The following is a 55,600-nucleotide window of genomic DNA, read 5'->3' as shown; positions in this document are numbered from 1 at the left end:
ACGCGTACACCGCGAGCTCCCTCGACGCCCCGCCCGAGGAGACCGAGTCCGACGGCACCACCCTCGCGGACCGGCTCGGCTACGAGGACCACGGCCTCGAAGGCATCGAGTACATCGAGTCCCTCAAACCGATGATCGCCTCCCTCCCGCCCCGCGACCGCCGCATCCTCTCCCTCCGCTTCACCGCGGGCCTCACCCAGTCGGAGATCGGCGAGGAACTCGGCATCTCCCAGATGCACGTCTCCCGCCTCCTCTCCCGCACCCTGGCCCGGCTCCGCAGGGGACTGACGGCGGAGGAGTGAACTCCCCGGGCGGGGATGCGGAAAACGGGTGGCCCGGCCGCACGCGGCCCTGGGAGGGTTCCGAACGTCGACCCCGACGGAGGCCCCTTGTCGCGCACCGCCCATAACGTACCGCCCGCGCACGCCCGGGTCGCCGGGGACCGCCCACCCGGCGCTCCCTGGCACGCCGTGGTGCTCCACGACCTGCGTGCTCGGCGCGGTGCAGCCGCGCCGACCCCGGTCCGCCGGTCCGTGGCCGTGTACTCCTTCCCCCGCCACAACCGGGACCGCACGGTCGCACGTATGGCCGCGGTGGAGGAGCGCCGCGCCCGGCAGCGGCTCCGGGCCCGGCTCGGGGTCGTCATACGACTCGTCGACTCCCCCGCCGGGCGGCTCGCGCCGGAGGCCGCGGACACGGTGGACGTGCCCCCGGCACGGCACCGGCGCGCGGCGCTCTGGCTGGCGTGACCGCCCGTCAGGCCACCCGCACGCCCCGGCGCCAGACCTCCGAGACGAGCGGGACGCCCGGGCGGTAGGCCAGGTGGACGTGGGAGGGGGCGGCCAGGAAGGTCAGGTCGGCCCGGGTGCCGGGGGTCAGGCGGCCCACGTCGGTGCGGCGGAGGGCCGCCGCGCCGCCGGCCGTGGCGGACCACAGGGCCTCGTCCGGGGTCATGTGCATGTCCCGGACCGCCAGCGCGATGCAGAACGGGACCGAGGACGTGAAGGACGAGCCCGGGTTGCAGTCCGTGGAGAGGGCGACCGTCACACCCGCGTCGAGGAGGCGGCGGGCGTCCGGCCACTCGGCGCGGGTGGAGAACTCCGCGCCGGGCAGCAGGGTCGCGACCGTGTTGCCGGAGGCCAGCGCGTCCACGTCCGCGTCCGTCAGGTGCGTGCAGTGGTCCGCGCTCGCCGCGTCCAGTTCGACCGCGAGCTGCACGCCGGGGCCGTACGAGAGCTGGTTGGCGTGCACGCGCGGCAGCAGGCCCTTCGCCTTGCCCGCCGTGAGGATCGCCCGGGCCTGGTCGCCGTCGAAGGCGCCCTTCTCGCAGAAGACGTCCACCCAACGGGCGTACGGGGCGCAGGCGTCGAGCATCGCGCCCGTCACCAGGTCCACGTACCCGGCCGGGTCGTCGGCGTAGTCCGGCGAGACGATGTGGGCGCCCAGGTAGGTGACCTCGTCCGTGTGCTCGGCCGCGATGCGCAGGGCGCGGGCCTCGTCCTCGACCGTCAGGCCGTAGCCGGACTTGGTCTCGAAGGTGGTCGTGCCCTGGCGGAGCGCCTCCTCCAGGTAGCGCGCCACGTTCGCCGACAGCTCGGCGTCCGTCGCCGCGCGGGTGGCCGCGACCGTCGTCCGGATGCCGCCCGCCTTGTACGCCTGGCCCGACATCCGCGCGTTGAACTCGGCGGTGCGGTCGCCCGCGAAGACGAGGTGGGAGTGGGAGTCGACGAAGCCGGGGATCACGGCGCGGCCCGCCGCGTCGACCCGCTGGTCGGCGGCGGGGGCCTGCGCCGCCGGGCCGGCCCAGACGACCCGGTCGCCGTCCAGGACCAGGGCGGCGTCCTGGACCAGACCCAGGGGCGAACCGTCGCCGAGGGTCGGGTCGTTGGTGACCAGGCTGGCGATGTTCGTGATGACGGTGGTCGTCATGGGTGCTCTCCGTGGGGGGTGTTCGGGTGCGGGCCGGTGGTCGGGTCGTGCCCACCCGTTCCGCCCGGGCGGAACGGGCGCCCCCGACGCGGGCGCGGGGGCACGACCCGGCGGAGCGGTCAGTCTCTGAGGGCCGCGATCGCGTCCGCGAGGGCCCGGCCCGTGTCGGGTACGGACGTGTGGACGCCGTCCCGTACGACGTGGCGGCCGGCCACGACCGTGTGCCGGACGTCCGCCGCCGTCGCCGCGAAGACCGCCGTCTCGGCGCCCAGCCGCGGCACCGGGCCCGCCGTGCGGACCGAGTCCAGGGCCAGCGTGGTGAAGTCGGCCGGGGCGCCCGCCTCCAGGGTGCCCGCGTCCGGCCGGCCCAGGGCCGCGTGGCCGTCGGCCGTCGCCGCGCGGAGCAGGGCGGCGGCCGTCCAGTGGCCGCGGGTGCGGGTGCGCAGGCGCTCGTTCAGCTCCATGGCCCGCGCCTCCTCCAGGAGGTCGATCACCGCGTGGCTGTCGCTGCCCAGCGAGAGCGGCGAGCCGGCCCGCTGGAGCGCGACCGCCGGGCCGATGCCGTCCGCCAGGTCGCGTTCGGTCGTCGGGCACATGCAGGTGCCGGTCGAGGAGGAGCCGATCAGCGCGATGTCGGCGTCCGTCATGTGGGTGTTGTGGACGCCCGTGGTGCGCGCGCCCAGGACGCCGTGCTCGGCGAGCAGCTGGGTGGGCGTCATGCCGTGGGCCGCCCGGCAGGCGTCGTTCTCCGCGGTCTGCTCGGAGAGGTGGACGTGCAGGGGGGCCTCGCGGTCCTGGGCCCAGCGGGCCACCGTGGACAGCTGGCCGGCCGGGACGGCGCGCACGGAGTGGATCGCCGCGCCGATCCGGACGTCCTCGCTCTCCTTCAGCGCCGAGACCCGCTCGGCCCACGCGTCGGCCGTGCCGTCGGTGAAGCGGAGCTGGTGCGGCTCGGGGGCCGCGCCGAAACCGGAGGAGAGGTAGGCGGTGTCGAGGAGGGTGATCCGGATGCCCGCCTCCCGCGCCGCCGCGATGAGGGCCTCGCCCATGGCGTTGGGGTCGTCGTACGCCGTGCCACCGGGCGCGTGGTGGAGGTAGTGGAACTCGCCGACGGCCGTGATGCCGGCCAGCGCCATCTCCGCGTACACGGCCCGGGCCAGCGCGAAGTAGCTGTCGGGGGTGAGGCGTTGGGCGACGGTGTACATGACCTCGCGCCAGGTCCAGAAGGTGCCGGAGCCCACCTGGACGGTGCCGCGCAGGGCGCGGTGGAAGGCGTGCGAGTGGGCGTTGGCCAGGCCGGGGACGGTCAGGCCGCGGAGCACCTCCGCGCCCTGGGGCGGGGTGTCCACGCCGGTCCGGACCGCGGTGACGCGGCCGTCCGTGACGTCCAGGGCCACGCCCGGCTCGACGTGGACGCCGAGCCAGGCGTGCTCCAGCCAGTAGGTCACCTGCACGCCAGGTCCTCCAGTACGTCGGCGAGTGCGTGGACGCCCGCCACGCAGTCGTCCTCGGCCGCGAATTCGGCCGGGGAGTGCGAGACGCCCGTGGGGTTGCGTACGAACAGCATGGCGGTCGGGATCGCCCCGGAGAGGATTCCGGCGTCGTGTCCCGCGCCCGTCCCGAGGACGGGGACCTTGGTGCCGGTCCGGTCCGCGAGGATGCGGCTCAGTTCGTCGCGCAGCGCGTGGGAGAAGTCCACGACCGGGGTGAAGGACTCGCGGACCACGGTGAGGTCGATGCCGGCGCGCTCGGCGTGCTCGCGCGCGGCCGCCTCGACGCCGGCGATGACCGCGTCCAGGGAGCCCTGGTCGGCGGCGCGGGCGTCGAGCCAGCCGCGGACCAGCGACGGGATGGCGTTGACGCCGTTCGGCTCGACGGAGATCTTGCCGAAGGTGGCGACGGCGCCCGCGAGTTCGGCCTCGCGGCGGGCGGCGAGGACGGTCTCCGCGTAGGTGAGCATCGGGTCGCGCCGGTCGACCAGCCGGGTGGTGCCCGCGTGGTTGGCCTCGCCGGCGAAGTCGTACCGCCAGCGGCCGTGCGGCCAGATCGCGGAGGCGATGCCGACGGCGTCCCCGGACAGGTCCAGGGCGCGGCCCTGCTCGACGTGCAGCTCGACGAAGGCGCCGATGCGGGCGAGCCGCTCCGGGTCCGCGCCGATGGCCTCGGGGTCGTACCCGGCGGCCTCCATGGCCCGCGGGAGGCTGATGCCGTCGGCGTCGCGCAGCGCGAAGGCCTTCTCCTTGGTCAGCTGTCCGGAGGTGAGCCGGGAGCCGACGCAGGCGAGCCCGAAGCGGGCGCCCTCCTCGTCGCCGAAGTTGACGATGGCGAGGGGCCGCTTGAACGAGACGCCGCGCCTGCGGAGCTCGTCGAGGGCGGCGAAGGAGGAGACCACGCCGAGGGGGCCGTCGAAGGCGCCGCCGTCGGGGACGGAGTCCAGGTGGGAGCCGGTGACGACGGCGTCACCGGCGGCGGGGTCGCCGAGCCAGGCCCACTGGTTGCCGTTGCGGTCGGTCTCGACGTCGAGGCGGCGGGCCTCCGCCTGCATCCGGAACCAGAGCCGGCAGTCGGCGTCGGCCGCGGTCCAGGCGTAGCGGCGGTAGCCGCCGGAGCCCGCGTCGCGACCGATGCCGGCGAGGCTGCGCCACATCGCGTGGAAGGTGGGGGAGGCCGCCGGGCCGGGGCCCGCCGGGGCACCCCGGGGGCCCCGGGGTGCCTCGGCGGCGTCGTGGGACGAGCTCACGCGGAGTCACCCTCGCGCATGGGGACGCGCACGCCCTTCTCGTCGGCGACGCGCTCGGCGATGTCGTAGCCCGCGTCGACGTGCCGGATGACGCCCATGCCGGGGTCGTTGGTGAGCACGCGGCGGATCTTCTCGCCGGCGAGCTTGGTGCCGTCGGCCACCGAGACCTGGCCGGCGTGGATGGAGCGGCCCATGCCGACGCCGCCGCCGTGGTGGATGGAGACCCAGGAGGCGCCGGAGGCGACGTTGACCATGGCGTTCAGGAGCGGCCAGTCGGCGATGGCGTCGGAGCCGTCGAGCATGGCCTCGGTCTCGCGGTACGGGGAGGCCACCGAGCCGCAGTCCAGGTGGTCGCGGCCGATGGCGAGCGGCGCGGCGAGGGTGCCGTTGCCGACCATGTCGTTGAACATGTCGCCGGCCTTGTCGCGCTCGCCCTGGCCGAGCCAGCAGATGCGGGCGGGCAGGCCCTGGAAGTGGACGCGCTCGCCGGCCATCTTGATCCAGCGGTGCAGCGACTCGTTCTCCGGGAAGAGGTCGAGGATCGCCTTGTCGGTCTTGTGGATGTCGGAGGCCTCGCCGGACAGGGCGGCCCAGCGGAACGGGCCCTTGCCCTCGCAGAACAGCGGGCGGATGTAGGCCGGGACGAAGCCGGGGAAGGCGAAGGCGCGGTCGTAGCCGGCCAGCTGGGCCTCGCCGCGGATGGAGTTGCCGTAGTCGAAGACCTCGGCGCCGGCGTCCATGAAGCCGACCATGGCCTCGACGTGCCGGGCCATCGACTCGCGGGCGCGGGTGGTGAAGCCGGCCGGGTCCTTGGCGGCGGCGTCGGCCATGTCCTCGAAGGCGACGCCGACCGGGAGGTAGGACAGCGGGTCGTGGGCCGAGGTCTGGTCGGTCACGATGTCGATCGGCGCGCCCTCGGCCAGCATCTGCGGGACCAGCTCGGCGGCGTTGCCGAGCAGGCCGATGGAGAGCGGGCGGCGGGCGTCGCGGGCCTCGACGGCCAGCTGGAGGGCGTGGGCCAGGTTGTCGGCCTTCACGTCCAGGTAGCGGTGCTCGATGCGGCGCTCGATGGCGCGCGGGTCGACGTCGATGCAGAGGGCGACGCCGTCGTTCATGGTGACGGCGAGCGGCTGGGCGCCGCCCATGCCGCCGAGGCCGGCGGTGAGGGTGATGGTGCCGGCCAGGGTGCCGTTGAACTTCTTCGCGGCGACGGCGGCGAAGGTCTCGTAGGTGCCCTGGAGGATGCCCTGGGTGCCGATGTAGATCCAGGAGCCGGCGGTCATCTGGCCGTACATGGTGAGGCCGAGGGCCTCCAGACGGCGGAACTCCTCCCAGTTGGCCCAGTCGCCGACCAGGTTGGAGTTGGCGATGAGGACGCGCGGGGCCCACTCGTGGGTCTGCATGACGCCGACCGGGCGGCCGGACTGGACCAGCATGGTCTCGTCCTGCTTGAGGGTGCGCAGGGTGCGGACCATGGCGTCGAAGGAGCGCCAGTCGCGGGCGGCCTTGCCGGTACCGCCGTAGACGACCAGCTTGTCGGGGTGCTCGGCGACCTCGGGGTCGAGGTTGTTCTGGAGCATCCGGAGGGCGGCTTCCTGCTGCCATCCCAGGGCGCTCAGTTCCGTACCGCGCGGGGCCCGTACGGGGCGGGGTCCTGACATGGCGATGCCTCCTCGAATGTGGTTCAGATATTCACATCCTGACCGGCTGAATAGACTTAGTCAACAGCTGCGCCGGCACCCCACCCGGTGGTGGGATGGGGGGATGGCTTCCTCACGTCGCGACCAGGCCGTCCGCGCCGCCGTCGAGCAAGGACTCCTGACCCCCTCCGAACCCGTCGTCGCCCTCCTCGACACCACCGGCATCCGCGCCTCCGCCACCGCCCTGACCAGCGCCTTCGCCGCCGTCACCGACGCCCCCGTACTGCACGCCTTCGCCGTGAAGGCCGCCCCGCTCGTGCCCGTCCTGCGCCTGCTGTACGAGGCGGGGCTCGGCGTCGAGGTGGCCAGCCCCGGCGAACTGGCGCTGGCCCGCGCGGCCGGAGTGCCCCCGGCCCGCACCGTCCTGGACTCGCCCGCCAAGACGCCCGCGGAACTGCGCCAGGCCCTCGCCCTGGGCATCGCCGTCAACGCCGACAACCTCCAGGAGCTGGCCCGGCTCGACGCGCTGGTCGCCTCCGCGCCCACCGCCTCGCCGCTCGGCCTGCGGGTGAACCCGCAGATCGGGGCCGGTTCCATCGGGGCGCTCTCGACCGCGACCGCCACCTCCAAGTTCGGCGTGGCGCTGCGCGACGAGGGCGCCCGCGAGGCCGTCGTCCAGGCCTACCTCGACCGCCCCTGGCTCACCCGGCTGCACACCCACACCGGCTCCCAGGGCATCCCGCTCGCCCTGATGGCCGAAGGCGTCGGCGCCGCCTACGCGCTCGCCGAGGAGATCAACACCAAGGCCGGCCGGCAGCAGATCGACACCCTCGACATCGGCGGCGGGCTCCCGGTGAACTTCGTCTCCGACGAGGAGACCCCCACCTACGCGGAGTACGCCCGGCTGCTCGCCGCGACCGTGCCCGGCCTGCTCGACGGCCGCTACGCGCTGGTCACCGAGTTCGGGCGCTCGCTGCTCGCCAAGCACGGCACGGTCCTGGCCCGGGTCGAGTACACCAAGGTGTCCGGCGGGCGCCCGATCGCCGTCACCCACGCCGGCGTCCAGGTCGCCACCCGCACGGTGTACGCCCCGGAGTCCTGGCCGCTGCGCGTCCTCGCGTACGACGCCGGGGGCCGCCCCCGCACCGGCGAGGAGACCGTCCAGGACGTGGCCGGGCCCGCCTGCTTCGCCGGGGACCTGCTGGCCGCCGGGCGGCTGCTGCCGCTGCTGCGACCGGAGGACGTGGTGGCCGTGCCGGACACCGGCGCGTACTTCTTCGCCCACCACTACGCGTACAACAGCCTGCCCCGGCCCGCCGTGCACGGATTCACCCCGACGGAGGACGGCGGCATCGCCTTCACGACCGTCCGCCGGGCCCAGACCCTCGACGAGATCGTGGCGGAGGCGGGCGGTGACCGGCCCGGCGCGCTCCTGCGGGACGCGCCGGACGGTGGTCCCATGAAGCCATGACAGGAACCACCTCCGTGGTCGTCGAGCGCCGGGTCGCCGCCTCCCCCGGGCGGGTCTGGGAGTCGATCACCGACCTGCGGGACATGCCCCGGGTGCTCAGCGGCGTCGAGAAGGTCGAGGTGCTCACCCAGGGCGGTTTCGGGGTGGGCACCCGCTGGCGCGAGACCCGGCGGATGATGGGCAAGGCGGCCACGGAGGAGATGACCGTGACCGCCTGCGAACCGCCCGAGCGCTATGTCACCGTGGCCGACTCGCACGGCATGCACTACGTCAACGAGATCACCCTGCACCCCGAGGGCCCCGCGGTCTCGGCCGGGACGACCACCCTGCGGATGACCTTCAGCGCCCGCCCCGCGCACGACCGCAAGCCCGGCCTGGCGGCCCGGCTGATGAACCGCTTCGGCGCGAAGGCGGTCGCCCGGGCGCTCGCCAAGGACCTGGCGGAGATCGCGGCGGCGGTCGAGAGCCGGGCCTGAGCGGCCCCGGGGGCGCCGCCTCCGGAAGCTTCCGGACACTCCCCGCCCTCCCCCTACCACCGGTCTGACAAATTCCTCTGGAAAATGCCAGAACCCCTCCCCCGGACCGCGACGTTGAGTAGCGTCACCGTCACTGCCGTACGTCCGCACGCCGCATCGGGAGGGGATCTCGCGTGCCCGGAATCGACGAGTGCCTACTGGAGGCCATGGGCCTGCCGGGGGCACGCGGCGCCTGGCTGGTCGACTGGACCAGTGGCCTGGCCCTCGGCTCGGCGGGCGACTCCCCGGTCGGCGACCACGAGACCACGGCGGCCGAGACCGCCGAACTCGCCCGCGCCGCCGCGGAGTTCGAGTCACCACCCGGCGGGACGGCGTCCGACGACTCCCCCGTCGAGGACCTGATCCTCACCACCCGCACCGGCTACCACCTGCTCCGCTTCGTCGAGACCTCCTTCGACAGCAGCGTCTTCCTGCACCTCTGGCTCGACCGCGACGCCGGCAACCTCGCCCTCGCCCGAATAAGGCTCGGCGACCTCGCGGAGAGGCTGGTCCTCGGATGACCGTCTCCCCGATGCTCACCCGCCTCGCCGCCGAGCGGGCCACCGGCGCCCTGCTCCGCGACCACGGCACGCTCTACCTGGTCGACGGCCGGGTCGTGCACGCCGAGAGCCCCTCCGCGCCCGGCCTCGACGTCCTGCTCACCGCCGGCGGACGGCTGCCCCGCGAAGGCTGGGACGAGGCCGTGGACCGGGCCGGCGCGCACCGCGCCGTCGGCCGCTTCCTGGTCGACAGCGGCCGGCTGCACGACGGCGAGCTGGAGATCTGCCACCTCGGCGCCGTCTTCGACGCCGCGTTCTTCGCGCTCGCGCCCACCAGCGCGCCGAGCCGCTTCCGGTACGGGGTGGGGCACTGGTTCGGCGCGGTGCGGCCGGTCGACGCCGAGGCCGTCGAGCGCGAGACCGTGCGCCGCCGCGAGCTCCTCGACAGCGTCTGGCCCTACCCGGCCGTCGACACCGCGCCCGTCGTGCCCCGCCCCGCCGCCCCCGGGCAGCCGGTGGGCGCCCGGCAGCGGGCACTGCTCGCGGCGGCCGACGGGGTGCGGACCCCGGCGGAGATCGCCCGGGCGCTCGGCCGCCCCGCCTTCCACACGCTGCTCGACGTGCGGCGGCTCGCGGCGGCCGGACTCGTCGAGACCCCGAGCGAACCGCCGCCGCCCGCCCCGCCCGCCGTGCCCGCCTGGGTCGGCGAGGTCGCCACCGACCCGGACATCGCCCTGCTCCGCCGGCTCCGCGACGCCCTGGAGGCAGCACTGTGATGAGGCGTGCCCTGCGCCTGCGCGCCGAGAGGAGACAACTGATGACCGCAGAAGCCGAGGTGCTCGGTGAGCTGAGACGGCTGCGGGCCCGCCTGCCGCAGCTCACCGGGGCCCTCGCGGCCAGCGCCGACGGCCTCGTGCTGGCCCAGGACGCCGTCGACGGCGAGGCGGAGAGCGTGGCCGCGCTGACGGCGGCTGCCCTCGGCGTCGGGCAGCGGCTGGCCGACACGACCGGGCAGGGCGGCTTCCGCGAGCTCCTGGTCCGGGGCGAGCACGGCTATGTGGCGACGTACGCGGCGGGTGGCTCGGCCGTCCTGACGCTGCTCGCCGAACCGCGGATCAACGTGGGCCGCCTCCACCTGGAGGCCCGACGGTCGAGCGCCCGGATAGGCGAGCTCGTGGACGGCGCACTGGAGCGCAGAGACCTGAACTGAGACCAGAACCGACCGACACACACCCCTCTCTCACGAAGGAAGTACGACAGCCATGGCGAACACCGAGACCTCCCTCAAGGAAGCCGCGCAGATCGAAGGCGCGATCGGCGCGGCCCTCGTCGACTACACGAGCGGCATGGCCCTCGGCACGATCGGCGGCGGCAAGGAGTTCGACCTGAACATGGCCGCGGCGGGCAACACCGACGTGGTCCGTGCCAAGGTCCGCACGATGGAGATGCTGGGCCTCAAGGACGGGATCGAGGACATCCTGATCACCCTCAGCGGCCAGTACCACCTGATCAGGCTGCTCACCTCCCGCGACGCCAACGGCCTGTTCCTCTACCTCGCCCTCGACAAGAGCCGCGCCAATCTGGCGATGGCCCGCCATCAGTTGAAGAAGATCGGGGACGAGCTCCAGGTCTGAGCCGCCGGCTCCGGAGCTACTCCACGAACAGCCCGCGCGCGGCCGCCTTGGCGTCGAACTCCTCCAGGCGGGCCTGCGCGTCCGGCAGCCCGTCCGCCATCGCCTCCAGGAGCACCCGGCCGAGCAGCATCGGCGCGCAGGCGGTGTCGAAGGCGAGACCGGTGCCGACGGCCGCCGGGATGAGCAGGTCGCTGTGGGCGGCCACGGGCGCGAACGCGGACTCGGCGACGGTCACCACGGTGAGCCCGGCCGAGCGCGCGTACTCCAGGGCCTCGACCACCTCGCGCGGATGCCGGGGCAGGGCGAAGCAGAGCAGCGCCGTCGCCCCGGCCCGTACGGCCGCGTCGACGCGGTCGGTGAGCATGGTGCCGCCCTCGTCGAGCAGCCGGACGTCCGGGTGCACCTTGGCGGCGAAGTAGGCGAAGCCCCGCGCCTGCGAGGAGGCGGCGCGCAGCCCCAGCACCAGGAGCGGCCGGGAGCCGGCGAGCAGCCGGCCGGCCCGCTCGACGGGCGCCGGGTCGGCGAGCAGTTCGGCGAGGTGGCGCAGGTTCTCGATCTCGGCGAACACGGCCTGCTGGTACTCGTTGTGCCCGTCGTGCCCGGACGCCTGCTTCACCGCCGCCGCGGGCACGCTCTCCCGCAGGTGCTTGCGCAGTGCCGGGTAGCCGTCGAAGCCGAGGGCGACGGCGAAGCGGGTGACGGAGGGCTGGCTGACGCCGGCCAGCTCGGCCAGCTCCACGCTGGACAGGAAGGGCACGTCGGCGGCGCGGCGCACCATGCAGTGGGCGATCCGTCGCTGTGTCGGTGTCAGCCGCTGCCCCTCGAAGAGCGCCTGCAGCCGTCCGGCCGGGCTGTCGCTCACGCCGTCCCCCTTCCACTTATTCATCCACCTGGAACTCTGCATGAGGATATGCAGGCAGGCAAGGGAAGCGGTCGCGGGGACCGGGCGGGAGGCCCTGGGGCTCCGGGGGGGCCGGGGAAGGCCCGGAGGGGAGGCTTGCGCGGGGACCGCCGCACCCCCGTTTCCGGGGGGCGGGACGACGGCGGTCCCCGCGAGGGACACGGGCCCGGGTCAGGGCCGGTCCGCGTCCAGGGCGTCGGGAGGTCCGGGAGCCGCTCCGGAGGTCCGTGACGCCGACGAGTCCCAATCTGCCGGACGCGTGTTAAGCGGGTGCTGCGGGTACGTGTCGCGCTCGTACCAGTTGCGCGAACGCACCCGCCGTCACCGCCCGGACACGGCCCGCGCGGACTCAGTGCTGCTTCTTCGCGCCCCCGTTGGCGGCCAGGAAGGCCAGCAGGTCCTGGCGGCTGACCACGTCGGTCGGCTTGCCCTCGACCAGCACGATCGCCGCGTCCGCCTCACCGAGGACGGACATCAGGTCGGCGACCGGCTCGCCCGAGCCGACCTGCGGCAGCGGGGCGCACATGTGGTGCTCCAGCGGGTCCTCCAGGGCGGCCTTCTGGTTGAAGAGGGCGCTCAGGAGCTCGCGCTCGACGACCGAGCCGACGACCTCGGCGGCCATGACGTCGGGGTGACCGGCGCCGGGCTTGACGATCGGCATCTGGGAGACGCCGTACTCGCGCAGCACCTCGATGGCCTGGCCGACGGTCTCGTCCGGGTGCATGTGGACGAGCGAGGGCAGACCGTGCGACTTGTGGCGGAGCACGTCGGCGACGGTGGCGGAGGTGGTGTCCTCCAGGAAGCCGTAGTCGGCCATCCACTCGTCGTTGAAGATCTTCGACAGGTAGCCGCGGCCGGAGTCCGGCAGGATCACGACCACGACGTCGTCCGGACCGAGCTCCTTGGCGACCTCCAGCGCGGCGACGACCGCCATGCCGCAGGAGCCGCCCACCAGGAGGCCCTCCTCCTTGGCGAGGCGGCGGGTCATCTGGAACGAGTCCTTGTCGGAGACGGCCACGATGCGGTCGGTGCCGGTCCGGTCGTAGGCGGTCGGCCAGAAGTCCTCGCCGACGCCCTCGACGAGGTACGGGCGGCCGGAGCCGCCGGAGTAGACCGAGCCCTCGGGGTCGGCGCCGACGATCTGGACCTTGCCGCCGCTGACCTCCTTCAGGTACTTGCCGGTGCCGGAGATGGTGCCGCCGGTACCGATGCCGGCGACGAAGTGGGTGATCTTCCCGTCGGTCTGCTCCCAGAGCTCCGGGCCGGTGCTCTCGTAGTGCGAACGGGGGTTGTTCGGGTTCGAGTACTGGTCCGGCTTCCACGCGCCGGGCGTCTCACGGACGAGGCGGTCCGACACGTTGTAGTACGAGTCGGGGTGCTCGGGGTCGACGGCGGTCGGGCAGACGACGACCTCGGCGCCGTACGCCCGCAGCACGTTGATCTTGTCCGTGGACACCTTGTCGGGGCAGACGAAGATGCACTTGTAGCCCTTCTGCTGGGCCACGATCGCGAGGCCGACGCCGGTGTTGCCGGACGTGGGCTCGACGATGGTGCCGCCGGGCTTGAGCGCGCCGCTCTCCTCGGCCGCCTCGATCATGCGCAGGGCGATGCGGTCCTTGACCGAGCCGCCGGGGTTGAAGTACTCGACCTTGGCCAGGACCGTCGCCTGGATGCCCGCAGTGACGTTGTTGAGCTTCACCAGCGGGGTGTTGCCGACGAGGCTGATCATCGAGTCGTGGTATTGCACCGTAATCTCCGGGGTCTCCGTAATGGTGTTGCCAGCGTATTGCGTGCGATGCGTAGGCGGAGGCGCTTACGGGGCAGTGAGTAGTCACGAGGTGGCTCGAAGGAGGTGACGGCCGGGATGTCCAGGGCGAGGGTGGCACGGCGGATCGCGGCGGGTGCGGCGTACGGCGGCGGCAGCATCGGACTGCTGGGAGTGGCGGCCGTCGGGGTCCTGCTCGCCGAGGTGCAGCTGGCCAAGCGGTCGGTGGGGGGCGGGGTGGCCCCGCTGCCGCCGGGCGCGGACGGCCGGTACGGGCGGTCCTACGGCGCCGGGGAGCCGCTCAGACTGGCCCTTCTGGGTGATTCCACGGCGGCGGGCCAGGGCGTGCGCCGCACGGGGCAGACGCCGGGCGCGCTGCTCGCCTCCGGGCTCGCCGCGGTGGCCGAGCGCCCGGTGGACCTCCGGAACGTGGCGCTGCCGGGAGCGCGCTCGGACGACCTGGAGCGGCAGGTCTCGCTGCTGCTCGCGGGGCCGGCCGGGGCGCCGGACGTGTGCGTGATCATGATTGGCGCGAATGACGTCACCCACCGGATGCCGGCGACCCAGTCGGTGCGCGCCATGGCCTCGGCGGTCCGGCGGCTGCGCACGGCGGGCGCGGAGGTGGTGGTCGGGACCTGCCCGGACCTGGGCACGATCGAACCGGTCTACCAGCCGCTGCGCTGGCTGGCCCGGCGGGCCTCGCGGCAGCTGGCGGCGGCGCAGACGATCGTGGTGGTGGAGCAGGGCGGACGGACGGTGTCGCTGGGCGACCTGCTGGGGCCCGAGTTCGCGGCGAACCCGCGCGAGATGTTCGGGGTGGACAACTTCCACCCGTCGGCGGAGGGGTACGCGACGGCGGCGATGGCCCTGCTGCCGACGGTCTGCGCGGCCCTCGCGATGTGGCCGGAGGCGGACCGGATCGACGAGGACCGGCACGAGAACATGCTGCCGGTGGCGAAGGCGGCGGCCGAGGCGGCGAGGGAGGCCGGCACGGAGGTCACCGGCGCCCGCGCCCCGTGGGCCCTGCTGAAGCACCGCAGGCGCCGGCGCCTGCCGGTACCGGGGGCGGCGGAGCCCCGGGCGGGGGGCGGGGACCGGGAAGGCGAGGAGGACGGCGAGGGCGGCCCCGGGCCCCGGAACGCCTCGGTGCGCCAGGAATGAGCGGGACCCGGGCCGGGCCCGGGCGAGGCCTCGGCGGAGCCCCTGGCGGGCCCGAGCGGAACCCGGCCCGGGCCCGGGCGAGGCCTCGGCCGGGCCCGGGACCGGCCCGAGGCGGGGGGCCGGCCCCAGGCCCTCGCTTCCGACTGAGCGTACGCTTAGAAAAGAGGCCCGCATCACACGCCGGGGCCGGTGACCCCATGCGGTACGTACGGGTAACTTCCCTTTGAGTCCGCCCACCCAGCACCCTCCTGGAGCCGTGATGCCCGAAGCCGTCATCGTCTCGACCGCCCGCTCCCCGATCGGCCGGGCCTTCAAGGGCTCCCTGAAGGACCTGCGGCCCGACGACCTCACCGCCACGATCATCCAGGCCGCCCTCGCCAAGGTCCCCGAGCTGGACCCGCGCGACATCGACGACCTGATGCTCGGCTGCGGCCTGCCCGGCGGCGAGCAGGGCAACAACCTGGGCCGGATCGTGTCCGTGCGGATGGGGATGGACCACCTCCCCGGCTGCACGATCACCCGCTACTGCTCCTCCTCGCTGCAGACCTCCCGGATGGCGCTGCACGCGATCAAGGCGGGCGAGGGCGACGTCTTCATCTCGGCCGGCGTCGAGATGGTCTCCCGCTTCGTGAAGGGCAACTCGGACTCGCTGCCCGACACGCACAACCCCTTCTTCGCCGAGGCCGAGGCCCGCACCGTCGAGGTCGCCGCCTCCGAGGGCTCCACCTGGCACGACCCGCGCGAGGACGGCATCGTCCCCGACGCGTACATCGCCATGGGCCAGACCGCCGAGAACCTGGCCCGCTGGAAGGGCATCACCCGCCAGGAGATGGACGAGTTCGGCGTCCGGTCGCAGAACCTCGCCGAGCAGGCCATCAAGAACGGCTTCTGGGAGCGCGAGATCACCCCGGTGACGCTGCCCGACGGCACCGTCGTCTCCACGGACGACGGCCCGCGCGCCGGCGTCACCCTGGAGGGCGTCTCCGGCCTCAAGCCGGTCTTCCGCCCCGACGGCCTGGTCACCGCCGGCAACTGCTGCCCGCTGAACGACGGCGCCGCCGCGCTCGTCATCATGTCCGACACCAAGGCGCGCGAGCTGGGCCTGACCCCGCTGGCCCGGATCGTCTCCACCGGCGTCTCCGGCCTCTCCCCCGAGATCATGGGCCTCGGCCCGGTCGAGGCCTCGAAGCAGGCCATGCGCCGCGCCGGCCTGACCACCTCCGACATCGACCTGGTCGAGATCAACGAGGCCTTCGCCGCCCAGGTGATCCCGTCCTACCGCGACCTCGGCTTCGACCTGGACAAGGTCAACGTCAACGGCGGCGCCATCGCCGTCGGCCACCCCTTCGGCATGACGGGCGCCCGCATCACCGGCACGCTCATCAACAGCCTCCAGTTCCACGACAAGCAGTTCGGCCTGGAGACCATGTGCGTGGGCGGCGGCCAGGGCATGGCCATGGTCATCGAGCGACTGAGCTAACCACCCCGCGTCCAAGCCGTGACCGAATCTCCCCCAGGATGTGACCTACATCCCGGGGGAGAGTTGTTTTCCCAGGTCACAGCCATATTGGGACTAAACGCCTGGCATAAATACCTGTCCAATTCGTGACGTAATGCACTGACAGGGAGCACCACCCCGCGCCAAGCTGATGTAGGAAGTCGGGGGATCGACTCGGAATCGGGAGTACGTCAGTGAGCGCACTGTCTCTTGCCCTGCTGGTGACCACGGCTGCTGCCACCGCCGTGGGCGTCGCCGCCCTGCACTCCGCCCACGCTCTCCGTAAGCAGGTCACCGCGCTGCGTGGCGAACTCGCCGCCGCCAACGGCCTGTCCGTCCCGCACGCCCGGCAGACGCCGGCCGCCGAGATACGGGCCGCGGTCGCCGAGGCGCTGGCCGAGGAGCGCGAGCGGGAGCTGGCCGAGGCACGTGCCTTCTGGGCCGCGCAGGAGGCCCGGGACGCCGCCGACGCGCCCTCGCTGCTGGGCGGCGTGGCGGGTCCGTCCGACGACGCCGGCCCCTACTTCGTGCCCCGCCAGGCCGATTTCGTGGGCCTGGAGGCGATGGCCCTGGAGGCGATGGAGGCGGAGGCCGCCGCGCTCGACGGTCCCGACCCGCTGGACGCCTTCGACACCTTCGACACCTTCGACGAGTTCCCGGAGCTGGCCGGGGCCTCCGAGTACCCGGAGGACTCCCCCGAGCTGGCCGCTGCCCGTCGCCGCCACCCCTCGCACCCCGACTTCGTGCCGGTCCAGACCCCCGTGGTCACCGACCACGAGCGCACGGTGGCGCGCCTGGAGGAGCTGGCGGACACCCGCACCGCGCTGACCGACGTCCGCCCCGGCCCGCTGGGCACCCTGGACGTCTACGTCTTCGCCGACGGCACCACGCTCTGCATGACCCCCGGCCACCGGGAGACCGCCGAGCGGCTCGCGGAGGCCCTGCGTTCCGGTCACACCCCGGTCCTGCTCGGCGGCTCGGGCGTCTCCGGCGCCTACGCGCTGACCTTCTCCTGCGGCGAGGCCGCGGAGGACAACGTCTACATCCTCGCGGACCGGGTGATCGCGAGCCTCTGACCGCCCGCCCGCACCCTCCGGGGCGTCTAGAGGCCCGAACGGGCCTCCGCCTCGCGTACCAGCCTCACGGCCTCGTCCAGGTCCCCCTCGGGGGCTCCTGCCGGGGCCGTTCGCAGTGCTTCGGCCAGATCCGCGGCGGCGACCGCCAGCTGGTCGGCGACCACGAAGACCCCGGCGTCGGGCAGTTCGGCCGGTTCCCGGTCCGGGAACTCCACGCGCTGCGCCCGGGTCGCCAGCTCCCTGGCCAGCGCCAGCCCTTCGGCGGCGCCGCCGCGCTGGAGGCGGCTCTGCGGGGCGGCCCGCAGCCGGTCGGCGAACCGCTCTGCGGCGGCGGTCAGTTCACTCGTATCGCGCACGGTGCGACCCTATGCGCCGCCCGGGCACCATTGCCAACGGGCGAACGCTCGGGCACGGTGACGTGAAGGAGCAGCACACGGCACAACGCGTCCGGAGGCGCCGATGTCCCACACCTTCTCCGAAGAGACCCACCGCAACCTCCTCGCCCGCATCCCGCACTGCACCGGTCGTGAGATCTCCGACTGGCTGCGGACCGTCGAGGAGGGCCCGTCCCTCCTCCGCTTCGAGGACAAGGTCAGCTGGCTGCGCGGGGCGCACGACCTCGCGTACGGCCACGCCAAGGCGATCATCCACGAGTACGACCTGCGCCGGGCGGCCCGCCGGATGCTGTGACGGCGGACCGCCCGCGGCTCACTCCTTCACCCGTCGGCCGAGGAAGTCGCGGACCAGCTCCGCGATCTCCTCGCCGTGCGTCTCCAGGGCGAAGTGCCCGGCGTCCAGGAGGTGGATCTCCGCGTCCGGCAGGTCGCGGGCGAAGGCCTCCGCGCCGGCCGGCCCGAAGATCTCGTCGCCGCGTCCCCAAGCGGCGAGCAGCGGGGGCCGGTGGGTGCGGAAGTACTCCTGGAAGGCCGGGTAGCCGTCCAGGTTGAACTGGTAGTCCCAGAAGAGCTGGAGCTGGACCTCCTTGTTGCCGGGCCGGTCGAGGCCGGCCTGGTCGAGGGTCCAGGTCTCGGGCCCGACGCGGTCGAGCCGGTCGGCCGGGACGCCGTGGGTGTACTGCCAGCGGGTGGCCTCGGCGGTGAGCAGCTCGCGCACGGCGGCCTCGTTGGCCGCCCGGTCCGCGGCGTGCGCGAAGAGGACGTCCCAGAAGGGCGTGAAGCCCTCCAGGTAGGCGTTGCCGCTCTGGGTGACGATCGCGGTGACCCGCTCGGGCTGCCGGGAGGCGATGCGCAGGCCGATGGGGGCGCCGTAGTCCTGGATGTAGAGGGCGAAGCGGTCGACGCCGAGCCGGTCGAGGAGCGCGAGGGTGATCTCGGTGAGCTTCTCGAAGCCGTAGGCGAACTCCGTCACGTCGGGCGCCGCCGAGGCTCCGAAGCCGATGTGGTCCGGTGCGATCAGGTGGTACTCGTCGGCGAGCGCGGCCATCAGGCCGCGGTACATGTGCGAGCTCGCGGGGAAGCCGTGCAGCAGCACCAGGGTGGGGCGGGACGGGTCGCCGGCCTCCCGGTAGAAGACCTCCAGGCCGTCGATGGTCTCGGTGCGGCCGCGCAGCGCGAATACGGACACGGGTGCCCCCTTCTCCGAGGGAGAACGATCGTTCTCCCGATGCCCTGTAGAGTAGGAGAACGATGGTTCTCAACGCAAGTGCGATCGCGGAGGAGTGAGCGGGATGGACGCGGAGACCGCCGAGCTGAAGCTCCTGGAGACGGCCGAGACGCTGTTCGACGAGCGGGGGGTGCAGGGCGTCGGCATGGACGCCATCCGCGGGGCCTCGGGCGTCTCGCTCAAGCGCCTCTACCAGCTCTTCCCCTCCAAGGACCATCTGGTCTGGGCGGTCCTCAAGCGCCGCGACGGCGCCGTCCGCGAGGCCATCGCGGCCCACGGCGCCACCCACGCCACCACGCCGTACGGGCGCAGCCTCGCGGTCTTCGACTACCTCGGCGACTGGTTCGCCGACCCCGGCTTCCGCGGCTGCGCCTTCATCAACACCTTCGGCGAGATGGGCGGCATCTCCCCCGACATCGCCGAGATCGCCCGCGGCCACAAGCAGGCCCTGCGGGACTACTTCGCCGAGCAGACCACCGCCCTGAACGCCCCGCCCGCCCTCGCCGACCAGCTGGCCCTGCTCGCCAACGGCGCCATGGCCGTGGCCGGCATCACCGGCACCTCGGAGCCGGCCGCGCAGGCCAAGGACGCGGCCAGGGTGCTGCTGGACGCGTACGTCGACTGAGCCGGCCGCAGGGACCCGGAGGGGCCTGGAAACGGCCCGGCGCCGGCCCCCGGACACGCGGAAGGGCCCGCCCGGCGGATGCCGGACGGGCCCTTCCCCCGTGTCAGGGGGTGCGTCAGTCGTCGCCCTGGAGGATCGACAGCAGACGCAGCGCCTCCAGGTAGATCCACACCAGGGTCATGGTGAGGCCGAAGGCCGCCAGCCAGGACTCCTCGCGCGGGGCGCCGTAGGTGATGCCGTCCTCGACCTGCTTGAAGTCCAGGGCGAGGAAGCAGGCGCCGAGGACGATGCCGATGACACCGAACAGGATGCCGAGGCCGCCGCTGCGGAAGCCGAGGCCGTCACCGCCGGCGAAGACGGCGAACAGCAGGTTGACCACCATGAGCAGCATGAAGCCCATCGCGGCGGCCATCACGAAGCCGTAGAAACGGCGGGTGACGCGGATCCAGCGCATCTTGTACGCGATCAGCACGCCGGCGAAGACCGCCATGGTGCCGAGCACCGCCTGGATGACGACGCCGTCCGCGATGTACGTCGAGACGGCGGCGGACAGCACGCCGAGGAAGACGCCCTCGAAGGCCGCGTAGCCCAGGATCAGCGCCGGCGACGGCTTGCGCTTGAACGACTGGACCAGCGACAGGACCAGCGCCACCAGGGCCGCGCCGATGGCGATGCCGTAGGACGTGCCCAGGTTCGCCGGGTCGACCGGCAGCAACAGCCAGGACAGCACGGCGGTGAGCACGACCGTACCGAGCGTGAGGGCCGTGCGGCTCACCACGTCGTCGATCGTCATCACATTGCCGCGGACCTGCTGCGGCGCACCGGGGACGGTGTCCTGCGGCGCGTACGGGTTGGTCGCGTAGGGGTTCGTCGCACCCTCGGCGTACGGGTTGCCGGTGGCGTACGGGTTGGTTCCGACGGCGGGGCCCCCGGCCTGCGGCTGCTGCGCGTTGAAGCCGGCGTAGCCGTTGTCGCGGCTGAACCCCCGTCGCGAGAAGACCGGGTTGCTGCTCCTCATCTCACTCCTCCATGGGCCGCACTGCGCGGCGTCCCCTCAAGAGTAATAGGGAAGCAAAAGAAACTCCCTAGTGCTCGGGGAGGATCTTTGGTGACGAAGAGGAGACGAAGAGGAGGAGCTGTGCCCGGAACCGGATTCGAACCGGTACGGCCTGAAGGCCAGCGAGGTTTAAGCTCGCCGTGTCTGCATTCCACCATCCGGGCGGGTCGCGAAGCTCCGCGTTGGCACATGAGCCTATCGGGGCGGGTCGCTCGTTCAGCGGAACGGTCTTCCGATGTTGTCTTATTTTATTGACACCTGAGGGGGTGTCAGCGCAGGTGAGGGCCCTTCGGCAAAGGGCGGCGGGGGTCGCGGCAGCAAAGAGCGGTGCGCCGGATTGACGAAAACTCGCCGACAGTCCGCGCAGAGTCCGTCAAGATCAGGGTCGCCGTCATACCTCAGGAGGAGGGGCGGGCCCCCCGGTCCGACTCCAGGCTGCCCCGGGAACGGGCACGTGGGCGGACGCCCCGGCCCGGAACGTTCGAAACGATGGAGTGGTTCCCGAACAGTCGCAGTGACAGGAGTCGCCGTCGTGACCACCACTCCCACCGTGCCCCGCTCGACCGCGGTGGCCGCCCGCGCCACCGACCTCTCCAAGGTCTACGGACAGGGCGAGACCCAGGTGGTCGCCCTCGACCGGGTCAGCGTCGACTTCCGCCAGGGCGAGTTCACGGCGATCATGGGTCCCTCCGGCTCCGGCAAGTCGACCCTGATGCACTGCGTCGCGGGCCTGGACTCCTTCAGCTCCGGCTCCGTGCGGATCGGCGAGACCGAGCTCGGCAGCCTGAAGGACAAGCAGCTCACCCAGCTGCGCCGGGACAAGATCGGCTTCATCTTCCAGGCGTTCAACCTGCTCCCGACGCTGACCGCGCTGGAGAACATCACGCTGCCGATGGACATCGCCGGCCGCAAGCCCGACAAGCAGTGGGTGCAGACGGTCATCGACATGATCGGCCTCTCCGGCCGGCTCAGCCACCGCCCCGCGCAGCTCTCCGGCGGCCAGCAGCAGCGCGTGGCCGTGGCCCGCGCGCTGGCCTCCAAGCCCGAGATCATCTTCGGTGACGAGCCGACCGGAAACCTGGACTCGCGCTCCGGCGCCGAGGTGCTGGGCTTCCTGCGCAACTCGGTGCGCGAGCTCGGCCAGACCGTGGTGATGGTCACCCACGACCCGGTCGCCGCCTCCTACGCGGACCGCGTGATCTTCCTGGCGGACGGCCGGATCGTCGACGAGATGCTCCACCCCACGGCGGACGGCGTGCTCGACCGCATGAAGGCCTTCGACGCCAAGGGCCGCACGAGCTGACGCGGCCCCGCCGCACCCCGTCCTCCGCCCCTGCTTCCGTTCAGGACCACCTCCATGTTCCGTACCGCCCTGCGCAATGTGCTCGCGCACAAGGCCAGGCTGCTGATGACCGTCCTCGCCGTCATGCTCGGCGTGGCCTTCGTCTCCGGCACCCTGGTCTTCACCGACACCCTCTCCCAGGCCTTCCGCAACCAGTCGGCCAAGAGCTATGACGACGTCGCCGTCGCCGTCACCGCCGCCCCCAACCAGCAGGACCCGAACCAGACGCCGGGCATCTCCGAGCGGACCCGGCAGAAGCTGGCCGCCCTCGACGGGGTCGCCGGGGCCACCGGCCGGGTCAACGGCTTCGCCGGCGTGCCGGACAAGAGCGGCAAGCTGATCGGCGTCGGCTGGTCCAACAAGGGCACCAACTTCGCCCCCGGCCAGGACGGCAAGGACCCGGCGTACGCCTTCACCAGCGGCACGGGCCCGGTGAAGGACGATCAGATCGCCCTCGACAAGGAGACCGCCGACAAGGGCGGCTACCAGGTCGGCGACCAGGTCCGGGTGGCCACCAACGGCCCGGTCGAGACGTACACGCTCTCCGGTGTCTTCACCACCGAGGACGGCGCCGTGAGCGCCGGCGGCAGCCTCGTCGTCTTCGACACCGCCACCGCGCAGAAGCTGTACCTCAAGCCCGGCCACTTCCTGGACGTCAACGTCACCGGCAAGCCCGGCGCGGACTCCTCGAAGATCCTCGCCGAGGTCAAGAAGGTCGTCGGCGACACCGCCGACGCCCAGACCGGTCAGGCCCTCGCCGAGAAGCAGGCCAAGGACATCGAGGAGGGCCTCTCCGCGATCAACAAGATGCTGCTCGGCTTCGCCGGCATCGCGCTCTTCGTCGGCATCTTCCTGATCTCCAACACCTTCACGATGCTGGTCGCCCAGCGCACCAAGGAACTCGCGCTGATGCGCGCCGTCGGCGCCTCGCGCAAGCAGATCACCCGCTCCGTGCTCGCGGAGGCCGGTCTGGTCGGCCTGGTCGCCTCCGTGGTCGGCTTCTTCCTCGGCATCGGGCTCGCCGCGACGCTGCGCTCCGCGATGGGCGCCTTCGACCTGAAGGTCCCGTCCGGTGACCTCGTCATCGGCTCGACCCCGCTGGTCTCGGCGCTCGCCGTCGGCGTCCTGGTCACCATGCTGGCCGCCTGGCTGCCCGGCCGCCGCGCCGCGAAGATCCCGCCGGTCGCCGCCATGAGCAGCGTCCACGCGGTGGCCTCCACCAAGTCCCTGGTCGTGCGCAACACCATCGGCGCGATCGTCACCGCCCTGGGCGCGGTCGCCATCATCGGCGGCGCCGGTTCGGGCGGCGACGACGGCCGGATGCTGATCGCGGGCGGCGCCTTCCTCGCGCTCATCGGCGTGATCATCCTGATCCCGCTGCTGTCCCGCCCGGTGATCGCGCTGGCCCGCCCGTTCCTGAAGCCCTTCGGCGTGGCCGGCTCGCTGGCCGGTCAGAACGCGGTCCGCAACCCGCGCCGCACCGGCGCCACGGCCTCCGCGCTCGCCATCGGCCTCACTCTGGTCACCGGTCTGTCGGTGCTCGGCGCCACGGTCGGCTCGGCCGTGGACCGGATGACGACCGACCAGGTCAAGGCCGACTACATGATCACCATGGCGAGCGGCGCCGGCCTCAACCAGGCCGCGCTGGACGCCGTGCGCACGACCCCGGGCCTGGCCGCCGTCTCGCCGCAGCAGGCCGGCTACCTCCAGGTGAAGGGCGACTTCAGGTCCGTCTCCGGCGTCACCCCGGGCGACATCGAGAAGGTCCTCAACCTGAAGGTGGTCGACGGCTCGCTGGGCTCGCTCGCCCAGGGCAAGGTCGCCGTCGAGGACAAGACCGCCGAGAAGCGGGGCTGGAAGGTCGGCACGACCCTCCCGGTCGAGTTCTCCGACAAGAAGAAGGGCACGCTGACGGTCGGCGCGGTCTACGAGGGCAGCGAGTTCGTCTCGCCCATGGTCCTGGACGCGGAGATCCTCAACGCGCACGACCCCCAGCCGTACATCCCGCAGATCCTGGTGAAGATGGACGGCGGCGCCTCCGCCACGGCCGAGAAGGCCCTGATGAAGGCGATGGGCGACAACCCGGCCATGACGGTCATGGACCAGAAGGACATCCGGGACTCGTTCGGCGGCGTCATCAACATGATGCTGAACATCATGTACGGCCTGCTGGCGATGGCCCTGATCATCGCGGTGCTCGGCGTCGTCAACACGCTGGCCATGTCGGTCTTCGAGCGCCAGCAGGAGATCGGCATGCTGCGGGCGATCGGCCTCGACCGGCGCCGGGTGAAGCGGATGGTGCGCCTGGAGGCCGTGGTCATCTCGCTGTTCGGCGCGGTGGTCGGCATCGGCCTCGGCTCGTTCCTCGGCTGGGCGATCGGCGAGACGCTCAAGAGCACCCTGCCGGACTACGCGCTGGTGCTGCCGTGGGGCCGGATCGGGATCTTCCTGCTGCTGGCCGGACTGGTCGGCGTGCTGGCCTCGCTGTGGCCGGCCCGCAGCGCGGCGAAGCTGAACATGCTGGCCGCGATCAAGGCCGAGTAGCACCCGTACGCGCCGAAGGGCCGGGTTCCCGCCGGGGAGCCCGGCCCTTCGGCGTACGGGTCAGCTGCCCGCGCAGTAGGTCATCAGGTACTGGTGGTTGGCCTTGAACTGGGCGTAGAGCGCCGGGTCGTCGATCTTCAGCAGCGTCTCGTCGTTGGCCCGCAGCGCCGGGTAGGTGTAGTTGTGGCTGCCGGTCCACACCAGCTTCCGGCCGGCCACGCCGTCGTACGTCCCCTCGACGAGCAGGTACTTGGAGTGCAGCCCCGCCTTCGCGACGCCGGCGCCGCGGTCCTCGTAGCACTGGACGCGCTGGGTGAGCTTGCCCGAGACGATCGACTCGACCGTGGTGCCCATGGAGCCGGGGGCTCCGTCGTGGGCGAGGGTCACGGAGCAGCCGGCGTTCTTCAGGGCGACCAGCTTGGTGGCGACCTCGTCACGGGTGAAGAGGTTGGCGGCCATCCGGATCTGCGTCCCCCCGGCGCAGCCGACGTTGTCGAGGATCAGCTTGACGGTGTCGGTGGAGGCGTCGTTGTCGTACGTGGTGCCGGCGGCCTCCTTGCGCGGGAAGAAGTACGCCTTGTACGGGCCGCTCGCCGGGGTCTTGTAGTAGTGGCTGAGCCCGGTCGCGGAGGTGCCGTGGGCGAGCAGGTCGGCGAAGTAGTCCTGGTAGATGCCGTAGAGACCGGTGTCGACGATGGTGACGGCGTTGTTGAAGAGGTCGGTGCGCTGGACCCCGGTCATGTTGGCGGAGGTCTGCACGACGACGTCGTTCGCGCCGCCGGTGTTCGAGAACAGCCAGAACTTGTTGTGGTTGATGGCGCCGTCGGGGTCGCCGGGCAGTTGGCGGGAGCCGATGCAGCCGCGTCCGGCGGGGCAGGCGAAGACCCAGGAGCCCTGGGCGCGGTCGGTGCCGAGGCGCGCGACGAGCCGGGGGTACTCGCCGCCGGTCATGGTGACGGAAGTGTGGTCGACGACGACCCGGACGTTCACCCCGCGGGTCTTGGCGGCGCCGAGGGCGTCGGTGACGGTGTCGTCGGTGAAGGTGTAGAGCCCGGCGGTGATGGTGGCGCCCGCGGGGGTCCGGCCGATGAGGTCGATGATGTGGTCGCGGACCCGGTCCTGGGCGGCGGCGTCACCGGACGGGTCGTTGAAGGTGGCCGTGGTGGTGACGGCGGCGGGCTCGGCGCCGGCCGGGGCCGGGGAGGCCGCGAGGAGGCCGACGGCGGCGGCCAGGGCGAGTGCCAGACGGGCGGGACGACGCAAGGTTCCCCCTGAAGCGCGAAAGCGGCATATGCATGACAATCAGGACACGGAAGGAACGGGGTGCCGGTCCACACCGGCACCCCGCCTTCCGGAACCCGAAGGTCCGAACGTATCAGCGCCCTTGGGGCTCCTGGGACTCCTCGGGCTCCAGGGACTCCCCGGACTCGCTCCACACCCTCGGCCGCAGCGCCACGCCCGAGGCGCCCGAACCCGGTGTCCGCACCGCCAGGAACTGGTTCACTCCGATGCGGTTGCGCTCGAAGGAGACCGCCGAGGCCGCCATGTACAGCCGCCAGATCCGCGCCCTCCCCGGCGAGGTCAGCCGCACCGCCCGGTCCCAGTCGCCCTCCAGGTTGGCCACCCAGCGGCGCAGGGTCAGCGCGTAGTGCTCGCGGATCGCCTCCACGTCCCGCACCTCGAAGCCCGCGTCCTCCAGGGTCGTCAGGGTGCGCCCCATCGGCGCCAGTTCGCCGTCCGGGAAGACGTACGCGTCGATGAACGCGTCCACCTCGTAGGCCTCCTCGTCCGGCTCCGGGCGGCGCGAGATCTGGTGGTTCAGCAGCCGCCCGCCGGGCTTCAGGAGCCCGTACAGCGCGTCCGCGTACTCCCGGTACTTCACCGTGCCCACGTGCTCGGCCATGCCGATCGAGGAGATCGCGTCGAACGGGCCGTCCTCGACGTCCCGGTAGTCCTGCACCCGGATCTCGATCCGGTCGGTCAGCCCCTCCTCCGCGATCCGCTTGCGCGCGAACGCGGCCTGCTCGCGGGAGAGGGTGACGCCGACGACCCGGGCGCCGTACTCACGGGCCGCGTGGATCGCCATCGAGCCCCAGCCGCAGCCGACGTCCAGCAGCCGGTCGCCCTCCTTCAGGCCGAGCTTGCGCGCGATCAGGTCCAGCTTGTCCCGCTGGGCGTCCTCCAGGGACCCCTGCTCGGTCCAGTAGGCGCACGAGTAGACCATCGAAGGACCCAGCACTATCGCGTAGAACTCGTTGCCCACGTCGTAGTGGTGGCTGATCGCCTGCTTGTCCCGGCGCCGGGTGTGCCGCGCGCCGCTGCGGCCGCGCATCTCCTCCAGCGGGGGCTTCGGCGGCGGGAAGGGGCCGGCCAGCCTCAGCAGCGCCGCCGCGGCGGCCCGCACCCTCGGGTCGCGCACCGTCTCCAGCAGGCCGCGCGACTCCTCGCCGCGCTCCCACAGGAAGCCCGCGAGCCGGTCGAGGACCGTGTAGAGGTCCCCTTCGACGTCGATCTCCCCCGCCACCCAGGCCCGGGCGAGCCCGAGCTCCCCCGGCTTCCACAGCAGCCGGCGCAGGGCGCGGCGGTCGCGGATGATCAGCACCGGGCCGTTCGCGGGGCCTGCTTCGCTGCCGTCCCAGGCTCGCAGCCGCACGGGGAGCGGAACTCCCAGCAGCTCCTCGGCGAGGGCGGTCAGCCGCGACGCGGCGTCGGCCATGATGAAACACCTCCGTGATCTCGTGCCCCAGAAATGCTTGTCACCAAGGGAACACCGTCGGTGGCCGTTCCAGTCCCGCCCGAAGGCAACGCGTCCGGAAAAACACGCGAAAGGGCCGTCCGCACCACGGATGGCGGACGGCCCTTTCGGGGTCTTGCTCGGGGGAGGTTACGAGGCCTTGGCCTTCTCCTGCACCGGGGCGGCCGGCGCCGGGGCGGGCTTGGCCGCCTCGTAGAACTCCTCGCGCGGGGTCTCCATGGCACCCAGGGAGACGACCTCGCGCTTCAGGAACATCGCGAGGGTCCAGTCGGCGAAGACACGGATCTTGCGGTTCCAGGTCGGCATGGCCATGCCGTGGTAGCCACGGTGCATGTACCAGGCCAGACGGCCCTTGAGCTTGATCTTCATCTTGCCCATGACGATCATCGCGACGCCCTTGTGCAGGCCGAGACCCGCGACGGCGCCCTTGTTGGAGTGCGCGTACTCCTTCTGCGGGAAGCCGCGCATGCCGGCCACCACGTTGTCGCCGAGGACCTTGGCCTGGCGCAGGGCGTGCTGGGCGTTCGGCGGGCACCAGGCGCGCTCGGCCGGGACGCCGGCCTTGATCGCGGCCAGGTCCGGGACCTGGGCGTTGTCGCCCGCGGCCCACACGTAGTCCAGACCGTTGACCTGGAGCTTCTCGTTGCAGTCCACGTGGCCGCGGGGGCCGAGCGGCAGACCGAAGCGGGAGAGCGCCGGGTTCGGCTTCACACCGGCGGTCCACACGATCGTGTTGGAGTCGACCTCGAGGCCGTTCTTCAGCACGACGTGGCCGTCGACGCAGGAGTCCATCGAGGTCTGGAGGTAGATCTCGATGCCGCGGCCCTCGAGGTGCTCCTTGCCGTACTGGCCGAGCTTCGGGCCGACCTCGGGAAGGATCTTGTCGGCGGCGTCGACCAGGATGAAGCGCATGTCCTCGCGCTTCACGTTCTGGTAGTACTTCGCCGCGTCGCGGGCCATGTCCTCGACCTCGCCGATGGTCTCCGCGCCGGCGAAGCCGCCGCCCACGAAGACGAAGGTCAGCGCCTTGCGGCGGACCTCCTCATCGGTCGTCGAGTCGGCCTTGTCGAGCTGCTCGAGGACGTGGTTGCGCAGGCCGATGGCCTCCTCGATGCCCTTCATGCCGATGCCCTGCTCGGCGAGGCCGGGGATCGGGAAGGTGCGGGAGACGGCACCCATCGCGATGACCAGGTAGTCGAAAGGCAGCTCGTACGCCTCGCCGACGAGCGGCGCGATCGTGGCGACCTTGCGGTCCTGGTCGATGGTGGTGACCCGGCCGGTGAGCACCTCCGCTCCGCGCACGACGCGTCGCAGCGGGACGACGACGTGGCGCGGCGAGATGCTGCCGGCGGCGGCTTCGGGGAGGAAGGGCTGGTAGGTCATGTACGACCGCGGGTCGACGACCGTGACGGTCGCCTCCGCGTAGCGCATCTTCTTGAGGATGCGCCGAGCTGCGTACAGGCCTACGTACCCGCCGCCTACTACGAGGATCCTGGGACGCTCCGTGGTGCTCATGCATCCGAGTATCCACCCCTGCCAGGGGGGTTGCTCGTGCGCCCCTTCACAAGCTTGTCGGGGTGCTCTGCTACACTCCGCCGCCCACGTGACCCAGGTCATGGTCCAGCAAAGGAACCAGGGGGTGCCCGTGGACGTTGTTCACCCCCTGTGAACTGGTCCGGAGAGCCTTACGCAACGCGGAACCATGGGGTGCGTTCACACGATGGAAACATCGAGCGAAGTGGCCTCCACGCCTGCGAAAGGGCCCCGAGAACCCCCTCGGAGGGACCAAAGGCCCTCCTCGGGCGCCATCAGGGCCCTTTCTCTTGTGAAGAACTTCACGAACTTTTCCGACGGCACGTCGTCCAGGGGCCCCCGTCAGGCCTCATAGGCGCCCGCTATGCGACGGATAGCGCGATCCCATCGAGAATGTCGTGCTCGCTGACGACCACCTCGGCGGCGCCGGTGCGCTCCATGATCTCGGCGAGGACCAGGGCGCCGGCGATGATCACGTCGACCCGGCCGGGGTGGATCACCGGGATCGCGGCCCGCTCGTCGTGGGTGGAGGCGAGCAGCCGGGCCACCACCTCGTCGACCTGGGCGCGGGAGATCCGCGCGTGGTGGATCTTCGTGGAGTCGTACTCCGGGAGCCCGAGCGCGATGGCGGCGACGGTGGTGACCGAGCCGGCCAGTCCGACCAGGGTCTCGGCCTCGCCGATCGGCACGGCCTCGGCGGCCAGGTCCAGCGCGGCCCGCACGTCGGCGCGGATCGCGGCGATCTCCTCCGCGGCCGGCGGGTCGTGCCGCACGTGCCGCTCGGTCAGGCGTACGCAGCCGATGTCGACCGAGCGGGCCGCCTCGACGTGCCGGTTGCCGACGACGAACTCGGTGGAGCCGCCGCCGATGTCCACCACCAGGCGCCGGTCGTCGCCGCGCAGCTCGCCGGTGGCGCCGGTGAAGGAGAACTCGGCCTCCTGGTCGCCGGTGATGACCTCGGGCTCGACGCCCAGGATCCCGACGACCCCGTTCACGAAGTCGGCGCGGTTCTCGGCGTCGCGGGAGGCGGAGGTGGCGACGAAGCGCAGCCGGTCGGTGCCGACCCCGAACTCCTCGATGACGGCCGCGTACTCCCGGCAGGCCGCGAAGGTCCGCTCCAGGGCCTCGGGGGCGAGCCGCCCGGTCCGGTCGACGCCCTGGCCGAGCCGGACGATCGTCATCCGGCGGTCGAGCTCGATCAGCTCGCCCGTCTCCGGGTGCACGTCGGCGACCAGGAGGCGGATGGAGTTGGTGCCGCAGTCGATTCCGGCGACCCGGGTCACGCGGCCCCCTCCCCGTCGGCAGGCTGGGTGGCGACGGGGCCGTCCTCGGACCGCTCCCCCGTCCGGCCGTCCTCCTCCTTGGACTCCTCGGAACCCTCCGGCGTCGCGCACGGCGCCACGCACGGGCCCTTCGCCCACCACTCGGGCAGCATGGCGAGGGCCTCGTCGCCGAAGGGGTTCACGCCCGGGCCGGCGACCAGCGAGTGGCCGACGAGCACGTGCAGGCACTTGACCCGGTCCGGCATGCCGCCGGCGCTCGGGAAGCCCTCCAGGACCTCGATGGCGTCGCGGCGCGCGAGGTAGTCCTCGTGCGCGGCCCGGTAGGCGTCGGCGAGCTCCGGGTCGGTGGCGAGCCGGGCCTGCATCTCCTTCATGACCCCGTTGGCCTCCAGGGTGCCGATGGCCGAGGCCGCCCGGGGGCAGGTCAGGTAGTACGTGGTCGGGAACGGCGTGCCGTCGGGGAGCCGGGGCGCGGTCTCGACGACGTCCGGGTTGCCGCACGGGCAGCGGTGCGCGATGGCACGCAGGCCGCGGGGCGGCCGGCCGAGCTGGGCCTCGAACGCGGCGACGTCCGCGTCGGTCGGCTCGGTGCGTGCGGTCTGCGGAGGGGGCGTTTCCATCATGGATCCTGGGTTGGTCAGTGGCGGTCGGCGTTGTCCACGCCGTCCCACAGGTTGTCGTACCAGGGGCGGTCCGTCGCGCCCTGGTCGGTGCGGGGCCGGTGCTCCGCGTCCGGGTCGTTCACGGTGAAGCCGGTCTCGCCGGGCATCACGTAGTGCAGGTGCTCGCGGGCCAGTCGGCGCACGTAGGCGGGGTCCTGGAGGCGGGCCTTCTCGTCCCGCAGTTCCTCGACCCGCTGGGCCGCCTCGGCCGACTTGCGCTGCTGGTCGGCGATCTCGCCCTGCTGGGAGACGTACTGCCGCATCGGGTAGGCGAGCGCCACCACGAGCGAGCAGACCACCAGGGCGAGGAAGGCCGCGCGGCCGGTGAGCCGGGAGCGGCGGGCCTGACGGCGGGTCTGGGAGCGGTAGACACGGGCGGCGGTCTGCTCGCCGAGCAGCCTGATCCGGGTCGCGGTAGAGAACCGGTCCCGGTCCTTCACGGCCATGTCGTACGCCTCCCCTTGTGCTGCCGACCCTGTTCAAACGCGCGTCCCCGCACACGGTACGGGACCGAGTGCGGGGACGTACGGATCAGTGCGGGTGTCAGCCCTTGAAGCGCGGGAAGGCGCTGCGGCCGGCGTAGACCGCGGCGTCGTCGAGGATCTCCTCGATGCGCAGCAGCTGGTTGTACTTGGCGACGCGCTCGGAGCGGGCCGGGGCGCCGGTCTTGATCTGGCCGCAGTTGGTGGCGACGGCGAGGTCGGCGATGGTGACGTCCTCGGTCTCGCCGGAGCGGTGCGACATCATGCACTTGAAGCCGCTGCGCTGGGCCAGCTCGACGGCGTCCAGGGTCTCGGTCAGCGAACCGATCTGGTTGACCTTGACCAGCAGGGCGTTGGCGGAGCCCTCCTCGATGCCGCGGGCGAGGCGCTCGGGGTTGGTGACGAACAGGTCGTCGCCGACCAGCTGCACCTTGGAGCCGAGCTTGTCGGTGATGACCTTCCAGCCGGCCCAGTCGTCCTCGAACAGCGGGTCCTCGATGGAGACCAGCGGGTACGCGGCGACGAGCTCCTCGTAGTACTCGGTCATCTCGGCGGCCGAGCGGGCCTTGCCCTCGAACTCGTACTTGCCGTCCTTGTAGAACTCGGAGGCGGCGCAGTCGAGCGCGAGCGCGATGTCCTTGCCCGGGACGTAGCCGGCCTGCTTGATGGCCTCGACGATGAGGTCGAGCGCGGCGCGGTTGGAGTCCAGGTTCGGGGCGAAGCCGCCCTCGTCGCCGAGACCGGTGGAGAGGCCCTTGGTCTTCAGGACGGACTTGAGGGTGTGGTAGACCTCGGTGCCCCAGCGCAGGGCCTCGGAGAAGGACTCCGCGCCGATCGGCGCGATCATGAACTCCTGGATGTCCACGTTGGAGTCGGCGTGCGAGCCGCCGTTCAGGATGTTCATCATCGGAACGGGCAGCAGGTGCGCGTTCGGGCCGCCGAGGTAGCGGAAGAGCGGCAGGTCGGACGCCTCGGAGGCGGCGTGCGCGACGGCGAGGGAGACGCCGAGGATGGCGTTGGCGCCGAGCGAGGACTTGTCCGGGGTGGCGTCCAGGTCGAACATCGCCTGGTCGATCAGACGCTGCTCGGTGGCGTCGTAGCCGACGAGCTCCGGGCCGATCTGCTCGATGACCGCGAGGACGGCCTTCTCGACACCCTTGCCCTGGTAACGGTTGGGGTCACCGTCGCGGAGCTCAAGGGCCTCGAACGCACCGGTGGAGGCACCGGACGGCACGGCAGCACGACCCGTGCTGCCGTCGTCGAGGCCGACCTCGACCTCGACCGTGGGGTTGCCTCGGGAGTCCAGGATTTCCCGGGCTACGACGACGTCGATGGACGGCACGAGCATCTCCTTCTGGGATGTGACGCTGGTTGTGACGCATGCGGCAAGGTCTCGTTTCGCCTTGCGACAAGAGCCTAACCGGCTCCGGGGCTCCGGCCAGCCGGACGCCCGCCCCCTGGGACGAAAAAGGACCCAAGGGCACGCATCTGAGGACGAAAGACCCATTACTACTGATCGGTAAGGACCCGGGAGGGCCCCGCGAAGGCTCCGGGAAGGGCCCGGAACGGGGAAACCCCGGTCCGGAGCGCACGGGGGAAGGGCACTCCGGACCGGGGTGGTCACCGCGGGTGGGTCGTCAGGCTCACTTGAGGTGGAGCTGCTGGCCCGGGTAGATCAGGTCGGCGTTCTCGACGACGTCCTTGTTGAGCTCGAAGAGCTTGGCCCAGCCGCCCTTGACGCCGTGCGCCTGGGCGATCTTGCTGAGGGTGTCGCCGGCGACGACCTTGTACTCGCCGTCGCCCTTCTTGACCTTCTTGCCGGTCGGGGTGGTGACCGTCTTCTTGGAGACCGTCTTCTTCGACGTGGTCTTCGGCGCCTGGCGCTGCTCGCTGCGGGTCGTCGGCTGCTCGGTGGAGCGCTTCGACGACGAGGACGAGGAAGAAGAGGACGAGGAAGAGGAGGAGGAGCTCGCCGAGGAGGAGCCGCCGTTGTAGGCGGCGCCGGAGAGACCCACGCCACAGCTCGGCCACGCGCCCTTGCCCTGGCCGGCCAGGACCTTCTCTGCGATGGCGATCTGCTGGGACTTCGACGCCAGGTTGGCGGTCGGGGCGTAGGCGGTGCCGCCGTACGCGGCCCAGGTGGAGGCGGAGAACTGCAGGCCGCCGTAGTAGCCGTTGCCGGTGTTGATGGACCAGTTGCCGCCGGACTCGCACGCGGCGACGGCGTCCCACTCGGAGGCGGTGGCGGCCGAGGCCGTGCCCGCGGTCATCAGCGGGGCCGCGACGGCGACACCGGTGACGCCGACGAGGGTGACGACGCGGGTCGCCTTGGAGGGACGACGGTGTTTGCCCTTGTTGCCGGAAAACAGCATGGGAATTCTCCTCACCGACGCCTACGAGGTGAGCTGTCGGGTTCGGACCTGATGAGTTGTCCGGCCGCGTGTCCTTGCACGCGGCTTCACCCCAAGCCGATCGTCGGCCGTCTGTCTCAACGGCCGGGGCCGGCACTTACCTTGGGTCCCCCGCTCCTGCCTTCGGCGCTTGCGCGACGACTGTTCCCGTAGGTCGGCGGCAGGATTCGGCGTACCGGTCGACGGGGCCCGCGGTGGCGAGCGGTCCTGACCGTAGACATAGACCCGGCGGAAGTTCAAAGACCATCAACCCGGAAAAATCGCCCCTACTTGCTCCCCTCAGAGGGGTGTTTATGCAGGTGAGGGGCGACCCGAGCAAACTTTGCGGACGTGACACGCCAGTTCGGCAAGAGAGACCCATGTCTCACTTACTCATAACGGACATTCAGCCCCGAACTACTCTCCCGCAGGGACGGGTTCACCGTTCAGGTCAAGGCTCTGACCAGGGATGATGAGGTCCGGGTCGGCGCCGACCGTCTGCTTGTTGGCGTCATAGAGGGCGGTCCAGCCGCCGGGCAGCGCGTTCTCCTGCGCAATGTCCGACAGACTGTCACCCGGCTTGACGGTGTATTCGTCAGCCTTGCCCGTCTTGTCCGACTTCTCCCCCGTGACCGCACCTTCGGCCGACGCGCCGCCACCGGCAGCGCCATCCGTCGACCCGTCAGTCGGGGCCGCGTGACGCCCGGAATCGGGCGTGCTGTCCGGGATGCCCGGTTCCTCCGGCGCCGCGTCACCACGGTGCTTGCCCGTGCCCGGGGCGGCCGGATCCGTCGTGCCGGGAGTGCCGGGAGTACCCGGCGTGCCGGGCGTGCCCGTCGTGTCGGGCGTACCGGGCGCGGTCGGCGTGCCGGGCGTCGCGGAGCCGTCCGGCGTGGCCGGGGTCGCGGGCGGGGTGGTGACGCCGGCCGAGGGGGAGGCCGGGGTCACGGGGGTGGCCGGGGTCGTGGTGCTCGCCCCGGAGCCGGCCGGCAGTCCGTCGGTCCGGTTGGACTCGGCGACCGGACCGGTGGACGCCTTGGGCTTCACCGCGGGCCCGGGGACGACGGCGGGCTTCCTGCCGTCGTTCGTCAGGCCGGCGATCGGCGCGCAGGTGGCCCACTGGGTGTCACCCGCGGCGAGCGCCCGGTCCGCGATCGCGATCTGCTGAGCCCGGCTGGCGAGGTCCGCGCTCGGCGCGTACGACAGGCCGCCGTGGCGCTCCCAGCTCTCCTGGGTGAACTGGAGACCGCCGTAGAGCCCGTTGCCGAAGTTGGCGCTCCACGCGCCGCCCGACTCGCACTCGGCGACCCGGTCCCAGGTCGGGGCGTCCGCCGCGGAGGCGGAGCCGGTGGCGAGCAACGGCAGGGCCATGGCCGAGCCGGTGACGCCCGCCGCGACGACGAGTGCGGGGGCCTGGCGGGGTCTGCGGTGTCGTCCGTTCCCGGAGCGCATACGGACTGCCTTTCGCGTGGCTGCTGAGACTGCGGGTGAACGTAGCGGCATTCGAACGTGAGTCACAAGTCGATGCAGCGGAGATCACGCGAAGATCACATTCTTGACGGTCCGTCAGCCGAGCGGGGCTTTGTGGGAAGCGCTGAACTCCACCGGAAGCGTGCGCAGGCCACGCATGATCAGCCCGCCGCGCCACCGCAGTTCCGCCGGATCGGCCCCAAGTCGCAGGTCCGGAAGGCGAGTCAGGAGCGTCGCGAGCGCCGTCTGCCCCTCCAGTCGCGCCAGCGGAGCGCCCAGGCAGTAGTGGATGCCGTGCCCGTAGCCGAGATGCTGGTTGTCGCGGCGTGCCAGATCCAGGGTGTCGGGCCCGTCGAAGCGCTCCGGGTCGCGGTCCGCGGCCGCCAGCACCACCAGGACCGGGTCGCCGGCCGGGATCTCCTGGCCGCCGAGGGTCAGCGTCTCGGTGGCGAACCGCCAGGTCGCCATCTCGACCGGACCGTCGTAGCGCAGCAGCTCCTCGACGCCCGTCTCCAGCAGCCCGGTGTCCCCCGCCGCCAGCGCGTCCTGGAGCCGCTCCCGCTGCTCCGGGTTCCGCAGCAGCGCGTACACGCCGTTGCCGATGAGGTTGACGGTGGTCTCGAAGCCGGCGAAGAGAAGGATGAAGGCCATGGCGGCGGCCTCGTTCTCGGTGAGGTGCTCGCCGTGGTCGGAGGCCTTGATGAGCCCGGAGATCAGGTCGTCCCCCGGGGCCTCGCGCTTCTTGTGGATGAGTTCGAGGAGATAGCCGCGCATCTTCTTCACCGAGCGGGCCACCCCGCCGCGCGGCCCGCCGCCGTGCCGGATCATCATCCCGGCCCAGTCCCGGAAGTCGTCCTGGTCCTCGCGCGGCACGCCCAGCAGGTCGCAGATCGCGTAGATGGGGAGCGGGAAGGCGAACTCGTGGATGAGGTCGGCGCTGCCGCGCTCCGCGAAGTCGTCGATGAGCCGGTCCGTCAGCTCCTGCACCCGGGGCGCGAACTCCGCGACCCGGCGCGGGGTGAAGGCCTTCGACACCAGCCGCCGCAGCCGGGTGTGGTCCGGCGGGTCGATGTTGAGCAGGTGGGTCATCAGCTCGGCCTTGCGTTCGCCCGGGATGCCCGTCTTGCCCTTGGCGTGGGCCGGCTCGTCGTGGTGCGCCGGGTTCTTCGAGAGCCGCTGGTCCGCGAGCGCCTGCCGGGCGTCCCCGTACCGGGTCACCAGCCAGGCCTCCACCCCGCTGGGCAGCTTGGCCCGGTGCACCGGCGCGTGCTCGCGCAGCCAGGCGTAGGCCGGGTACGGATCGGTGGCGAACTCCCAGGTGAAGAGCTCGGGGGCGGCGGGTCGGTCGGACATGGTCCCGACACTAACCCGCCGCCCCGCGGCTCCCGTCACAGCCGGGCGTACACCCCCTTCGCGGTCAGCTGGTCGAAGGCCAGCCGGACCGCGGTGGCGCTGTCGACCGGGAGCGGCCCGCCCACGGCGGTGATCTCCGTGTCCGACAGCGCCCGCCGGACCAGCGTGAACTCGTCCAGCGAGCCCTTCAGCCGGTCCTTGTCCGCGCCGGTGCTGTCGGGACGCGCGCCGAGCCGGAAGCCGCGCACGTCGAAGCCGTCCTCGACGGTCAGGGACCCGGCGACGGCACCGCTCGCGACGGACCGGACGGCGGTCCCGTCGCCGACCGACAGGGTCAGCGTGCCGCCCGCGCGGCGCAGCACGACGTGCCGCCAGGTGCCGTCGCCGAAGACGGTCCCGGCCGGGGCCGCGGCCTCCAGGCTGGTGATGCCCCGGTCGGTCTGGACGTGGGCGACGACCTTGTTCTCCTGGGACATCGCGCGGATCCACAGCTGGCGTTCCGAGGTGCCGGTCCCGTACGCCCAGGCGAGCACCGGGCTGGTGTTGTCGGCCTGCCGGAAGCGCACCCAGGTCGCCAGGGTGAAGTCGCCCGAGCCGAGCGCCCGGTCCTCCCCGTAGGGGAGCTCCACGCTGCCGGTCGCGCCGTCGAGGTCGAGGCTGCGGCCGAACTTGGCGCCGGTGTCCGTGACGGTGGCGCCGGGCCGCACGATGCCGTGGCCGCAGTGCCGCGAGGCGTCGGGGGTGGCACGGGCGGCCGGGTCGTCGGCGGGCCGGGCCACCAGGTGCTGCTCGGTGTGGTTGCCGTCCATGTTCCACCAGACGTACGGGTCGCGCGGGGCGCTCGATCCGCCGACGGCCGTGTTGTAGAGGCCGGTCTCCTCGGTCGCCGACAGCGCCCGCTTGTAGTAGCGGAAGTCGTCGAGCTCGCCGGTCAGGACGTCGGTACCGGTGGGCTTGGAGCCGACCCGGAAGCCCTCGGGGGCGGCGATGCCGTCCGTGAAGGAGCCGGTCAGGCCCTCGACGGTGGTGGGGCTGCCGTTGTCGACCCGCATCGTGACGGTGGTCGCGGCGGCTTCCGGGGCCGCCTTCCTGCGGGTCAGCGTCAGCAGGTGCCACGCGTTGTCGCCGAAGGCGGCCCGGTCGGCCCTGGTGTCGATCACGTCGACCGGGACCGAGGCCCCGGCCGTCTCCAGGCGGGCGGTCAGCCGGTCGGCGGACGGCTTGGCCCGCACCCACAGCGAGGGCTTGCCCGAGGTCGATCCGTACGCCCAGAGCAGCGCGGCGTCCTGCGGGTTGGCCGTGGAGTCGTAGCGGAACCAGAGGGCGAAGGTGAACTCGCCCGTGCCGTTGTCGACGGCGGGGACGTAGGGCACCTCCACGCCCGGCAGGTTCGGGCCGACGGCCAGGGCCCCGGAACCGATGCGGCCCTTGACGACCGCGCCCTCGGTGCTGGTGGTGCCGAGGACGGTGCCGTCGGCGCAGTGGCCGGAGACGTCGTCCTGGATCCGGGTGTTCACCAGGGCCACCGGGTCGGCGGTGTCGACCGCCTCGAAGGGGAGGTGGGCCCGGAGCGCGGCCGGGGCCACGTCCTCGGGCTTCGCGCCGCGCAGCGCGTCCCGCTCGGCGTCCGACAGGACCGCGCCGTAGAGCCGGAACTCGTCGAGGGTGCCGGTGAAGCCGTCGTTGGCGTCGGTGCCCGGCTTGTCGCCGAGCCGGATGCCGGCCGGGTCCTCGGTGCGCGCCGGGGCGAGCCGTCCGACGTCGGTGCGGGTGTCCTGGGCGACGAGGTCGTCGACCCGGAGGGTGACCGCGGAGCCCTGGCGGCTGAGGACGAGGTGGTGCCAGAGGCCGTCGCCGAAGGCCTTCGCGGTGGGGTGCGCGGGCGCCTTGAGGGTCAGCGTGACGTGATGCCCCGAGTCGCCCTCGACCCGGGCCATGACCTGGTCGTTCTGCGGCTGCACCCGGACCCAGACCTGCGGCCGGGGGTCGCCGACCCCGTACGCCCACAGCAGCGTCTGCTGCGGGGTGGCGGCGGTGGCGTCGTACCTGAAGAAGAGGGAGTACGTGACGTCCCCGGCGCCCGGGTCGAGCCCGGGGGCGTACGGCAGGTCGGCGGAGCCGGCGTTGCCGTCGGCGCCGCCGTCCAGCTGGAGGCCCTGGCCGAAGCTCCGGGTGCCGAAGCGGGCGCCCGCGCCGAGCACGGCCCCGCTGCCGAGGTAGCCGTCGTGGGCCTCGGCGGTGGTGTCGGGGCTGGTCCGGCCGGCGGCCGGGGAGGTCTGCGGCAGGGCGGAGCCCTTGGCGGCGAAGCCGCCGGGGAGGCCGAGCTCGCCGACCGCGAAGCGGGTGAAGTAGATGTGCTCGGCGGAGAAGGACCGGCCGCCCTCGTGGACCATGCCGATCTCGCCGGCGGACAGCTCGGCCAGGTCGGAGTAGCCGGCCCGGTCGCCCGGCACCTTGGCGACCTGACCGCCGGGGGCGTCCTGCCAGGTGGTGCCGCCGTTGTCGGAGTAGCGGATCCGCATGCCCTGGCGCAGCGTCATGTGCGAGGGGGTCGACATGAGGAGCAGGTCCCCGGGCCGGGTGCGGTAGGTCTGGCGGGGCGCGAGGAGGCCCACCTGGACGTCCGGCCCCTTCCAGCCCCGGGTGTGCTGGAACCTCGGCACCTTCAGGGCGCCGGTGGTGTCGTCGACGCCGACGGAGTGGGTGCGGTGGCCCTCCACCTGGGTGGCGTCGGTCGCGCTGACCCGGACGTCGTAGGGGCTGCGGGCGCTCACGTAGACCTGGCCGCCGGGCAGCTCGGCCACCACCGGCTCACCGGGCTTGGCGACCGGGGTGTCGGCCGTGGCGCCGGGCGGCAGGGCGGGCAGGTCCTTGGCGCGCAGGAAGGAGTTCTCGGTGACGCTCGCGGTCCAGGTCGCGCCCTTGTCGTCGCTGTAGAGGACGCCGGCCCGCTGGTCCTCGGCGCCGGCGGTGTCGCTCGCGGTCTCGTAGGCGCCGACGACCAGGCGCCCGGCGTGCGGGCCCTCCTGGAGCTGGATGCCGTGCGAGGGTCCGGTGCCGAACCACTTCTTGCCGCTCGTGGTCAGGCGCGGGATGGCCCGCGGGGCGCCGAAGCTGAGGCCGTCGTCGTCGCTCCGCTGCACCCAGGACATGCGGGTGCTGACCGGGGCGGAGGTCTCGGAGTTGGAGAGGAGGAGGACGGCGCCGTCCTTCTCGGCGACCGGCGAGGGGTTGCCGCGCACGTGCGGGGCGTCCGGGTCGCTCTCGGTGCCGGACAGGACGGTCCGGATCGGGGACCAGGTGCGGCCGTCGTTCGTGGAGCGGCGCATCACGATGTCGATGGGGCCGCGGTCCGCGCACGAGGGGGAGGTCCGGCCCTCGGCGAAGGCGAGGAGCGTGCCCTTGGCCGTCTTCACCAGGGTCGGGATGCGGAAGCAGCCGTAGCCGGCCGTTCCGGAGCGGAAGAGGACCTGCTGGGTGCCGAGGTCGCCGTCGGCGGATATCCGGGTGCCGCCGGCGGCGGCGGGCGCGGCGGCGCCGAGGCCGAGCGCGGGAACGAGGGGGACGAGAACGGCGAGGGCGGCGAGGGAGACCGGCCAGGCTCCCGGGCGACGGCCCCCGCTATGTCGTCCGGCTCCGTGATCGTCATGTCCACTGCGGAAACGTTTCATGATCGAAAACCTAGACGCCCCCCTCACGGGAAGCAGGAATTCCGCCTCCAGTCCCTGAGGTTGTGATCGTCACGTGACGCCCCGTGGCCTAGATTCACCCCGTGGATGCCCAGTTGCTCAGAAGTACGTTCGCGGTCGTCGAGAGGCGGGCGGAACACGCCGTCACCTTCTTCTACTCGCACCTCTTCTGGAACAACCCGGGCATGCGCGAGCTCTTCCCCCGGGACCTGGGCCCGCAGCGCGACCGGCTCTTCGCCGCCCTCACCCACGTGGTGACCCACCTGGAGGAGCCGAGGCTCGCCCACTACCTCGGGGAACTGGGCCGCGACCACCGCAAGTTCCTCGCCACCCCGGCCCTCTACACCGCCGTCGGCGCCAGCCTGCTCGCCGCCTTCGCGCACGCCTCGGGACCCGCCTGGACCATCGAGGCCGAGAAGGCCTGGACCGAGGCGTACGGGCGGGTCGCCGAGCTGATGACGGCCGGCGCCGCCGCCTCCGAGGAGGAGGGGCAGCCCGCCTGGTGGGACGCCGACGTCGTCGGCCACCGGCGGTACGGGGACGACCTGGCCCTGCTGACCCTGCGGCCCCGCCGCCCCTACCCGTACCTGGCCGGGCAGTACGCCAGCGTCAGCAGCCTCCACGTGCCCCGGGTCTGGCGCACCTACTCCCTCGCCAACGCGCCCCGCCCCGACGGCACCCTCGACCTCCACGTCAGCCGGGTCGCGGACGGCCTGATGAGCACCGCGCTCACCGAGCGGCTCCGGGTCGGCGAGACCCTGCGGCTCAGCACCCCGGGCGGCGCGCTCACCGCCCGCACCCCGCCCGGCAAACCCCGCACCTACATAGCCGCCGGCACCGGCTGGGCGCCCGTGCGGGCCCTCCTGGAGGAGGCGGCCGAGGACGAACCCGAGCTGGAGGGGCGCCTGTTCGTCGTCGCCCGCGCCAAGGAGTACCTGTACGGGAAGCCGGACGCCGAGCGGTTCCGCTCCCTCATACCGGGCCTGCACGTCACCTACATCACCGCCGCGCCCCGCCGCCCCCGCGACCAGGCCACCGAGCGCCTGGTCCAGGCCCTGCGGGCGTCCGTCAACTGGCCCGCCCACGACGTCTACCTGGCCGGCCCGCCCGGCTTCCTCGGCGAGGTGGCCGAGGAGCTGGAGGAGCTCGGCACCGACCCGGCCCGCGTCTTCCACGACACGCTCCCGGCCGTGGGCCGCTTCACCAAGCGCCCGAACACCCACGCGGAGTGGCTGATCGAACCGCCCCCGCTCCACTGGCACAACCCGGACGCCCGCGCCCCGCGCGAAGTCTGAGCCCCGGGGCCGCCGAACGGCCCGGGAGCACATCCGCCCGGGCCCCGGGGCCACGCCTCCCGAACGCCCCGCGCACGAGCCCCTCGCCCTACGCGGTGCCGAGGCCCTCCGCCTCGCGGATCGCGTCCCGGTAGAGCCGGCCGGCCGCCCGCAGGGCCGCCTCCGGGTCGACCCCGGCGGCCTCCGCCCGTACCGCCAGGGCGAGCAGCTCGTATCCGATGCCGCCCCCCGTGGGCGGGGCCACGTCGAGCCCGGCCGTCCGCACCCGGCCCGCCAGCTTCGCGGCGAGCGCGAGCCCCGGCTGCCCGAGCGGCACCCCGTCGGTGACGGAATCCCGCCGCTTCTCGGCGGCCTTCGTCCGCAGCCAGTGCTCCTTGACCTCCTCCGGCGTCTCGGCGGTCGCGTCGCCGAAGACGTGCGGATGGCGGTGGATCAGCTTCTCGACGATCGTCCCGGCCACGTCGTCGACGGAGAACGGCTCCTCCGCGTCCTCCTCCGCGATCCGGGCGTGGAAGACGACCTGGAGCAGCACGTCGCCGAGCTCCTCGCGCAGCGCCTCCCGGTCCCCGTCCTCGATCGCCTCGACGAGCTCGTACGCCTCCTCGATGCCGTACTTGGCGAGCCCCTTGTGCGTCTGCTGCGAGGACCAGGGGCACTCGCGCCGGATCCGGTCCATGACCTGCACGAGGTCGAGCAGCCGGGCCCCGGGAAGGTCGTACGAGCCGGGCAGCAGCTCCAGGTCGGGCATGCTGACGCGGCCGGAGCCGGCGAGCCGGGCGAGGCCGTCGGTCAGCGCCGCGTCCCCCTCCCCCGACGGCAGCACGAGGACGGTCCGGCCCCCGGCGCACGCCTCGACCAGCTCCTGGGCGGAGGGCCGCAGGAGCTCGACGTCGACCCCGGCCTCGCGCAGGTACGGCAGCTGGGGGTGGCCGGCGTCCGGGCACAGCACCCGGTCGGCCGCGCGCAGCGCCTGCCAGGCGGGCCAGGACAGCAGTCCGGGCGCGACGCGGTGGCTGGCGGTGAGCAGGACGATGCGGCCGGGGTCAGGGTTCTGGGCGTTCACCCCTCGAACCTACCCCGGCCCGCCGCTCACAGGCTCTGCTCGGGCGCCTTGCTGATCTGCCGCACCCAGGGCGCGGTGTAGGTGCCGAGCTCGATCTTCTCGTCGTCCCAGCTGCCGTAGCGCGGGTTGACGTCGATCCTCAGCGCCTTGGAGGCCTGGCCGAAGGCGTCGGCGAGCTTCTTCTGGCCCTCGGGGGTGTTGGTGACGCCCAGCTTCTCGGCGATCTTGTTCATGAGGACGGCCCGGCGGGCGACGTCGTCGATCTGGCCGGGCGCGACCCCCTGCTGCTGGAGCAGCACGGCCGCCATCTGCTGCTCGCCGCCGCTCTGGCGGGCGAAGTCGTTCCGGGCCCGCTGGATCTCCCCGCGGCCGGCGGTGACCCCGTTGTCCGCGGCGACCCGGTCGACGACCCGGTCGAAGATCATGCCCTGCAGCTTGCGCCGGTTGAGGTCGCCGGTCTCCTTGATCAGCTGCGCGGACTGCGGCGAGGCCTGCTGGGCCGCCCGCACGTCCTCGACCTGGGCCTGCAGGCTGGAGACCTCGATCCGCTGTCCGCCGACGACCGCCGCCGCCCCGGGATGGGCGTCACTGCCGCAGGCGGTGAGGAGCGGGGCCGCGGCGAGCAGGGCGACGGCGGAGACGGAGAGCGCGGTGCGGCGGTGCAAAGGAGCCTCCCGGCGTGGGTCGTGCGTCAGTGGGACGACCGTGCGGTGATCGATGTTAGGCAGTCGCCGTGGCCCGGGCCACTACTTGGAAGCGACTGTTTCGGTCAACGACTCACGTGTTCGGGTGGTGTCGGGTCCCAGCATGATCGTCCGGGAGAGCAGGAAGGTGACCGGGATCGCGGCCGCCGCGGCGATCAGGGGGGCGTAGGTGCTGTCGACCGAGAGGAGGTCGACCAGGACGTAGACGCCGACGGTCGTGATGACGAAGTTGGCGGCGTTGGTGAGGGGGAAGAGGAGGAACTTCCGCCAGGTCGGGCGGGTGCGGTAGGTGAAGTACGAGGTGAGGAAGAAGGAGCCGACCATGGAGAGCGCGAAGGCCAGGACATGGGCGGCGATGTACGGGAGCCGGAGCCCGAACAGCAGGTAGAGGCCGTAGTACGTGCCGGTGTTGACGGCCCCGACCAGGGCGAAGCGCACCACCTGCCAGGTGACGGCGGTGCGGGCCGCCGGCGGCGTCGGCCGGGTCGTGGCCGTCGTCGGCGGCGTCGTCGGCGGCGTCGGCGGCGTCGTCATCGGCGTCGTCATCGGCGCAGGAGCTCCTTGTCGCGGGCGCGCTGGGCGGGGACGGCCGCGTTGGTGGCCTTCACCAGGAAGTGCGGGCGGCGCTTGACCTCGTAGTAGATGCGTCCGACGTACTCGCCGACGAGCCCCAGCATCACCATCTGCACGCCGGCGAGCGCCGTGACCGTGACGAGCAGGGTGACATAGCCGGGGGTCTCCACCCCGTTCACCAGGGCGACACCGACGATCCAGGCCGCGTACGCGAAAGCCACCGAGACCAGCGCCATTCCGAGATAGACGGCGGCCCGCAGCGGCTTGTTGTTGAAGGAGAGAAGGCCGTCCAGTCCGTAGTTGAGCAGCTTTCCGAACGTCCATTTCGAACGCCCGTCCTCCCGTACCGCATTCTCGTACGCGAAGGTCGTCGTCCGGAATCCGACCCAGGCGAAGATCCCCTTGGAGAATCGGTTGTATTCGGTCAGTTCCAGAATCGAGTCGACCGTACGGCGGGAAAGCAGCCGGAAGTCGCCGACGCCGTCGACAAGCTCGACGTCCACCAGCCGGTTGATCGCCCAGTAGTAGGCGCGGGCGGTCAGCGTGCGGGTGACCCGGTCGCCGGTGCGGGTGCGGCGGGCGATGACCTGGTCGTACCCCTCGGCGTGCAGCGCCACCATGCGGTGCACGAGCTCCGGCGGGTGCTGGAGGTCGGCGTCCATGATGACGACGGCGTCACCGCCCGCGTGCTGGAGGCCGGCCAGCATCGCGGCCTCCTTGCCGAAGTTGCGGCTGAAGGAGACGTAGCGCGCCCGGGGGTCGCGCGCGGCGATCCCCTCCAGGAGCGGCAGCGTACGGTCATGGCTTCCGTCGTCCACGTAGACGATCTCGAATTCTCCGTCGAAACCGGAGAGTTCCTTCGTCACATGGTCGTGGAAGCGACCGATGATCTCTTCTTCGTTGAAGCACGGGACCACGATCGAGAGCAGCACGCACGCCACGACAACGGGTGCGGATGTCGGCGCCGGATTCGAGCGGTGACGGGGAGGCGACCATTGAATGAACTGACCTCGCCCTCCCCCGATTTCACCCCTTCACGCCTCTTCCCGCTGCCATATTCGGAACACGATGAAGATCCGCATTCCGCGTGCCGCCGGGCTCGCCGCCCTGCTCACCGTGCTCGCCGTGTGCGCGGGGGACGCGGTCGCGAGCACCTTCCCCTTCGGCCGGCACCGGCGCGGCGTCAACGACCTGGCCAACCAGTTCCTGCCGTTCCACGCGCACCTGTGGGACCTGCTGCACGGCCGGGCCGACGGCGGGCTCCTGCTGAACTGGCGGTCCGGCTGGGGCAGCAGCTTCCTGCCCGACCTCGGCACCTATCTGACCAGCCCCTTCGCCCCGCTCGTCGCCCTCTTCCCGCGCGCGGACCTCGCCTACGCGCTGTACGCGATCACCGTCCTGAAGACGGCGGCCGCCGCGGCGGCGATGGCCTGGGCGCTGCTGCGGATCCGCCCCGGCGTCTGGTGGGCGGCTGGCCTGCTGGGCGCCGCGTACGGGCTGTGCGGCTGGGCGCTCCTGGAAGCCGTCTACAACCCGATGTGGATGGACGGCCTGATCGCCTTCCCGCTGCTGTGCCTGGTGGGGGTGTGGGTACGGGAGGGGCGCCGGCCCCTGCTCGGGACGCTCGTCGTGGCGGTCTGCTGGACCGCGAACTTCTACACCGCCTACATGGCGACCCTCGGCGCCGCCCTCGTGCTCCTCGTCACGGCCCCGCACTGGCGGACCCTGCTGCGGGGCGCGGTCACGGTCCTGCTCGGCGTCGGCCTCAGCGCGCCCCTGCTGCTGCCGGTCTTCCTCGGCACCCGGCACGCCCATCCGGGCGTCGTCCGTGACTTCGCGGCGGCCGACGGGGCGGACCTGGCCGCCCGCCTGATGCCCGCCACCTACGGCTTCTCCACCCCGGCCCTCTTCGTCTTCACCGTCGTCCCGGTCCTCGCCGCCGCCCTGCTCTTCCGCCGCGAAGGCCCGGCCTGGCGGTGGCCCCTGCTGGCCGCGGCGGTCGCGCTCTCCTTCCAGTGGGGCCCGACGCACCTGGTGTGGCACGTCTTCGCCACCCCGAACGGCAGCCCGTACCGCCAGACCTTCGTCCTGACCGGCGTCCTGGTGCTCGCCGCCTGGCAGGCCGTCGCCGACGGCCTCCCGGAGCGGCGGGCGCTGCTCGGCGGCACCGCCCTGATCCTCCTCCTCGCCCTGCCCGCCGTGGGCAGCGCGCAGGCGACCGGCGTGGGCTGGGCCCTGTTCGCGGCCGGCCTCGCCGCCCCCTTCCTGGTGCGGCGCGGGCGGCCCGCCCTCCTCGTCCTGGCCGCCGTCCTCGTCGCCCAGGCCGCCGCCACGACGGCCTGGGGCGACAAGGAACGTCTCGCCCGGCTCGACGACTACCCGGCCTGGAGCGCCGCCGACACCCGCCGGGCCGCCGCGCTCGCCGAGGCCGACGGCTGGCCCGCGTACCGCACCGACTCCGGCCGCCCCCAGGTCACCGGCAACGAGCCGATGCTGCTCGGCGGGCAGGGTGCCGCCTACTACAGCAGCCTCACCCCGGACGTGCTGACCCGCACCCTGGCGGCCCTCGGCGGCGGCTGGACCTCGCGGGGGCGCAACCTCCAGAGCCTCGACAACCCGGTGACCGACGCCCTGTTCGCCGTCGGCGCCCGGTGGCGGGACGGCGCCGTGGTCCGTACGGGGCCGGCCGCGCCCCTCGTCACGGTGCGGCCCCCGGGCCCGCCGCCCGTCTACGGCCCCTCACCCTTCCGCAACCAGGAACGCCTCCTGGGCGCCCGCGTCTACGAGCCCCCGGGCCCCGGCGGCGCCTGCCGCCCCGGCACCGAGACCTTCCTGTGGGCGCCCGACTTCACCGGCACCGCCCGGCTCGGCGACCGCACGGTCAAGCTGCGCGGACAGCTCCTCAAGTGGCGGGCCGCCCTGACCTCCCTGGGCACCCCCGCGCGCCCCTCCGCCCCGGTCCTCACCGGCCGCGGCCACCGCGGCGAGCTGGCCTGCCTGGACCACACCCGGCTGCGGACGGCCGTCGCCGCACTCCGCTCCACCGCCCCCACCACGATCACCGTCACCTCCACCGGCTTCCGCGCCACCCTGCCCCCCGGCACCCGCGGCACCGTCGTCCTCGCCGCCCCCCGCATCGCGGGCTGGCACTGCGAGGACCGCCCGGCCGACGCGTACGGCGGCCTGGTCGCGACCCCCGCCGACGGCCGGACCTCGGTGACCTGTTCCTTCCGGCCGCCGGGCCTGCGCGCCGGGCTGGGCGTGGGCGGGGCGGCGGCGGTGCTGCTGGCGCTGTGGGTGGCGTGGACGACGGCCAGGACCCGGGCGGCGCGCGGGACAGCCGTGCCGAAACAAGACCCGTCGGAGAGCAACTCCCTCTACCATGCCCTCACTTGACGTCTGCTCGGGGGAGGATGACAGGTGTGACGATCGAGGCCGTGGTCGTGATCGCCCTGGCCTGCTCGGCGATCTACGCACTGTTCGCATGGATCCGCGGGCTGGTGCACCGCTGGAAGCTGCCGGAGCCGTCGCTCGCCCCGGGTCAGCTGGAGACGTACCAGGGGCAGGCGTTCCGCGCGATCTGCCGGAGGGCCACGAACCCGGGGCCGAGCGTGTCGATGCGGTCCTACTTCATCGAGCAGGAGTGGAACCGGGCGGACGTCCTGCTCATCCTGAACGAGCCCCTCAAGCACAAGCTGATCAAGGTCAGGGGCTGGAGTTTCGGCAGCTACAGCGTGACGCGCAAGGGCTGGGCCGAATACCGGAGCAAGTTCATCTGGACGGGGGGCGAGGGCGTGAACATCTCTTCGGGTTCGGGCGGCTTCATCGTGGCGAACGTCAACAGCCGGCAGTCGGTCGCCCACGGCGGCTACGGGAACCAGACCAACGCGGGGGCCCAGATCTCCCACCAGCAGCTGATCCACGCCCTGCGCGCGGACGCGGACACCGCGACGCCCGACGAGGCGGTCCGCGCGCGGGAGTACGCCGACGACCTCGCCTCGGCCGTCGAGGGCCAGGACCAGGACCGGACGGCCCGCGTCCTCGGCCGGATCAACACGCTCCTCTCCACCGCGACGGCCGCCTTCGCCCTGACCCGCCAGTTCCTGCCGCCCGGCTCGTAGCGGCCGGCCGCACCCGTCGGCCTGTCGATTCCGACACGCCCCGTTCGACGTCCTGGTGTGGGGCACTTCCCCGCACCAGGATGCGACAGGACCGACGAGGAGAGGCGGGCGCGGACCCATGGGCCAGCTGCTGAGAGTCATGAACTTCAACGTGTCGAGGGACGGGATCGGGGCGGGACCGGACCAGCTCCAGAGCCTGGAGTCCCCGTTCGGCCTCCCGCACGCGGAGCGCCTGTTCGCGTGGGCGGGGGCCACCGCGAGCTGGCCGATGCGGACGGACGCGGGCGGGAGCCGGGGCCTCGACGACTACTTCACCCGGGACTTCGCGCGGAACATCGGTGCCGAGATCATGGGCCGCAACAAGTTCGGCCCCCAGCGCGGGCCGTGGCAGGACCACGAGTGGCAGGGCTGGTGGGGTGACGAGCCCCCGTTCCGCACCCCGGTGTTCGTGATGACCCACCACGAGCGCCCCTCGATCACCCTCTCCGACACGACGTTCCACTTCGTCGGCGGCGACCCGGCCGACATCCTCGACCAGGCCCGCAAGGCCGCCGACGGCAAGGACGTACGGCTCGGCGGCGGGGTGAGCACGGTGCGGGAGTTCCTGGACGCGGACCTGGTCGACGCGATGCACATCGCGGTCGCGCCGGTGGAGCTCGGCTCGGGGATCCGCCTGTGGGAGTCGCCGGACGAGCTGCGGGACCGCTTTCACCTGGAGGTGGTGCCGAGCGTGAGCGGGGTGGTGCACCACCTGTTCTGGCGGAAGTGAGCCGCCGACCCGAAAATAGTAGCCATGTACATAGTAGCCATGTACGGTATTCGGCATGAGTTCAGCAGCCGAGGGCGCCACCGCCGGATTCCTGGTCTGGCGCCTCTCCATGAAATGGCGGGTGGCCGTCGACCGCGCGCTCACCCCCCTGGGGATGACCCACGCGCAGTACGCGGTGATGGCCTCGCTCTACGGCATGGGGCGCTCCGGACAGCGCCCCAGCCAGCGCGAACTCGCCGACCACACCGGCCTTGAGGCGCTGTACGTCTCGAAGCTGGTCCGCACCCTGGAGTCGGGCGGGCAGCTCGCCCGCACCCGGGACCCGGCCGATCCCCGCGCGATGCGCCTGGAGCTCACCGCGCAGGGGCGCGAGGTCACCCGGCGCGCGATCACGGTGATCCAGGGGCTGCTCGACCAGCTCCTGGAGCCGCTCGGGGGGCAGCACGGCCCGCGAGCCGAGCAGTTCACCGCAGAGCTCGCCACCCTGCTCGACGTACCTCTCGATCCGCACGTCCACGACGCCGAAGAGAAGGAACAGTCATGACCACGAACGCCCCCGCCGCACCCACCGCCAACGGCCGCGTCATCGCCCTCGCCCACTACGCCTCCCGCGCCGTCCTGGAGAGCGTCCTGACCCGCCACGGGCTGGCCTTCCACGAGAGCGTGACGCTCAAGGCCGTCACCCTCGCGGGCGGCTCCGTCACCCCCGACCGGCTCGTGGCCGACGTCATCAACTCGTTGAAGACCGAGGAGCCGGCCGTACGGGAGGTCGTCGACGGACTGACCGCGGCGAAGCTCCTGGAGCCGGACCCGGCCGACCCGGCGCGCCTGCGCCTCAGCCCCGCCGGTCAGGACCTCCTCGACACCACGAGCACGGAGACCGCCGAGATCTCCGCCCGCCTCTACGCCGGCATCCCGGCCGAGGACCTGGAAGTCGCGGGCCGCGTCCTCCACCTGGTCACGGAGCGCGCGAACGCGGAGCTGGCGGGTACCACCGGCTGAAAGGCCGAAGCCGAGATGCGGAGAGCGCCGCTCCCCATGTCCCCTTGCGAAGAGGGGGACGGAGCGTGAGGAGAGGCATGGTGGCACGGCGAGGACTGGCGGTCGCCGCGACGGTGACGGCACTGATGGCGGGCGCGGCGAGCCCGGCGGGTGCGGCGAGCCCGGCGAGCGCGGTGGACGGGCCGCCGACGATCGTGGTCGACGGAGTCGGCACACCCCTGGCCGGAGGCACCCCGCAACTGGGCGTCCCCTACGGCAGCCGGGGCGTCATCCGCGACACGGACGACGAGACAATCGGCAACACGTACCGCACCTGCGTCCTGGAGCTGGTCGGGGCGAGCTACGACAGGACGCTGTGCACGGTGACCTTCCGCTTCGACGACGGCGGCCAGATCACGTCGCAGACCCTGTTCGAGGTCCCGCACGACGGCGTCGAGCCGAAGGCCTTCGACGGCGTGATCACCGGCGGCACGGGAACGTACGAGGGCCTCACAGGCTCCCTCCACTACGAGCCGGTCGCGGACGCCCGCTCGAAGTACACCGTGACCCGGACCTGACGCCTTACGGCTCCGCGTGCTCCTCCCCCGCCAGATGGCGGCGGAGGAGCACGTTCGCGTCCGCCTCCGCGCTCCCGTCGTACCGCAGCCGCGCGTCCCGCCGCCGGTCCGCGAGCCCGTCACACTCCGCACACCCCGGCACCGGCACGGGCGGCGACGGCACCTCCACGTCCAGCAGCGCCACGGCCGCCGCCCGCGCCCGCTCGTTCACGGCGCGCACGCCCGCGCTCAGCCGTTCGTCCTGCGTGGCGAGCCGTACGTGGTCGGGGTCGGCCTGCCACTCGCGCCCGCCGCCGAGCGGCCGGATCATGACGTACGGCCCGGCACGACCCCGGAACTCCCCTACCACACAAGCCACTTCGTCGTACACGAAAGTGCCGCATTCCATGACAACCACTCCTGTCCGTGGACTACCCTCCGTGATGGGGCATGTCGAGGATGGACCCGGGATGGGGTCGGGAGGCCGGTTGCCTGGTCGCGGTTCCCCACTCCCCTTCCGGTAATTCCACATCTTCCACGGAGGGGTGCGTAGTGCCGCCGAGACGAGTGATCACGGGCCGCAGCCAGGATCCGCGCAAGCGCTTCGCGGAAGAGCTGCACAAGTTGAGACTGGCACGCCGGCTGAGCTGCAGGGCGCTGGGAGCGGCGGTGGGCTGGGACCCGACGCTCTTCTCCAAGATGGAGCGGGGTAAGACGCTGGGCGGCCCGGAGGTGGTCAAGGCGCTGGACACCTTCTACCAGCTGCCGGAAATGCTGCTGGCCCTATGGGAGGTCGCGGTGGGCGACCGGCCTCCGACCCGCATGGAGTACCGCCAGTACTTCGACCTGGAGGCCGAGGCGGTCAGCATCTGGGAGTACGCGGTCTGCTTGCTGCCGGGCCTGCTTCAGACCGAGCGATATGCGCGCAGGTTGATGGAGCAAGGCTCCCACGAAGGCGAGGAACTAGAGCGCCAGATCAAGCTGCGCCTCGAGCGCCAAGAGGTGCTGAAGGGGGCCGACGCCGTCACCTTCCGCGCGATCCTCTCTGAGACCGTGTTGCGCACGCCGTTGCCTGATCCAACCCACTGGCAGGAGCAGTTGGAGCACCTTCTCACCGTGAGCGATCAGCGGAACGTGACCCTTCAAGTGTTGCCTCATTCCGCCGGTCCGCATGCCCTGAACAGCACCAACGTGACTTTCCTGCGACTCACCGATGCCCGAGTGGTGGCCTGGGTGGAGACCGGCTTCTCGGGCACTCAGATTGACGCCTCGGCCGACGTGGAACACTTGCAGGCCCGGTACGACGACGTGCGCGACCTGGCCCTTTCCCCCGCGGAATCACGGAGGTTCATCATGCGCATGCTTGAGAAAGCACAACGGGAGCAGCCGGCCTGAGGACCGGCGCCCACCCTCGCCTTCGGGCCCGCCGCCTGGTCCGCGTTCGTGGACGACGTGAAGGCCGCCACCATCCATTGAGGTGACGTGAGTGCGCCAGGAACCCGGAAAGTGACCCGGCGCTGACTCTGGGTGGAGATGATGACCCCGTTTGATCATCCACCCCCCGTCAGAGCCGGAGTCCCCCATGTCGAACGTCCCCACCGCGCTGCTCTACACCGACGAGCACGAGTGGATCCTCAAGGAGTCCGACGGCACCTGCACCGTGGGCATCACCGACCACGCGCAGAACACCCTCGGCGACATCGTCTTCCTCGAACTCCCGCCGGTCGGCAAGCAGGTCGAGGCAGGTGACGCCATCGGCGTCGTGGAGTCGGTCAAGGCCGCGTCCGACATCTACTCGCCGCTGACCGGCGAGGTCGTCGCAGTCAACGCGGACGCCTCGGATTCACCCGAGGACGTCAACAGCGACCCGTACGACACGTGGCTGTTCAAGATCAAGCTGGGCAAGGGCGCCACGACCGACGGCCTGCTCTCCCCCGCCGACTACACGAAGCTGATCGGCTAGAAGTTCTCGAAGCCAGGAGCCACGACCGTCTCCTCTCGCCCTTGGCGGGCGTTGATCAGCGCACAGTCCGAGGAACCGGGAGAACACCGTGAGCTCCAACGGAACCGCCTACCGGTTCGACTGCTCCAAGGGCCTGCACTGGGACATGTCGCTGAACACCTGCAACTGGCCGGACGCGGCGGGCCGGGTGGAAGGCGACCACCTCCTCCCCTAGCGCTTCACGCGGCACTCCCCCGCCGCGCCTCCCGGCAGTCCCGGCACAGGCCCGGTTCCGGGGCTCTGAACGCCCGGTCGCAGTCGTCGCACGTCTGGAAGGGGTGCGGGGCCAGGTGGGTCGGCGTGGGTGCGGCCGGGAGGGGCGGCGGGAGCAGGCTGGTCAGGCGGTAGTCGAGGATCCCGGCCGGGTATTTCAGGTCGTCGGGCAGGCAGGCGGTGAGCGTGCGGCGTACCGCGTCGGGAGTCGCGCCCCGGGCGAACCAGGCGTCCACGCCGGGTGTCAGCCGTTCGACGTCGCGGGTCGAGAGGGTGAGGCGGGGTTCCTGGACCCGCAGGCCCAGGAGGAGTTCGGCGGCGGGGCCTGCGGGGGGCGGCAGCGGCACGGGTGGCCGCGCGGGCCTCGGCGGGCGTGGGGCTGCTTCCCGTACGGGAGAAGGGGGCGGTGGCGGCGCGCCGCCGCCCGACGGCGGGTCGGGGTCCGGGTCCGGCTCGTGGTCCGGGTCCGAGGTCGGGCCGGGGGCTACGACAGCCGCAGGCTGCGACTGCGGCCGGTGCTTCGGCTGCGGCCGGTGCTTCGGCTGCGGCCGTCGCTTCGGCTCCTCGGCCGCTTCGGGTGACGCCTTCGGGACGGTGTACGCCATCGTCCGGGTGATCACCCGGCCGTTGGGCAGGCGCACCCGGCGGCGTTCCAGGTAGCCGTGCCGCTCGAGTTCCCGCATAGCGGCGGCGATACGGACCTCGCCCTCCGGGAAGCGCTGGGCGAGCGCGCGGATCGAGACGCTGGCACCCTCCGGCAGCGACTGGATGTGGCCGGAGAGGGCGATCGCGGTGAGGCTCATCTGCCCGTGCTGCAGAAGGCTGTTGTCGACGATCGTGAAGCCGCTCGTCAGCTTCGTCCTGACGTGGCCGACACCGGATCGGGTGGCAGTCGGGAGAGTCGCGGGCAACGCGCACGCGGGCGCGCTAGGGTTCTTTTCATCCATCGGGAAGGGTTTCGCTTCCTCGGTGGTCAGGCCCTCTGTCGGGATCGCTAGTCCCGGCCGGGGGCCGAACTGTTTTTCAGTGCGGTCGCCGCGAGCATATGCCAGGCAACCTGCCCCCAATCCAGCCCAGTTGGCACAGTTCCCTCGTGTGGGTGACGAGCCAGGATCGGCGCTGACGTGCGCCGACTCGGGGAGGTGGGAGGGGTGGGGTTGGTTCTTTCCCTGGGTTCTTTTCTTTTGTCTCGCGCCCCGCCCCGGAGCGGGCCACCGCGACGCGTCCGCTCACAACCCGGTGCCTAAGCTGCCGGGATGAGACTGACCAGACTCGTGGTGGGGGCTGCGCTGGCCGCCTCCGCACTCCTGCCCACAGCCCCGGCCGCGCAAGCCGCCCCGACCGCCGGCACGACCGTCGAACCCTTCGACGCCCGCTTCACCCTGACCCGCGTCGACGGGGTCAAGACCGACCTGATCTCGGCCGTGGAGTCCGCGGGGGTCTCCACGGCCCCGGTCACCGAGGTGCTCGGCTCCCGGACCGGGCGCCCCGGGCTGTGCCATCCGACCGGGCTCAACGGGGCGCTGCGGCCCGACGGGTTCTGCTGGGACGACCAGGACGACAGGACCGGGTACACGGACGCGGGCGGCGGGTGGATGCCGCAGGGCTTCGCCGGGGCGCACGTGTCCGGTTCGGCCGACGGCACGTACCGGGGCCGCACCCTGTTCGCCGCGTCCTGGTACTTCGGGGTGCTGAACCAGCCCGAGGAGTACACCCGCGTCTCGATCGCCGAGTCGGCCGGCGGCGGCGCCCCCGTCTCGTACGGGCACATCGCCCTGGTGGAGCCGGTCGCCGGCGGCGACTTCAAGAAGCCGGTCTTCCCCTCGCACGCGGACGGCGTCGCCTGGTACAAGGACCGGCTCTTCGTCGCCAACGGCGCCGAGCTCCAGGTGTACGACCTGAACCACCTGTGGCGGATGACGGACACCACCGCGGCCGCGACCGGACGGGCGGCGGACGGGAAGAGCTCGGCCCGCCACCACCGCTGGGCGCTGCCGCTCGTGGCCCGCTACAGCACCATCAGCACGGCGACCCTCGACGACCCCTCCACGGCCTTCCTGCGGGGCACCCCGCGCGCCTGCGGGCCCGCCGCCGAGAACTTCGGCGAGCTCTGCATGAGCAGCCTGAGCGTCGACCTCTCCGACACCGCGAACGGCCCCGCGCTCGTCTCGACCGAGCACCGCTCCGAGGGCGGCGCCCGGATCGTCCGCTGGCCGCTCGACGGCCTGGAGGCGGGGGCGCCCGAGCGGGTCGTCTCGTACGGCACGGCGTACACGAGCCCGGTCACCGGCATCCAGGGCATCGCCAAGGGCGGTGACACCTTCTACCTGAGCGGGAGCTGCCCGACCGGGTATCCCGGCGGCTACGCGTGCCTCCACGCGGCCCGCGCGGGCGAGGCGCCCCGGGTGCTCACCCAGGCGCCGTACCTGACGCAGGGACTCTCGTACGACCCCCGCGCGGGGCGTCTGTGGGGCTACAACGAGGCGCTGGAGAACGCGAGCGGCGGGCGGCGCGTGGTGTTCTCCGTCGATCCGGCGGCGGGCGCGGCCACCACGGACGGCTGGGGCTGGCTGACCAACCGGCACCGGGCGGGGGCGATCTGCGCGACGCCGCTGGGGAACGCGACGGCGAACGGGACCGCCGTCACCGTCTGGTCGTGCACGGGGTCCGAGCTCCAGCGCTGGCGCTACGACCCGGTGAACCGGTTCCTCGTCCACCAGGCGAGCGGGCGCTGCCTGACCCCGAAGGCCAACGGGGCGAACGTCGACGGCGCCGTCCTCACCCTGTGGACGTGCAACCCGTCAAGCGACGTCCAGCGCTTCACCCCCGACGCCGTGACCGGGCTGCTCGTCAACGACTACGGCAAGGCCATCGCCACGAAGGGCAACTCCCTGGCGGACGGCACCGTCCTCACCCTGTGGACGAAGTCCACGGGGACGCTGCCCGACGCCCAGGACTGGTCCGTGAAGGGCTTCTGAGCCGGCATCCGGAACGGAAGACGGAGAAGGGCCGACCCCCCGCGGGCCGGCCCTTTCCCTTCGCGCAGTGCGCGATTACTTCTTGACGGCGTTCAGGCAGAGCACGAACTTGTCCGAGTCGAGCTGCTGCGCCAGGGCGACCTCGCCCACCGTGCCGCACTTCTCGACGTCGAAGGTGTCGTCGACGACCTTGACGACCTTGTACAGGTCGGGCTTGCCCGAGTCGCACGGCTGGGAGTCGACCTTGGGGTCGTTCTCCTTGCCGCTGACGGTCACGCACTCGCCGGCCTTCGCGTGCACGGGGGCCTCACCGGTGACGTACGGGAGGCCGAGCTTCACGGCGAGACCGACCACGAGGAGGACCACGAAGCCACCGATCTTCTTCAGCGCGCCGCCCTTCTTCTCGGGAGCGGGCGCCTGGGCGGGCGCGGCGGCGAACGGGTCGGACGGTGGAGGCGTGGTCATGGAGGAATCCTTGAACGGCGTGGACATGATCGAACGCGCACGTTACACACCGCGAAACGACCAAAACGGATCTCTTCTCTCCGTTTGCCCATCAGATACGGAGTCGTGATCCTGCCGGTCCGTCAGGTCACAGCCGGGGATCCACCGCCTGCTGCCGCGCCAGCGCCCGCCGCAGGTCCGCCACCAGCGGGTGATAGGCCCCGTGCACGCGCTCCGCGTCGAACAGCAGCGCCCGCAACTG

The 55,600-nt window shown here is 72.3% G+C and carries 54 protein-coding genes, 1 tRNA gene and 1 riboswitch (2 of these 56 only partly in view); of the genes, 26 read left to right on the top strand and 29 right to left on the bottom strand.

What is annotated here, in order from left to right:
- Together ABD981_RS24350 and ABD981_RS24345 are read left to right on the top strand one after the other, a co-directional pair.
- Positions 1-302, top strand: the end of a protein-coding gene (locus ABD981_RS24350; protein ID WP_205628254.1) for an RNA polymerase sigma factor SigF. 544 nt of this gene lie to the left of the window's left edge; the window shows 302 of its 846 coding nt (coding positions 545-846); its start codon lies off the left edge, out of view; it ends in the stop codon at positions 300-302.
- A gap of 282 nt (positions 303-584) precedes the next feature.
- Positions 585-749, top strand: a complete 165-nt coding sequence (locus ABD981_RS24345) for a hypothetical protein (RefSeq protein ID WP_205628252.1) — start codon at positions 585-587, stop codon at positions 747-749.
- Positions 750-756: 7 nt separating this feature from the next.
- On the opposite strand, the gene hutI is transcribed toward ABD981_RS24345, so the two are convergent.
- From hutI to hutU, 4 genes are all read right to left on the bottom strand, one after another.
- Positions 757-1,929, bottom strand: a complete 1,173-nt coding sequence (hutI, locus tag ABD981_RS24340; RefSeq protein ID WP_046910115.1) for an imidazolonepropionase — start codon at positions 1,927-1,929, stop codon at positions 757-759.
- Positions 1,930-2,048: 119 nt separating this feature from the next.
- The gene (locus ABD981_RS24335; protein ID WP_046910116.1) at positions 2,049-3,383 is read right to left on the bottom strand and encodes a formimidoylglutamate deiminase; all 1,335 of its coding nucleotides are present in this window, start codon (positions 3,381-3,383) and stop codon (positions 2,049-2,051) included.
- On the bottom strand, positions 3,374-4,576 hold the full coding sequence (locus ABD981_RS24330) for an allantoate amidohydrolase (protein ID WP_123954889.1): 1,203 nt from the start codon (positions 4,574-4,576) through the stop codon (positions 3,374-3,376). Before ABD981_RS24330 ends, ABD981_RS24335 begins: the two co-directional genes overlap by 10 nt.
- An 89-nt stretch (positions 4,577-4,665) precedes the next feature.
- Positions 4,666-6,330 carry a urocanate hydratase gene (gene hutU, locus ABD981_RS24325; RefSeq protein ID WP_046910118.1) on the bottom strand — a complete coding sequence of 555 codons (1,665 nt, stop codon included), beginning with the start codon at positions 6,328-6,330 and terminating at the stop codon, positions 4,666-4,668.
- Positions 6,331-6,433: 103 nt separating this feature from the next.
- Here hutU and ABD981_RS24320 point away from each other — a divergent pair, with 103 nt between their 5' ends.
- From ABD981_RS24320 to ABD981_RS24295, 6 genes are all read left to right on the top strand, one after another.
- Entirely contained in the window at positions 6,434-7,780 is a 1,347-nt protein-coding gene (locus ABD981_RS24320) for a type III PLP-dependent enzyme domain-containing protein (RefSeq protein ID WP_046910119.1), read from the top strand.
- Entirely contained in the window at positions 7,777-8,256 is a 480-nt protein-coding gene (locus ABD981_RS24315) for an SRPBCC family protein (RefSeq protein WP_046910120.1), read from the top strand. Before ABD981_RS24320 ends, ABD981_RS24315 begins: the two co-directional genes overlap by 4 nt.
- 173 nt (positions 8,257-8,429) lie before the next feature.
- Positions 8,430-8,816 carry a hypothetical protein gene (locus tag ABD981_RS24310; protein WP_046910121.1) on the top strand — a complete coding sequence of 129 codons (387 nt, stop codon included), beginning with the start codon at positions 8,430-8,432 and terminating at the stop codon, positions 8,814-8,816.
- Positions 8,813-9,571 carry a hypothetical protein gene (locus ABD981_RS24305; protein ID WP_046910122.1) on the top strand — a complete coding sequence of 253 codons (759 nt, stop codon included), beginning with the start codon at positions 8,813-8,815 and terminating at the stop codon, positions 9,569-9,571. The genes ABD981_RS24310 and ABD981_RS24305 overlap by 4 nt, the downstream gene beginning before the upstream one ends.
- Positions 9,571-10,005: a roadblock/LC7 domain-containing protein gene (locus ABD981_RS24300; RefSeq protein WP_123954882.1), complete on the top strand. Its 435-nt coding sequence runs from the start codon at positions 9,571-9,573 to the stop codon at positions 10,003-10,005. Before ABD981_RS24305 ends, ABD981_RS24300 begins: the two co-directional genes overlap by 1 nt.
- Positions 10,006-10,057: 52 nt before the next feature.
- Entirely contained in the window at positions 10,058-10,429 is a 372-nt protein-coding gene (locus ABD981_RS24295; protein ID WP_046910124.1) for a hypothetical protein, read from the top strand.
- Positions 10,430-10,445: 16 nt separating this feature from the next.
- Here ABD981_RS24295 and ABD981_RS24290 read toward each other — a convergent pair whose 3' ends face one another.
- Both ABD981_RS24290 and ABD981_RS24285 read right to left on the bottom strand, forming a co-directional pair.
- Positions 10,446-11,315 carry a MurR/RpiR family transcriptional regulator gene (locus tag ABD981_RS24290; protein ID WP_382747638.1) on the bottom strand — a complete coding sequence of 290 codons (870 nt, stop codon included), beginning with the start codon at positions 11,313-11,315 and terminating at the stop codon, positions 10,446-10,448.
- A gap of 364 nt (positions 11,316-11,679) precedes the next feature.
- Positions 11,680-13,077, bottom strand: a complete 1,398-nt coding sequence (locus ABD981_RS24285) for a cystathionine beta-synthase (RefSeq protein WP_046910126.1) — start codon at positions 13,075-13,077, stop codon at positions 11,680-11,682.
- A gap of 117 nt (positions 13,078-13,194) precedes the next feature.
- Here ABD981_RS24285 and ABD981_RS24280 point away from each other — a divergent pair, with 117 nt between their 5' ends.
- The 3 genes from ABD981_RS24280 (at position 13,195) to ABD981_RS24270 (ending at position 16,830) form a co-directional block, all read left to right on the top strand.
- Entirely contained in the window at positions 13,195-14,256 is a 1,062-nt protein-coding gene (locus ABD981_RS24280; RefSeq protein ID WP_240495370.1) for an SGNH/GDSL hydrolase family protein, read from the top strand.
- Positions 14,257-14,515: 259 nt separating this feature from the next.
- Positions 14,516-15,736, top strand: coding sequence for an acetyl-CoA C-acetyltransferase (locus tag ABD981_RS24275; RefSeq protein WP_046910128.1), 1,221 nt, complete (start codon positions 14,516-14,518; stop codon positions 15,734-15,736).
- A gap of 212 nt (positions 15,737-15,948) precedes the next feature.
- Positions 15,949-16,830 carry a hypothetical protein gene (locus ABD981_RS24270; protein WP_123954883.1) on the top strand — a complete coding sequence of 294 codons (882 nt, stop codon included), beginning with the start codon at positions 15,949-15,951 and terminating at the stop codon, positions 16,828-16,830.
- Positions 16,831-16,856: 26 nt separating this feature from the next.
- On the opposite strand, the gene ABD981_RS24265 is transcribed toward ABD981_RS24270, so the two are convergent.
- Positions 16,857-17,186: a hypothetical protein gene (locus ABD981_RS24265; RefSeq protein WP_046910129.1), complete on the bottom strand. Its 330-nt coding sequence runs from the start codon at positions 17,184-17,186 to the stop codon at positions 16,857-16,859.
- 103 nt (positions 17,187-17,289) lie between these two features.
- Between ABD981_RS24265 and ABD981_RS24260 the strand changes: the two genes are divergently transcribed.
- Positions 17,290-17,520 (top strand): DUF4287 domain-containing protein, encoded by a 231-nt coding sequence (locus ABD981_RS24260; protein WP_046910130.1) that lies wholly within the window; start codon positions 17,290-17,292, stop codon positions 17,518-17,520.
- Between the two features lie 18 nt (positions 17,521-17,538).
- Here the strand turns inward: ABD981_RS24260 and ABD981_RS24255 are convergent, their stop codons facing one another.
- The gene (locus ABD981_RS24255; RefSeq protein WP_046910131.1) at positions 17,539-18,414 is read right to left on the bottom strand and encodes an alpha/beta fold hydrolase; all 876 of its coding nucleotides are present in this window, start codon (positions 18,412-18,414) and stop codon (positions 17,539-17,541) included.
- A gap of 103 nt (positions 18,415-18,517) precedes the next feature.
- On the opposite strand from ABD981_RS24255, the gene ABD981_RS24250 reads away from it, so the two are divergent.
- Positions 18,518-19,078, top strand: a complete 561-nt coding sequence (locus ABD981_RS24250) for a TetR/AcrR family transcriptional regulator (protein WP_046910132.1) — start codon at positions 18,518-18,520, stop codon at positions 19,076-19,078.
- A 115-nt stretch (positions 19,079-19,193) separates the two neighbouring features.
- Here ABD981_RS24250 and ABD981_RS24245 read toward each other — a convergent pair whose 3' ends face one another.
- Both ABD981_RS24245 and ABD981_RS24240 read right to left on the bottom strand, forming a co-directional pair.
- Entirely contained in the window at positions 19,194-20,096 is a 903-nt protein-coding gene (locus ABD981_RS24245) for a Bax inhibitor-1/YccA family protein (protein ID WP_046910133.1), read from the bottom strand.
- Positions 20,097-20,217: 121 nt separating this feature from the next.
- Positions 20,218-20,299, bottom strand: a tRNA-Leu gene (locus ABD981_RS24240).
- A gap of 368 nt (positions 20,300-20,667) precedes the next feature.
- Here ABD981_RS24240 and ABD981_RS24235 point away from each other — a divergent pair.
- Both ABD981_RS24235 and ABD981_RS24230 read left to right on the top strand, forming a co-directional pair.
- Positions 20,668-21,438: an ABC transporter ATP-binding protein gene (locus tag ABD981_RS24235; protein WP_046910134.1), complete on the top strand. Its 771-nt coding sequence runs from the start codon at positions 20,668-20,670 to the stop codon at positions 21,436-21,438.
- 54 nt (positions 21,439-21,492) lie between these two features.
- Positions 21,493-24,021 carry an ABC transporter permease gene (locus tag ABD981_RS24230; protein ID WP_046910135.1) on the top strand — a complete coding sequence of 843 codons (2,529 nt, stop codon included), beginning with the start codon at positions 21,493-21,495 and terminating at the stop codon, positions 24,019-24,021.
- Positions 24,022-24,081: 60 nt separating this feature from the next.
- On the opposite strand, the gene ABD981_RS24225 is transcribed toward ABD981_RS24230, so the two are convergent.
- The 11 genes from ABD981_RS24225 to ABD981_RS24175 all read right to left on the bottom strand — a co-directional run bounded on the left by ABD981_RS24225 (position 24,082) and on the right by ABD981_RS24175 (position 39,620).
- Positions 24,082-25,284 carry a phospholipase D-like domain-containing protein gene (locus tag ABD981_RS24225; RefSeq protein WP_046910136.1) on the bottom strand — a complete coding sequence of 401 codons (1,203 nt, stop codon included), beginning with the start codon at positions 25,282-25,284 and terminating at the stop codon, positions 24,082-24,084.
- Between the two features lie 112 nt (positions 25,285-25,396).
- Positions 25,397-26,737, bottom strand: a complete 1,341-nt coding sequence (locus tag ABD981_RS24220; RefSeq protein WP_046910137.1) for an SAM-dependent methyltransferase — start codon at positions 26,735-26,737, stop codon at positions 25,397-25,399.
- Between the two features lie 168 nt (positions 26,738-26,905).
- Positions 26,906-28,291, bottom strand: a complete 1,386-nt coding sequence (locus tag ABD981_RS24215) for an NAD(P)/FAD-dependent oxidoreductase (RefSeq protein ID WP_123954884.1) — start codon at positions 28,289-28,291, stop codon at positions 26,906-26,908.
- A 380-nt stretch (positions 28,292-28,671) separates the two neighbouring features.
- Positions 28,672-29,592, bottom strand: coding sequence for a Ppx/GppA phosphatase family protein (locus ABD981_RS24210; RefSeq protein WP_046910139.1), 921 nt, complete (start codon positions 29,590-29,592; stop codon positions 28,672-28,674).
- Complete coding sequence (locus ABD981_RS24205; protein WP_046910140.1) at positions 29,589-30,212, bottom strand: DUF501 domain-containing protein; 624 nt, start codon at positions 30,210-30,212, stop codon at positions 29,589-29,591. Before ABD981_RS24205 ends, ABD981_RS24210 begins: the two co-directional genes overlap by 4 nt.
- Before the next feature lie 17 nt (positions 30,213-30,229).
- A complete protein-coding gene (locus ABD981_RS24200) occupies positions 30,230-30,700 on the bottom strand; it encodes an FtsB family cell division protein (RefSeq protein WP_046910141.1) in 471 nt (156 codons plus the stop codon).
- Positions 30,701-30,797: 97 nt separating this feature from the next.
- Positions 30,798-32,084: a phosphopyruvate hydratase gene (gene eno, locus ABD981_RS24195; RefSeq protein ID WP_046910142.1), complete on the bottom strand. Its 1,287-nt coding sequence runs from the start codon at positions 32,082-32,084 to the stop codon at positions 30,798-30,800.
- Between the two features lie 295 nt (positions 32,085-32,379).
- The gene (locus tag ABD981_RS24190) at positions 32,380-33,108 is read right to left on the bottom strand and encodes a LysM peptidoglycan-binding domain-containing protein (RefSeq protein WP_046910143.1); all 729 of its coding nucleotides are present in this window, start codon (positions 33,106-33,108) and stop codon (positions 32,380-32,382) included.
- Between the two features lie 3 nt (positions 33,109-33,111).
- A riboswitch (cyclic di-AMP (ydaO/yuaA leader) is annotated at positions 33,112-33,286 on the bottom strand.
- 257 nt (positions 33,287-33,543) lie between these two features.
- Entirely contained in the window at positions 33,544-34,578 is a 1,035-nt protein-coding gene (locus ABD981_RS24185; RefSeq protein WP_046910144.1) for a LysM peptidoglycan-binding domain-containing protein, read from the bottom strand.
- Between the two features lie 114 nt (positions 34,579-34,692).
- Complete coding sequence (locus ABD981_RS24180; RefSeq protein WP_046910145.1) at positions 34,693-35,949, bottom strand: cytochrome P450 family protein; 1,257 nt, start codon at positions 35,947-35,949, stop codon at positions 34,693-34,695.
- Between the two features lie 35 nt (positions 35,950-35,984).
- Positions 35,985-39,620, bottom strand: coding sequence for a LamG-like jellyroll fold domain-containing protein (locus ABD981_RS24175; protein ID WP_046910146.1), 3,636 nt, complete (start codon positions 39,618-39,620; stop codon positions 35,985-35,987).
- 101 nt (positions 39,621-39,721) lie between these two features.
- Here ABD981_RS24175 and ABD981_RS24170 point away from each other — a divergent pair, with 101 nt between their 5' ends.
- Positions 39,722-40,933: a globin domain-containing protein gene (locus ABD981_RS24170; protein WP_240495371.1), complete on the top strand. Its 1,212-nt coding sequence runs from the start codon at positions 39,722-39,724 to the stop codon at positions 40,931-40,933.
- An 88-nt stretch (positions 40,934-41,021) separates the two neighbouring features.
- Here the strand turns inward: ABD981_RS24170 and ABD981_RS24165 are convergent, their stop codons facing one another.
- The 4 genes from ABD981_RS24165 to ABD981_RS24150 all read right to left on the bottom strand — a co-directional run bounded on the left by ABD981_RS24165 (position 41,022) and on the right by ABD981_RS24150 (position 44,205).
- On the bottom strand, positions 41,022-41,996 hold the full coding sequence (locus ABD981_RS24165) for a nucleoside triphosphate pyrophosphohydrolase (protein ID WP_046910147.1): 975 nt from the start codon (positions 41,994-41,996) through the stop codon (positions 41,022-41,024).
- Positions 41,997-42,022: 26 nt separating this feature from the next.
- Positions 42,023-42,661, bottom strand: coding sequence for a SurA N-terminal domain-containing protein (locus ABD981_RS24160; RefSeq protein WP_046910148.1), 639 nt, complete (start codon positions 42,659-42,661; stop codon positions 42,023-42,025).
- 81 nt (positions 42,662-42,742) lie between these two features.
- A complete protein-coding gene (locus tag ABD981_RS24155) occupies positions 42,743-43,246 on the bottom strand; it encodes a GtrA family protein (protein WP_240495372.1) in 504 nt (167 codons plus the stop codon).
- Positions 43,243-44,205 (bottom strand): glycosyltransferase family 2 protein, encoded by a 963-nt coding sequence (locus ABD981_RS24150; protein ID WP_046910169.1) that lies wholly within the window; start codon positions 44,203-44,205, stop codon positions 43,243-43,245. The genes ABD981_RS24155 and ABD981_RS24150 overlap by 4 nt, the downstream gene beginning before the upstream one ends.
- Before the next feature lie 136 nt (positions 44,206-44,341).
- On the opposite strand from ABD981_RS24150, the gene ABD981_RS24145 reads away from it, so the two are divergent.
- The 6 genes from ABD981_RS24145 (at position 44,342) to ABD981_RS24120 (ending at position 49,722) form a co-directional block, all read left to right on the top strand.
- Positions 44,342-46,669 (top strand): YfhO family protein, encoded by a 2,328-nt coding sequence (locus ABD981_RS24145; protein WP_046910149.1) that lies wholly within the window; start codon positions 44,342-44,344, stop codon positions 46,667-46,669.
- Between the two features lie 17 nt (positions 46,670-46,686).
- The gene (locus tag ABD981_RS24140) at positions 46,687-47,394 is read left to right on the top strand and encodes a hypothetical protein (protein WP_205628253.1); all 708 of its coding nucleotides are present in this window, start codon (positions 46,687-46,689) and stop codon (positions 47,392-47,394) included.
- A 118-nt stretch (positions 47,395-47,512) separates the two neighbouring features.
- Complete coding sequence (locus ABD981_RS24135; RefSeq protein WP_046910151.1) at positions 47,513-48,163, top strand: dihydrofolate reductase family protein; 651 nt, start codon at positions 47,513-47,515, stop codon at positions 48,161-48,163.
- A gap of 55 nt (positions 48,164-48,218) precedes the next feature.
- Entirely contained in the window at positions 48,219-48,707 is a 489-nt protein-coding gene (locus ABD981_RS24130; RefSeq protein ID WP_046910152.1) for a MarR family winged helix-turn-helix transcriptional regulator, read from the top strand.
- Positions 48,704-49,165 carry a MarR family winged helix-turn-helix transcriptional regulator gene (locus ABD981_RS24125; RefSeq protein WP_046910153.1) on the top strand — a complete coding sequence of 154 codons (462 nt, stop codon included), beginning with the start codon at positions 48,704-48,706 and terminating at the stop codon, positions 49,163-49,165. Before ABD981_RS24130 ends, ABD981_RS24125 begins: the two co-directional genes overlap by 4 nt.
- 77 nt (positions 49,166-49,242) lie before the next feature.
- Positions 49,243-49,722, top strand: a complete 480-nt coding sequence (locus ABD981_RS24120; protein ID WP_046910154.1) for a hypothetical protein — start codon at positions 49,243-49,245, stop codon at positions 49,720-49,722.
- A gap of 4 nt (positions 49,723-49,726) precedes the next feature.
- Here the strand turns inward: ABD981_RS24120 and ABD981_RS24115 are convergent, their stop codons facing one another.
- Positions 49,727-50,110: a hypothetical protein gene (locus ABD981_RS24115; RefSeq protein ID WP_046910155.1), complete on the bottom strand. Its 384-nt coding sequence runs from the start codon at positions 50,108-50,110 to the stop codon at positions 49,727-49,729.
- 158 nt (positions 50,111-50,268) lie between these two features.
- On the opposite strand from ABD981_RS24115, the gene ABD981_RS24110 reads away from it, so the two are divergent.
- From ABD981_RS24110 to ABD981_RS24100, 3 genes are all read left to right on the top strand, one after another.
- Complete coding sequence (locus ABD981_RS24110; protein ID WP_345530379.1) at positions 50,269-51,096, top strand: helix-turn-helix domain-containing protein; 828 nt, start codon at positions 50,269-50,271, stop codon at positions 51,094-51,096.
- A 187-nt stretch (positions 51,097-51,283) separates the two neighbouring features.
- The gene (gene gcvH, locus ABD981_RS24105; RefSeq protein WP_046910157.1) at positions 51,284-51,664 is read left to right on the top strand and encodes a glycine cleavage system protein GcvH; all 381 of its coding nucleotides are present in this window, start codon (positions 51,284-51,286) and stop codon (positions 51,662-51,664) included.
- A gap of 88 nt (positions 51,665-51,752) precedes the next feature.
- On the top strand, positions 51,753-51,878 hold the full coding sequence (locus tag ABD981_RS24100) for a chitin binding peritrophin-A domain-containing protein (protein ID WP_123954886.1): 126 nt from the start codon (positions 51,753-51,755) through the stop codon (positions 51,876-51,878).
- Between the two features lie 4 nt (positions 51,879-51,882).
- On the opposite strand, the gene ABD981_RS24095 is transcribed toward ABD981_RS24100, so the two are convergent.
- Positions 51,883-52,719, bottom strand: a complete 837-nt coding sequence (locus ABD981_RS24095) for a helix-turn-helix domain-containing protein (protein WP_240495373.1) — start codon at positions 52,717-52,719, stop codon at positions 51,883-51,885.
- Positions 52,720-53,172: 453 nt separating this feature from the next.
- Between ABD981_RS24095 and ABD981_RS24090 the strand changes: the two genes are divergently transcribed.
- Positions 53,173-54,894, top strand: a complete 1,722-nt coding sequence (locus tag ABD981_RS24090; protein ID WP_131723913.1) for an RICIN domain-containing protein — start codon at positions 53,173-53,175, stop codon at positions 54,892-54,894.
- 75 nt (positions 54,895-54,969) lie between these two features.
- Here the strand turns inward: ABD981_RS24090 and ABD981_RS24085 are convergent, their stop codons facing one another.
- A complete protein-coding gene (locus ABD981_RS24085; protein ID WP_123954887.1) occupies positions 54,970-55,359 on the bottom strand; it encodes an LppU/SCO3897 family protein in 390 nt (129 codons plus the stop codon).
- Between the two features lie 127 nt (positions 55,360-55,486).
- Positions 55,487-55,600: the final stretch of a serine/threonine-protein kinase gene (locus ABD981_RS24080; protein ID WP_046910161.1), read on the bottom strand. It continues 1,422 nt past the right edge of the window; only the last 114 of its 1,536 coding nucleotides appear in the window; the start codon falls outside the window, past its right edge — the gene reads right to left on this strand; the stop codon is at positions 55,487-55,489.

It is taken from the genome of Streptomyces showdoensis (assembly GCF_039535475.1).
GTDB classification, from domain to species: domain Bacteria; phylum Actinomycetota; class Actinomycetes; order Streptomycetales; family Streptomycetaceae; genus Streptomyces; species Streptomyces showdoensis.
The sequence above is the reverse complement of the archived record's forward strand: the minus strand, read 5'-3'. Positions and strand labels throughout refer to the sequence as shown.

Excerpts from the sequence above, each read along its gene's own strand:
- ABD981_RS24345 (WP_205628252.1), top strand. The coding sequence starts at position 585 with ATGGCCGCGGTGGAGGAGCGCCGCGCCCGGCAGCGGCTCCGGGCCCGG.
- hutI (WP_046910115.1), bottom strand. The coding sequence starts at position 1,929 with ATGACGACCACCGTCATCACGAACATCGCCAGCCTGGTCACCAACGAC.
- ABD981_RS24330 (WP_123954889.1), bottom strand. The coding sequence starts at position 4,576 with ATGTGGCGCAGCCTCGCCGGCATCGGTCGCGACGCGGGCTCCGGCGGC.
- hutU (WP_046910118.1), bottom strand. The coding sequence starts at position 6,330 with ATGTCAGGACCCCGCCCCGTACGGGCCCCGCGCGGTACGGAACTGAGC.
- ABD981_RS24320 (WP_046910119.1), top strand. The coding sequence starts at position 6,434 with ATGGCTTCCTCACGTCGCGACCAGGCCGTCCGCGCCGCCGTCGAGCAA.
- ABD981_RS24315 (WP_046910120.1), top strand. The coding sequence starts at position 7,777 with ATGACAGGAACCACCTCCGTGGTCGTCGAGCGCCGGGTCGCCGCCTCC.
- ABD981_RS24305 (WP_046910122.1), top strand. The coding sequence starts at position 8,813 with ATGACCGTCTCCCCGATGCTCACCCGCCTCGCCGCCGAGCGGGCCACC.
- ABD981_RS24300 (WP_123954882.1), top strand. The coding sequence starts at position 9,571 with ATGAGGCGTGCCCTGCGCCTGCGCGCCGAGAGGAGACAACTGATGACC.
- ABD981_RS24295 (WP_046910124.1), top strand. The coding sequence starts at position 10,058 with ATGGCGAACACCGAGACCTCCCTCAAGGAAGCCGCGCAGATCGAAGGC.
- ABD981_RS24290 (WP_382747638.1), bottom strand. The coding sequence starts at position 11,315 with ATGAATAAGTGGAAGGGGGACGGCGTGAGCGACAGCCCGGCCGGACGG.
- ABD981_RS24280 (WP_240495370.1), top strand. The coding sequence starts at position 13,195 with ATGTCCAGGGCGAGGGTGGCACGGCGGATCGCGGCGGGTGCGGCGTAC.
- ABD981_RS24275 (WP_046910128.1), top strand. The coding sequence starts at position 14,516 with ATGCCCGAAGCCGTCATCGTCTCGACCGCCCGCTCCCCGATCGGCCGG.
- ABD981_RS24260 (WP_046910130.1), top strand. The coding sequence starts at position 17,290 with ATGTCCCACACCTTCTCCGAAGAGACCCACCGCAACCTCCTCGCCCGC.
- ABD981_RS24250 (WP_046910132.1), top strand. The coding sequence starts at position 18,518 with ATGGACGCGGAGACCGCCGAGCTGAAGCTCCTGGAGACGGCCGAGACG.
- ABD981_RS24245 (WP_046910133.1), bottom strand. The coding sequence starts at position 20,096 with ATGAGGAGCAGCAACCCGGTCTTCTCGCGACGGGGGTTCAGCCGCGAC.
- ABD981_RS24230 (WP_046910135.1), top strand. The coding sequence starts at position 21,493 with ATGTTCCGTACCGCCCTGCGCAATGTGCTCGCGCACAAGGCCAGGCTG.
- ABD981_RS24220 (WP_046910137.1), bottom strand. The coding sequence starts at position 26,737 with ATGGCCGACGCCGCGTCGCGGCTGACCGCCCTCGCCGAGGAGCTGCTG.
- ABD981_RS24215 (WP_123954884.1), bottom strand. The coding sequence starts at position 28,291 with ATGAGCACCACGGAGCGTCCCAGGATCCTCGTAGTAGGCGGCGGGTAC.
- ABD981_RS24205 (WP_046910140.1), bottom strand. The coding sequence starts at position 30,212 with ATGGAAACGCCCCCTCCGCAGACCGCACGCACCGAGCCGACCGACGCG.
- ABD981_RS24200 (WP_046910141.1), bottom strand. The coding sequence starts at position 30,700 with ATGGCCGTGAAGGACCGGGACCGGTTCTCTACCGCGACCCGGATCAGG.
- eno (WP_046910142.1), bottom strand. The coding sequence starts at position 32,084 with ATGCTCGTGCCGTCCATCGACGTCGTCGTAGCCCGGGAAATCCTGGAC.
- ABD981_RS24190 (WP_046910143.1), bottom strand. The coding sequence starts at position 33,108 with ATGCTGTTTTCCGGCAACAAGGGCAAACACCGTCGTCCCTCCAAGGCG.
- ABD981_RS24185 (WP_046910144.1), bottom strand. The coding sequence starts at position 34,578 with ATGCGCTCCGGGAACGGACGACACCGCAGACCCCGCCAGGCCCCCGCA.
- ABD981_RS24180 (WP_046910145.1), bottom strand. The coding sequence starts at position 35,949 with ATGTCCGACCGACCCGCCGCCCCCGAGCTCTTCACCTGGGAGTTCGCC.
- ABD981_RS24175 (WP_046910146.1), bottom strand. The coding sequence starts at position 39,620 with ATGAAACGTTTCCGCAGTGGACATGACGATCACGGAGCCGGACGACAT.
- ABD981_RS24155 (WP_240495372.1), bottom strand. The coding sequence starts at position 43,246 with ATGACGACGCCGATGACGACGCCGCCGACGCCGCCGACGACGCCGCCG.
- ABD981_RS24145 (WP_046910149.1), top strand. The coding sequence starts at position 44,342 with ATGAAGATCCGCATTCCGCGTGCCGCCGGGCTCGCCGCCCTGCTCACC.
- ABD981_RS24140 (WP_205628253.1), top strand. The coding sequence starts at position 46,687 with ATGACAGGTGTGACGATCGAGGCCGTGGTCGTGATCGCCCTGGCCTGC.
- ABD981_RS24135 (WP_046910151.1), top strand. The coding sequence starts at position 47,513 with ATGGGCCAGCTGCTGAGAGTCATGAACTTCAACGTGTCGAGGGACGGG.
- ABD981_RS24130 (WP_046910152.1), top strand. The coding sequence starts at position 48,219 with ATGAGTTCAGCAGCCGAGGGCGCCACCGCCGGATTCCTGGTCTGGCGC.
- ABD981_RS24125 (WP_046910153.1), top strand. The coding sequence starts at position 48,704 with ATGACCACGAACGCCCCCGCCGCACCCACCGCCAACGGCCGCGTCATC.
- ABD981_RS24120 (WP_046910154.1), top strand. The coding sequence starts at position 49,243 with ATGGTGGCACGGCGAGGACTGGCGGTCGCCGCGACGGTGACGGCACTG.
- ABD981_RS24115 (WP_046910155.1), bottom strand. The coding sequence starts at position 50,110 with ATGGAATGCGGCACTTTCGTGTACGACGAAGTGGCTTGTGTGGTAGGG.
- gcvH (WP_046910157.1), top strand. The coding sequence starts at position 51,284 with ATGTCGAACGTCCCCACCGCGCTGCTCTACACCGACGAGCACGAGTGG.
- ABD981_RS24095 (WP_240495373.1), bottom strand. The coding sequence starts at position 52,719 with ATGAGCCTCACCGCGATCGCCCTCTCCGGCCACATCCAGTCGCTGCCG.
- ABD981_RS24090 (WP_131723913.1), top strand. The coding sequence starts at position 53,173 with ATGAGACTGACCAGACTCGTGGTGGGGGCTGCGCTGGCCGCCTCCGCA.
- ABD981_RS24085 (WP_123954887.1), bottom strand. The coding sequence starts at position 55,359 with ATGACCACGCCTCCACCGTCCGACCCGTTCGCCGCCGCGCCCGCCCAG.